The organism is Streptomyces boninensis (assembly GCF_048572725.1).
In the GTDB taxonomy this organism is placed as follows: Bacteria; Actinomycetota; Actinomycetes; order Streptomycetales; family Streptomycetaceae; genus Streptomyces; species Streptomyces boninensis.
The window spans coordinates 5,914,785-5,971,211 of record NZ_CP183837.1 but is presented as its reverse complement, the minus strand read 5'-3'; the positions used below and the strand labels follow the sequence as shown (position 1 = coordinate 5,971,211).

Genomic DNA, 56,427 nt, shown 5'->3' with positions numbered 1-56,427 from the left:
TCGACCGTGCCCTCCGGGCCGCGGTCGGGGTTGGCGGCGCGGGCGTCGGGCCCGTAGTCAGCGACCAGGACGGCGCCGGAGTGCGGGTCAGCCGTGATACGGAACGGGTTGCGGAAGCCCATCGCGTACACCTCGGGCCGGGTCTTGGCCTCGCCGGGCGCGAAGAGATTGCCCTTGGGGACGGAGTAGCCGCCGTCGTCCTTGGGCGTGATCCGCAGGATCTTGCCGCGGAGGTCGTTGGTGTTCCCGGCGGTGCCCTGCGCGTCCCAGGCGCGGCGGCCCTCCCGCTCGTCGATCGGGGCGAAGCCGTCCGACTCGAAGGGGTCGGTGTTGTCGCCGGTGGCGACGAGGAGGTTGCCCTTGTTGTCGAAGGTGAGCGAGCCGGCCATGTGCACGTTCGCCCGGCCCTCGCCGCGCCAGGTGGGGATGGTGAGCAGCACCTTCTGCGAGGCGGGGTCGGCCTTGCCGTCGTCGCCCATGGTGAAGCGGGAGAGGTTGATCTGCGGTTTCTCCTTGTCGGAGTGGAGCAGATAGAGCCGGTTGTTCTTGGCGAAGTCCGGGTCGAGGGCGAGCCCGAGGAGGCCGTCCGACTGGCTGGTCATCTCCGGGGTGTAGTCGAAGTCCAGGGCGGTGGTGACATTGAGGGTCTGCTGGTCGACGACCTTGAGCTCGCCGGTGCGCTGGGCGTAGAAGACTCGCCGGTCGGGGGCGACGGCCAGCTCGAACGGGTCGGCGAGGTCCTCGTCCACGAGGGGGGTGCGCTGGAAGTTGCCGGTCTGGGTGGCGGAGCAGTCGCCGCTCGCCGCGCCGGCCGACCACTCGATGCCGCCGAGCAGGTGCTGCAGGAAGGCCGGCTCCTCGAAGGAGGCGGCGGCGTGGCCGCCGGCGGTGTACCAGGAGCGGCCGCCGTCGTACTTCTGGCACCAGGAGTACGGGTGATCGACGCCCTCGTCGAGGCCGCTGATGCCATCCCGGACCTTGATCTGCGCGAGGGTGTGCACCTTGCCGGTCGGGTTGGTGCGGAAGTTGTACCACTCCTCCGTACGCTCCCAGAGCTCCGGCAGCCCCTTCGTGGAGGGGTGGACCCGGTCCAGCACCTTCACCCGGCCGGTCTGCGGCTCGGGGTGCTTGTCGAAGATCGCGCCGACCAGGCCCTCGTACCACTCCCAGTCGCGCTCGCTGGCCGCGGCCGAGTGCAGGCCCGTCCAGCCGCCGCCGCCCCGGATGAACTTCTGGAAGGCGGCACGCTGCTCTGCATTGAGCAGATCGCCGCTCTCCGGTGTGGAGTTGGTGTTGTTGAAGACGATCGTCTGGAACTTGGCGAGGTTCGCATCACTGAAGGCGGCCGCGTCGTCGGTGGCCTCGACCTCGAAGTTGTGCTCGGCGCCGAGCTTCTTGATGGCTTCGACGCCGGCGGGGATGGAGTCGTGCTTCTCGTTGGTGACCTTGGAGAAGACGAGGACGCGGAAGTCCGGCTCCTTGGCGGCCTCGGGGAAGTCGGCGGCGGTGGCGGTGGCGGCGGTGCCCATGCCGAGGAGCAGGGCTAAGAGCGCGATGAGGACGGTGACGGGTGTGAGGGCCGTTCTGTGCAGAGGGCTGCGGCTCATGTCTCTCCCTGGTCACTTGGGGTCGTGCGAGGGGAGTTGCGTGAGGACGATGTCGCGGAACGACACCTCGTCGCCGTCGCCGTGGTTCTGCAGCCCGATGTGCCCTGGGCTGAGCCGGCGCTCCGCGACGGTGTCGGTGAAGTCGTTGATCTTGACGCCGTTGAGGTAGACCCGCAGCCGGTCGCCGCCGGTGACGACGAGGTCGTACGTGTTCCACTCCCCCGGCGGGTTCAGCGCCGCGTCCCGGGCGGCGAGGTCGGGGGGCTGGAATCCGTAGACGGATCCGGTGGTCTTCTCGGGTGCGTCGGTGGCGTCGATCTGCACCTCGAAGCCCTGATTGCGGATGGCGGGATCGTCTCCGGCGGGAAACCCGAGATGCACACCGGAGTTGTCGTCCCCGGCCATGCGCCAGTCGAGGGTGAGGCGGTAGTCGCTGAACTCCCGGGCGGAGTAGTAGATCAGCCCGAGCCCGCCGTGGGAGGTCATCGCGCCGTCGGCGACGGTGAAGCCACCGGGCCCGGCCTGGCTCCAGCCATCGGTGCTCGTGCCGTCGAAGAGCACCAGCCGGTGCGACGAGGGTGCTGCCGCCGGTGCGGCGGCGGAGAGGGCGCAGACCGCGACCGCCGCGGCGGCGAGGGCGAGCAGCCTGCGCGTTCTGAGGTGCCTGGACATGGGTGGGGTCCTTCCGTCGTTGCAGCAAGCGCTTACTGACGGGGCCCTGACAAAATAGGCCGAGATTGGCCCGAGGTCAACGCACTTCGTCCACTCAGAGGTCAAACGACCTCGGGGCGCTACCCTCCGGCGCCCACCGCTCTCGTGACCCGCGCGGAGAGTTCGCGCAGGTAGTCCGCCAGCTCCGGCGGGTCGTGGATCTCGAAGTCGCAGCCGAGGATGGCCAGGCGGGCCGCCAGCCAGTCCAGGGAGTCGGACTCTGTGCGGAGGCGGCAGCTGGTGTCGGTGACGGGTTCCAGGTTGGCCGCGGCGTCGCCCAGGCGGGGGGCCAGTTCGCGGTACGGGGCGTGGAGGGTGACGTCCGCGTTGATCGTCGGCGGCGCCTGGCTCGACATGCGGTCGCCGATGTAGGTGGCGGCGTCCTTGGCCGGGAGGGCGCGGGGAGTGAAGCGGACCGCCGTCAGGAAGGGCTTGGTGATGCGGTCGACGCGGAAGATGCGCCAGTCGGCGCGGTCCAGGTCGAAGGCGAGGAAGTACCAGCGGCGGCCTGCGGAGACCAGGCCCTCCGGCTCGACCAGGCGCTTCGATTCCGTGCCGTCTGCTGCCCGGTAGCCGAAGCGGAGTTTTTCGCGGGCCGCGGCGGCCGTTGCCAGGGTGGTCAGGACTGCCGGGTCGATGGAGGCGCCGCCGCGCCAGCGGGTCAGCGTCGTGGTCGCCGTACCCAGAGACTTCACCCGGCGGCGGAGGCGGGACGGGAGGACCTGCTCCAGTTTGGCCAGGGCGCGTACCGATGACTCCTCCACACCCTCCACCGACTGGCCGGCGGCTGCGCGCAGGCCTACCGCGATGGCCACCGCCTCGTCGTCCTCCAGGAGGAGCGGTGGCAGTGCCGCGCCCGCCACCAGGCGGTAGCCGCCGATGGCGCCCTGGGTGGCCTCGACCGGGTAGCCCAAGTCGCGGAGGCGGTCGATGTCGCGGCGGATCGTACGGGTGGAGACGCTCAGGCGGTCGGCGAGTTCGCTGCCCGGCCATTCGCGGGGGGTCTGGAGGAGGGAGAGGAGGTTCAGCAGGCGTTTCGGGGTGTCTGTCGTCATGCTTCTCAGCATCCCTCCGATCTAGGACATGACCTGTCCTATATGGCTCCTAGCTTATAGGCATGACCTTTCAGAACGCCCTTGAGGCGAAGAAGGATCGGCGGCGCTGGATCGCGCTCGCCGTCGTGCTGACCGCGTCCTTCATGGACCTCGTGGACGCGACGATCGTGAACATCGCCCTTCCCGCCGTGCAGCGGGACCTCGGCGCCTCCCCCAGCACCCTGCAGTGGGTGACCGCCGGATACGCGCTCGCCTTCGCCATCGGTCTCATCACCGGCGGGCGGCTCGGCGACATCTACGGCCGCCGGAAGGTGTTCCTGCTCGGGATGGCCGGCTTCACCATCGCGTCGCTGCTGTGCGGTATCGCCGCCGACCCGGGGATGCTGGTCGGCGCGCGGGTGCTGCAGGGTGCGACCGCGGCGCTGATGGTGCCGCAGGTGCTGAGCATCATGCACGTGACGTTCCCGGCGGAGGAGCGCGGCAAGGTCTTCGGGATGTTCGGCGCGGTCGTCGGGCTGGGCGCCGTGGCGGGGCCGCTGCTCGGCGCGTTGCTCACCGAGGCGGACATTCTGGGGCTCGGCTGGCGGCCGATCTTCCTCATTAACCTGCCGGTTGGGATCGCGGGGCTGCTGCTCGGTGCGCGCTTCATCGATGAGTCGAAGGCGCCCGATGCGCTGCGGCTCGACCTCGTCGGCGTAATCCTCGCGACCACCGGGCTGATGATGCTGCTCTACCCGCTGATCAACGGGCGCGAGCACGGCTGGCCCATCTGGGGCTTCGTCTCCATGGGCGCGAGCCTTGCGGTGCTGGCCGGCTTCGTGGCGTACGAGCGGCGCAAGAAGGCCAAGGACGGGTCGCCGCTGGTGGAGCTGGGGCTGTTCAAGGACAAGCGCTTTGCGGCCGGGATCGGGGTGCAGCTCGCCTTCTCCACGACGCTGGGGATCTTCTTCCTGGTGTGGACGCTGTACATGCAGCTGGGGCTCGGGTGGAGCGCGCTGCATGCGGGGCTGACCGGGCTGCCGTTCACCATCGTGTGCTCGGTGGCGGCGGGGATGAGCGTGCAGAAGCTGGTGCCTCGGTTCGGTGCGCGGACGGTGCTGCAGGGTGGTGCGGTCACGATGATCGCGGGTGTGCTGCTCTACCTGGTGGTTTCCGGGCGGTACGGGCTGGAGATCTCGTCGCTGCAGATGGCGGTGCCGCTGGCGCTGATGGGGGGCGGGATGGGGATGGTCTTCTCCGTGCTGACCGACACGATTCTGTCGGGGGCGCCGGCGCGGTATGCGGGGTCGGCGTCGGGGCTGATCAACACCACTAATCAGCTGGGGTTCGCGTTCGGGCTCGGGCTTACGTCGGTGGCGTTCTTCGGGGTCGTGGATGACCGGATGGCGGCCGGTGGCCGGCCGGGGGCGGCCTTTGCGGATGCCTTCCAGACGTCGATGTGGTGGGTCGGCGGGATCCTGGTTGTGGTGGCGGTGCTGATGGCCGCGCTGCCCAAGCGCGTGGCCGCGCCTCAGCACACCGAGGCCGCGCCGGCTGAGGCCGAGCGCGAGCTCGCCGGGGTCTGAACGCCACGCTCCCCGCAACCCCCGGCAGCGGCCGCCCCGCCGCCGGGGGTTGCGGGGACTGCGCTGGGAGGCGGTCAGGCCTTCACCCTGAAGTTGTCGGTCTTGCGGCCCAGCGCCTCAAGACCCGGCCGCCCCACCACACCGGTCGCGTTCTTCACGCCGAGCCGGGTCCGCCAATCGCGGTAGCCCTTGTGGGTCTTCGGCCCCCACTCCCCGTCGACCCGGAACGGATACAGCCCGACCTCCTTGAGCGCCCCTTGTACGAGCTCGATGTGCCGCCGCGAACTCGCGGACGTGACCTGCTTCTTCGTCTCCTCGAACTTCTTGGAGACGAAGGCGAGGATGGAGTGATCCGCGAACACCTTCCGGTCCGCCCGCGTCACGTAACGCGCGAGGAAGGCCGCGGAGAAGAACTTCGGATCCACCCGGGGATCCGGGTCCGGACCATTGTTGGCCAGCCCGTTCTTCTTGTTCTTGTACGCGGCGACCTGACGCGCGGCGGCCGGCGCCAGGTCCCGGTCGCCGATGGCGATCGCATGGATATGAGGCGCGGTGAACGGCGGCGCGGTCCGCCGCCACGCGGCCCACCCTGCCTTCCGCAGCGACACCACGCGGTGCCTGATCTGCTCCCGGGTCAGCCCGCGGACGCTGATGTCCATGGCGCCGCCGCCGTCGTGGGTGCCGGCGGACGCCACGATGCCGCGGTTGAAGGAGCCCTGCACGATCCGGAGCTTGAACCCGCCGATCCGCTCCGCCTCCCGCAGCATGCACACGCTGCGCCGGTTGAGGGTTACGGAGCCGAACCTGACCCGCTCCCGCGGGGCGGAGGTGCTAAACACCATCGTCCCCACCCTCTCGTGCGTCGGCCGACCCGGCCGGGTCGGCGGCGGCCGCCATGAGCTCAAGCTCGTCCGCATCCGCGAGCTCGACGCCCTCCGCGTCCTCCTCGCCTTCCGGGTCCGGGACCTCCGCCGGCTCTTCCGTACCGAAGTCGGCGCTCTCCGCCGCCTCCTCCTCGTTCAGCTCCTCCAGCGTGAGGACCTCATGAGGCTCCGTCGTCATGGCCGTTCACCCCCCATGGGAAACACCAGGCCAGGGTCGCCTGGGGAGCTCAGCGTCCCATTGGCCGGAGGGGGCCGCCATACGCCGATTTGCCCCACTACGCCGCTACGGCGCGATGCGCGCCAGTGCCCCCGTCTCCAGCGCGCACCACACCGCGCCCTGATGCACCGCAATCCCATGCGGCTCGGAGTCCGGGTCGGACAGCGCGTACGAACTGACCTCCCCGGCCGGCGTGATCCGGCCGATCCGCCCGCTTCCCCACTCGGTGAACCACAGCGCCCCGTCGGGTCCCGCCACCACGGCGTGCGGCCGCGCCGCCGCATTCGGCAGCTCGAACTCCGTGATCTCCCCCGCCACCGTGATCCGCCCGATCCGCCCGGCCCCGATCTCCGTGAACCACAGCGCCCCGTCGGGACCCACCGCGATCCCCACCGGCGCCGCGCCCTCGGTGGGCAGCGGATACGACACCGTCTCCCCGTCCATCGTGATCCGCCCGATCGCATTGCCCTGGTTCAGGGTGAACCACATGGCGCCGTCAGGACCCGCCACGATGGCGGACGGAGTCGCGCCCGGTGCGTCATACTCCGTCACCGCGCCCTCGGCGGTGATCCGGCCGACCTTCCCGGCGGTGATCAGGGTGAACCACAGTGCGCCATCGGGACCGGCCGCGATGCCGAAGGGCCCGCCCTCCGGCGAGGCGGGGGCGAAGGAGGTGGCGGTGCCGTCCGCCGCGATCCGGCCGATGCGATGGGACTTGAACTCGCTGAACCACAGCGCCCCGTCAGGCCCCGGCGCGATCACCGTCGGCCCCGCACCGACCCGGTACACGCTCAGCTCGCCCGAGGCCGACCGGCGCCCGATCGCTCCCTCGTGCACCAGCGTGAACCACAGCGCCCCGTCAGGCCCTTCGGTCAGCGCGTACGGACCCGCCTTCGGGTCGCTCACGGTGAACTCCCGCACCGGCGCCGCCAGCCAGTCCCCGATCCGCCCGAGCAGCGTCCCCGCCTCCGTCGACAGGTGGAAGGCGTGCGGCATGCCCTCGTACACATCGAGCTGCGTACTCACCCCCGCCGCGTCCGCGGCCGCGGCGAAGCGGCGCGCGTCGTCCAGCAGCAGCTCATCGGCGCCCACGGCGAGGAGCAGGGGCGGCAGTCCGGCCGGCTCGCCGTGGATCGGTGACTGCGGTGCGCCCGCGGGGTCCGCTCCGGCGAGGTAGTCCGCGGCGATGGTCTTCAGGACCTCGTGGGTGATGACGTCCTTGCCGTCGTTCGCCGTCAGCGAGTCGCTGGAGAGCGTCATATCGGTCGACGGGGAGATCGCCACCGCGCCGCCGGGCAGCGGCCGGCCGGTGCGCTTCAGCTCCAGCAGCATGGAGAGGATCAGGGTGGCGCCCGCCGACTCGCCGATGAAGACGACCTGTTCGGCCGCGATGCCCCGGGCCAGCACCGCCTCGTACGCGGCAAGCGCGTCCTCCAGCGCCGCCGGATACGGGTGGGCCGGGGCCAGCCGGTATTCCACCCGCAGCGCCGGGCGGCGGGCGGCCGCGCTGAAGTGGTACGCGAGCACCCGCTCCCGCTCGGGGTTGGTGTGCGCGAAGCCGCCGCCGTGTACGTAGACGACGGCGCCCTCCCCGGCGCCGGGGGCGGTGATCCAGTCGCCGTCGACGAGGGCGTCGGCCGGAAGGTCCGCGGTGAAGAGGCCGCCGGTGCGGTCGCGGGAGGCGGCGGACTGCTCCGGCGTGGCGGGGATGGTGGTGGTCTGCAACGGTCGGTCCTCCGGAAACAGGAGATCGTGGTGGCGAGACCGCCGGGAAGCGGCCCCGCCACCACGATCGTCCGTCGGGACACCGGGATCAACGACGAATCGGGGATGGCCCGATAAGGCCCGGCCAATCCGTGCCCTCAGCCCTCCGGCCCGCGCCCTCAGCCCTCCGGGCTGATCCGCAGCTCCACCTCCACCGTCCGCGTCCCCACCAGCACACTCGCGCTCGCCGCGCCCAGGGACTGGGAGGTGGCCACCAGCGTGTACGAGCCGGTGCCCGGGGACGGGATCTCGAAGCTGCCGTCGTCCCCGGAACGGGCCTTGGCCAGGCGGCGGCCCGAGGCCGAGAGGAGCGTGAGCGCGCAGCGCGGGAGCGGGACTCCGTAGGCGTCACGGACCGTGCCGTGAATGGCCGGACCGGTGCCCGGCAGCACCGGGGCCCCGTTCACGGCTTCCTGCTTCTGGAGCAGGCCCGAGCCGCCGGCATCCGCCCCCACCGTCGCCAGCGCCGGCGCCGGCACCGGGCCGGGGTCGCCCGGCGCCGAAGGCTCCGCGGCCATCACCTCGTCCTCCGCCGGCTCCACCGCCAGATGCGGCAGCCGCTTCTCCAGCCACCCCGGCAGCCACCAGTTGGACCGCCCGAAGAGATGCATCATCGCCGGCACCAGCATCGTCCGCAGAATGAACGCGTCCAGCGCCACCGCACCGGCAAGACCAAGACCCGCCATGATCCCTTCGATATCGCCGCTCAGCACGAAGGCGCTGAAGACGCAGACCATGATGAGCGCCGCCGAGTTGATCACCCGGCTGGATTCGGCGAGGCCGACCCGGACCGCCCGGCTGTTGTCCTTGGTGTGCACCCACTCCTCGTGCATCCGGCTGACCAGGAAGACCTGGTAGTCCATCGAGAGGCCGAAGAGCATCGCCAGCATGATGATCGGCAGGAAGGACGTGATCGGCACCGAGCCGCCCATCCCGAGCAGCTCCGAGCCCCAGCCCCACTGGAAGACGGCGACCAGCATCCCGAAGGAGGCGGTCGCGGCCAGCAGGTTCATCAGCGCCGCCGTCAGCGGCACCACCAACGACCGGAAGGCGACCAGCAGCAGCACGAACCCGAGCGCGATGATCACGCCGATGAACAGCGGCAGCTTGTCCATCACCACGGACGCGAAGTCCTTGTTGATCGCGGTGATGCCGCCCACCGACACGTCCATCGACGTGCCCTTCTCCGCCGCCGGTACGACCTCGTCCCGCAGCCGGTCGATGAGCTCGTCCGTCTTCACGTCCTGCGGCGCGTAGTCGGGCACCACCTGCACCACCGCGTACTGCCCGCCCTCGGCTACCCGCGGCGGCGACACGGCCGCGACGCCCTCGGTGTCCCGTACGGCCTCGACCAGCGAGCCGAGCGCCTGCCGGTCCGCGCCGGACGGGGTCTCGGCGACCAGCGCCAGCGGGCCGTTGAAGCCCTTGCCGAAGCCGTCCGCGAGCATGTCGTACGCCTGCCGTACGGTCGTGGACTCCTGCTGGTTGCCCTGGTCGGTGGTGCCGAGGCGGAGCGACAGCAGTGGTACGGACAGCAGCAGCATGACCGCCGCCGCGGCCGCCGCGATCGCCTTCGGGCGGCGCTGCACCAGCGCGGCCCAGCGCGCGGCCCGGCCCGTCGACACCTCCGGCTCGGGGCCGTCTTCGCGCAGCTTGCGGCGCTGCTTGCGCGACAGCACCCGCATCCCGAGGATCCCCAGCAGCGCGGGCAGCAGCGTCATGGACGCGAGCACCCCGAGCAGCACCGTCAGGGAGGCGGCGATGGCCACGCCGTTCAGGAAGGACATCCCGACCGTCATCATCCCGAGCAGCGCGATACACACCGTGCCGCCCGCGAACAGCACCGCCCGGCCCGCGGTGTTCAGGGCCCGTACCGCCGACTCCTCCACGCCCATGCCGCGCTTGATGCCGGTGCGGTGCCGGGTGACGATGAACAGTGCGTAGTCGATGGAGACACCAAGACCGATCAGCGAGCCGAGCAGCGGCGCCACATCCGCGATGTCGATGACATGGCTGAGCAGCGACACCGACATCAGGCCCGTACCGATGCCGAAGACCGCGCAGACGATCGGCAGCAGCATCGCGAAGAGCGAGCCGAAGGCGATGGAGAGGATCACCGCGGCGGCGGCGATGCCGACGCCCTCCGCGAGGCCGCCCGGGGGCTCCTGGGTCTGCTGGATGGCCTGGCCGCCGAGCTCGACCTTCAGCCCGTCGACGTCGTCGGCCGCGGCCTGTGCGGTGTCGATGACCTTCTCGATGTTGGGCTTTTCGATTTCGAAGGCGTGCTTGGTGAAGGTGACCTGGGCGTAGGCGATCTCGCCGTTCTTGCTGATCTGCGCGGCGCCCGCCTTCGTGTACGGGCTCGCCACCTCGCCGACCTGGTCGACCTTCGCGACCTCGGCGAGCGCCTCGGTCATCCGCTCGCGGACCTCCGGGGCGCGGACGGACGTGCCTTTTGGAGCCTGCCACACCACCGTGTCGGTGTCGCCGGAGGCGGACGGGAACTCCCGCTCCAGCACCTCCACCGCGTGGCTGGACTCCGTGCCCGGCAGCTCGAAGTCGTTGGCGTACTTGCTGCCCGCGGCCTGGCTGGCGAGCACGGCGCCGAGCAGCGCGCACACCCACAGCACGAGCACCACGTACCGGTGGCGAAAGCAGAAGCGCGCGATGCCTGCCACGGTTACCTCCTGTCGGTGAGTCAGGTTTGCTCAGGCCAGACTCACCGGCGGGGGCGGGCCGCCGACAGATGGTTCAGCGACCCCCAAGGGGCTTCACAGAGAACTCTCAAGTACGCGGCGCCGGCAGCCGCACCGTGACCGCGAGCCCCTCCCCCGGCGCGGTCCGCAGCGCCACCTTGCCGTCGTGCGCCGCCACCACGGCCTGCACGATCGACATGCCGAGCCCGCTGCCGCCCGCGACCCGCGCCCGGTCGGGGTCGGCGCGGAAGAACCGGTCGAAGATCCGGGCGGCGTCCGCCTCCCGCATCCCGGGCCCGGTGTCCGCGATCCGCAGCACCAGCTCGCCGCCGCCGTCGGCCGCCACCGAGACCGTGCAGGCGGCGTCGTCGGGGGTGTGGGTACGGACGTTGGCCAGCAGGTTCCCGATGACCTGGCGCAGCTGCGCCTCGTCGCCGACCACCTCGGCGGGCCCGTTCGTCGCCACCTCGACCGGCCGCTGCGGCTGCTGCGCCCGCAGGTCGGCGGCGCCGTCGCGGGCCAGCTCGGCGAGGTCGACGGGGCGGCGTTCGCGGGAGGGGTGGGCGTCGAGGCGGGCCAGGGAGAGGAGTTCGTCGACGAGCCGGCCCATCCGGTCGGCCTCCTCACCGACCCGCTTCAGCGCCCGCTCCTCCTGCTCGCCGTGGTCGAGCATGCCCTTCTCGTACAGCTGCAGATATCCCCGTACGGTCGCCAGCGGCGTCCGCAGCTCATGGGAGGCGTCGGCGAGGAACTGCCGCAGCCGGGCGCCGGCGTGCTCGCGGGTGCGCATGGCGCTCTCGATCTGGTGCAGCATCGCGTTGAGCGCCTCGCGCAGCTGCTCGACCTCGGCGGCGCGCGGCGAGCTCGCGCCCACCCGGCGGGAGAGGTCGCCCTCGGAGATGGCGGAGGCGGTCTCGACCATGTCCTCCAGGGGTTTGAGCCGCCAGCGGGCGGCCCGCCAGGAGACGGTGGCGAGCAGCGTCAGCAGCACGATCGCGAGGGCGGTCTCGATCCAGAGCAGCTTGCGGACGGCGGTGAGGACGCCGTCGTACGGGGTGGCGAAGACGACCATCGCGTCGTCGCCGAGCTTGGTCACGGCCGTGCGGTAGTGCTTGCCGTTGGCGGACACGGTGACGACCGCGCCGGATTCCGCGAGCCGCTTCGGGTCGCCCAGGTCGGCGAGGAAGGCGTCCCGCTGGCCGGGGTCGCCCTGCGCGAACTGCTCGCAGGCGGCGAGGGGTTTCCCGTCCGTGCCGAGCAGCATGAACGTGTCGCGGCTCAGCGACTTCTCCAGCTTCCGGTCGTGCGCGCTGGTGGCTTCCTCGGCGAAGCCGCAGACGGTCTTGAGCATCTCGGAGGTGACCTGCGAGTCGGCGAAGCCGCCGCGCTCCCGCTTCACCGAGCTGTCCACCTCGTTGAGCAGCAGCATGTACGTGCCGACGACGCTCGCGCCCGCGGCCAGGATGAGCCCGACCGCCAGGATCAGCACATTGGTCAGCGTCAGCCGCCCGCTGAGCGTCCCGCGCTTCACGTCGCCACCTGCCGCAGGCCGTAACCGACCCCCCGTCTGGTCTCGATCAGCGAGGCGCCCAGCTTGCGGCGCAGATAGCTGATGTACGTCTCCACGACGGTGGACTCGACGCTGGAGTCGTACTGCCAGACGCTCTGCAGCAGCTGCTCCTTGGTGAGGATCCGCCCGGAGTTGCGCATCAGATGCCGCAGCAGGTTGTACTCGGTCGGCGTCAGCTCCACCGCCTCGCCGGACCGCCGGACGGTGAAGGTGGCCTCGTCCAGCTCCACTTCGCCGTGCCGCAGCACGCCGGAGCCGTCGCGCGGCGCGGGGCGGGTGCGGCGCAGCACCGTACGCACCCGCGCCACCACCTCGTCGACATTGAACGGCTTGGTGATGTAGTCGTCGCCGCCCATCGCCAGCCCGCTCAGCAGATCCGACGGCGCGTCCCGCGCGGTCAGGAAGATCACCGCGAGCTCCTCCCGCGCCGCCCGCAGCTCACGGCACAGCTGCCACCCGGTGCCGTCCGGCAGCATCACATCGAGCAGCACAAGATCGGGCTGCAGCTCCCGCGCCAGCTCGAGCGCCCGCGCGACGGTGCCGGCCGTATGCACCGTGAACCCGTGAAATCGCAGGGTGATCTCGAGGATGTCGGCTATGCCGTCCTCGTCCTCCACCACCAGAACGGTGGCCGGCGCCGCAGTCGTCATGAGCCCCAGTATGCGCACCGCCCCGTAAGACCAGCGCTGCCCGTGACGCACAGCTGATCAATTCCGTTCACCGGGCGGCAGCCGATACGCAGAGGAGCTGAGCCGTGGCCGGATTGGCGCGCTGGTGCTTTCGCCACCGGTGGGTGGTCGTCCTCCTGTGGCTGGTGCTGCTCGTCGGCACCACCGCCGCGGGCCGCCACCTGGGCGACCGCTATGCGGATGTCTTCGAGATGCCGGGCACCGAATCGGCCACCGTCCTGGAGCTGATGGAGGAGGCCTTCCCGGACCGGGCCGGCGAGACCGACACCATCGTCTGGCAGGCCGCCGACGTGCGCGCGGCGCCCGTACGCGACCGGATCGAGCCGATGCTCGCGGACGTGGCGAAGCTGCCGGGCGTGGGCGCGGTGTCGGACCCGTACGGGAAAGAAGGCGGGCCGCAGATCAGCCGGGACGGCGGGATCGCGTACGCCTCCGTCACCTTCACCGAGCGCGCGGACCGGCTCACCAAGGCGCAGATGGAGCGCTTTGTCGATACGGCCCAGGGCGCCGAATCCGATCGGGTACGGGTCGAAGTCGGCGGCACCGCCGTGCAGCTGACCGAGGAGCCGCCCGCCCACCTCTCCGAGATCGTCGGCGTCGCGGCGGCCGCGGTCGTCCTCTTCCTCGCCTTCGGCTCGCTCTTCGGGATGCTGCTGCCGATCGCCACCGCGCTGTTCGCGGTCGGCACCGGCATGTCCGGGATCGTGCTGCTCAGCCATGTCATGGACGTGGCCGAGGTGTCCCCGATGCTGGCCACCCTGATCGGCCTCGGCGTCGGCATCGACTACGCGCTCTTCATCGTCACCCGCTACCGCAAGGGCCTCCTCGCCGGCGCCAAGCCGGGCGACGCCTGCGCGACGGCGGTACGGACCTCGGGCCGGGCGGTGCTGTTCGCGGGCGGGACGGTGTGCATCGCGCTGCTGGGGATGTTCGCGCTGGAGCTGAAGTTCCTCAACGGGGTCGCGGTCGCCGCCGCCTTGACGGTCGTCATCACCGTGGCCGCCGCAATCACCCTGCTCCCGGCGCTGCTGGGCATCCTCGGCCACCGCGTGCTCTCCCGCCGCCGACGCCGCCGCCTCGCCGAGGAGGGACCGCGGCCGGACGAGACACACGGCCCGGCCGCCCGCTGGTCGCAAACCGTCGGCCGCCACCCCCTGCTGATCGCCCTGGCGGCCGTCGCCGCGATGGCGGCCCTCGCCGTACCCGCCCTCTCCCTCCGCCTGGGCGCCTCCGACCAGGGCAACAACCCGTCCTCATCCACCACACGACAGGCATACGACCTCCTGGCCGACGGCTTCGGCCCCGGCTTCAACGGCCCGCTCACCATCCTCGCCGAACTCCCCTCCACCGAGGACCGGGCGGCCCTCGACCGCCTGGTGACCCGCCTCGAAGACACCAAGGGCGTGGCCGCGGTGCAGGCGGGCCCGCCCGCGGACCCGGCCACGGTGCAGGTGATCCCGTCGGCCTCCCCGCAGTCCGAGGCGACCGACGACCTCGTCGACCGGATCCGCGACGACGTCATCCCGGCCGCCGAGAGCGGCACATCGATGCGGGCCTACGTCGGCGGCCAGACCGCGATGATGAAGGACTTCGCCGCGGTCATCACCGACAAGCTCCCGCTCTTCATCGGCGTGATCATCGCCCTCGGCTTCATCCTCCTGATGCTGGCCTTCCGTTCGGTGCTGATCCCGCTGACCGCGGCGGTGATGAACGTCCTCGCGGCGGCCGCGTCCTTCGGCGTGCTGGTGGCGGTCTTCCAGTGGGGCTGGGGCGGCCTGGCCGAACGCGGCCCGATCGAGGCCTTCCTCCCGGTCATCATGCTGTCGCTGCTCTTCGGCCTCTCGATGGACTACCAGGTCTTCCTGGTCAGCCGCATGCACGAGGAATGGCTGCGCACCCGCGACAACGCCCAGGCCGTCCGCATCGGCCTCGCCGAGTCCAGCCGCGTCATCAACTCCGCCGCCGTCATCATGATCTGCGTCTTCGCCGCCTTCGTCCTGAGCGGCGAACGCATCATGGCGATGTTCGGCATCGGCCTCGCCGGCGCGGTCGCCCTGGACGCCTTCATCCTCCGCACGGCCCTGGTCCCGGGCCTGATGCACCTGCTGGGCAGGGCCAACTGGTGGCCGTCCCGTACGGCAGCAACCCGGGAGCCCGCCTCCCTGCCGCCGCCCCCACGCCAGTTCATCCGCGGCACAATCCGCACTACGTGCGGCAACCCGGTCGCCCAGGCCCGCGTGACTCTCCTGGCCGCAAACGGCACCCAGGCGGGCCGTACGGCACCGGACGACTACGGCTCGTACACCTTCCGCGAACTGGAGGACGGCGCCTACGTGGTCGTGGCCCTGGCAGCGGGCCACAGCCCGCAGACCGCGAGCGTCCTCCTCCAGGGAGGCGCGGTGCAGGCCTGCGACTTGCGGCTCCCACCGCACGTGCCGACGCAAGGAGGGGCCGGAGTGGAGCGACGCCGCCGAAAAAACCCAGCACCGGGCGGCGGCTGACCACCACGTTTTTTCGGTGGTGTCGCGGAACTCCGGCCCCGGCCCAAGCGCCTAGGCCTGCCGCGACGCCAGCTCCACGACCGTGATGTCCGACGGCACCCCGACCCGCACCGGCGGCCCCCAGGCCCCGGCCCCCTTGGTCACATACAGCTGCGTGTCCCCGTACCGCTCCAGACCCGCCACCGTCGGATTCGCCAGCTCCGCCACGTAGTTGCCGGGCCACAGCTGCCCGCCATGCGTGTGCCCGGACAGCTGCAGGTCCACGCCGTGCTTCACGGCATCGTGGATCACCACCGGCTGATGCGCCATCAGCACCGACGCCCGCTTCGGATCCCGCCCCCCGAGCGCCTTCTTGAAGTCCGGCCCCTGCCCCTCGCTATCGCCGCCGATGTCATTCACGCCCGCCAGGTCGAAGCCGGCCATCTCGACCCGCGCGTTCTCCAGCGGGTGCACGCCCAGCTCCCGTACGAAATCGACCCACTGCCCGGCGCCCGAGAAGTACTCGTGGTTCCCGGTCACGAAGAACGACCCGTCCTTCGCCCGCAGCTCGCGCAGCGGCAGCGCGGCCGGGCCGAGGTCCTGCACATTCCCGTCCACCAGGTCGCCGACGATCGTCACCAGATCCGGACTGGTCCGGTTGATCGTGTCCACGATCCGCTGCGCATGCGCCCGCCCGAGCGTCGGCGAGAGGTGAATGTCACTGACCACGGCGATGCGGTACCGGTGCGCCGCCCGCGGCAGCTTCGCCAGCGGCACGGTGACGCGCTTCACCTGCGGCGCCTTGCCGAGCACCCCGTACGCCCCGTAACCGACGGTGCCCGCGGCCACCGCCCCGGCGCCGATCGCGACCGTACGGGCGACGAACAGCCGCCGCGACACATCGGGCCCCGGCTCCCCGCCACCACCGGAACCGGACTCGGGCGCCGCCTCGGTCTGCTCGGGCGCCGCCACCGCGACGCCGCCGCCCTGCTCGGCCGCGGCGACCTGCTGCGCCAGCGCGGCCACCGACGCCTCCCGCTCGGTCTCCTCCGGGGCCGCCGCCCCGGCCCGGCGCGTCAGCGCCTTGAGCAGCAGCGGCCGTACGAGCTCCCCCACCAGCAGCGCCAGCAGCAGATACAGCAGCACCGGCAGCCACATGAACCCGGGCCACGTCAGCACCTGCTGCACCTTGAACGGCGCCCCGGCCCGCTCGGCCGTCAGACCCGCGGCGGTCAGCACCGGCAGCAGCGGAACGAGCACCGTCCCCACCCGCCGCGGCCACCCGCCGCGCACGGTGGTGTCCCGCACCATCCGCCGCCAGATGTACCAGTGGGCGACGACGATCAGCGCGACGACGACCAGTGCGACAGGAATCACAAGCCAGTTCATCCGCCGGCCCCCTCGGCCCCGGCCGGGGCCGTCCGCGTGGCCCGTACCCCGCGCAGGCCGAGCACCCCGATCGCCGTGCCGAGCACGAACGACGTGACGGCCAGCAGCAGATGCACCCAGAAATAGCCGGTCGGATCGCCGGCATCGTCAAAGGCCAGGCCGCTGCCGTCCTGCCAGAGGTTCTTGACGAAGGTGATCCAGATGAACCAGGACCACACCCCGAAGGCGAGGAGAAACCAGGAGACACGGCGGCCGACAATCATGCTCCTGAGTATGGCCCACCTCCACGTAGGGCCTCCGTGAGCCCTCCCCCTCGCCTTCCCCGCGCCCCGGAGGGATTCCACATGCTCGGCGGCGCCAGGTAAGTTCACTGAGTGCCGTCAATTAATACGAAGAAAGCCCTGGGCCTCGCGGCCGCTGCCGGCCTGCTCCTCGGCCCCGCCACGGCGATCCCGGCGTCCGCCGCCCCGGGCGACGAGAAGGAGCCGAAGCCGCCCGCGGTCATGTCCGACGTCGGCGGCAAGCAGCTCGCCCGGCCAGGCACCCAGGTCAACCCCGGGGCGGGCGCGCCCGAGGTGCCAGGGAAGCTGACGGCACGCTCGTGGATAGTCTCCGACGCCGAGTCCGGCGAGATCCTGGCCGCGCACAACGCGCACTGGAAGCTGGCCCCGGCATCCACGCTGAAGATGCTCTTCGCCGACACCCTGCTGCCGAAGTTCGGCAAGACGCAGGAGCACAAGGTGACCCGGTCGGAGCTGGCCGAGGTGCAGCCCGGCAGCAGCCTCGTCGGGATCAAGGAAGGCCTCAGCTATACGGTCCACGACCTGTGGCTCGGCGTCTTCCTGCGCTCCGGCAACGACGCCGTGCACGTACTCACGGAGATGAACGGCGGCAAGCAGCGCACCGTAGACGACATGCAGGCCAAGGCCGACGACCTGGGCGCGGCCGACACGGTCGTGAAGGAGCCGGACGGCTACGACGCCAAGGGCCAGAGCTCCTCCGCGTACGACCTGACGCTCTTCGCCCGGCAGGGGATGAAGAACCCGGACTTCCGCGAGTACGCGTCGACGCCGTCGGCGAAGTTCCCGGGGGAGAAGAAGAAGGGCAAGCGGAAGACCTTCGAGATACAGAACACCAACCGGCTGCTCACCGGCGACTACGACCTCGATGTCTACAAGGGCATCGCCGGCATCAAGAACGGCAACACCACCGAGGCCGGCGCCACCTTCACCGGCGTCGCCGAGCGCGACGGCAAGGTGCTGCTGGTCACGATGATGCACCCCAAGGGCGGCCACAACCAGGTCTACCAGGAGACGGCGAAGCTCTTCGACTGGGGCTTCAAGGCGGCCGGCACGGTGCAGCCCGTCGGCAAGCTGGTGCCGCCGAAGAGCGAGCGGCAGGACGCGAAGGGTTCGGCCGAGGGCAATCAGGCCGGCGGCGCGAAGGGCTCCGCGTCCGGCTCCGACGAGTCGGGGAAGTCGGGCCGGGACGGCGGCGGCATCACCACGGCGCTGTCGATCACCGCGGGCTCACTCGCGCTCCTCGCCCTCATCGCGCTCCTCGTCAAGCGCCGCTGGCCGCTCCCCGACATCGCGCGGCGCGGCCGTCCAGCCGGCGCAATAGAGCAGCAGGCGGGCCATGAAGGAGAGCCAGAGGACAAGGGCGACGGGCACGCCGAAGGCTCCGTAGATGCTCTTGGTGGCGACCGAGGAGAGGTAGCCGCTGAGAAGAAGCTTGAGTAGCTCGAAGCCGACCGCACCCGCCAGCGCCGCCGTGACCACCTCGCGGCGCGGCGGGCTGACCCCCGGCAGCCTGGTCAGGGCGTAGCAGAGGATCAGCACCCCGGCGCCGACCGCGGCGGCGAAGGCGGCGATCTTCAGCAGCCAGGCGCCGATGCCGCCGGAGGCCAGGCCGAGCTCCTTGAGGATCTTCTCGGAGGCGGTGGTGGTGACGATGGACAGCACGAGGGAGCCGAGCGCGGCGCCGCCGAGGCCGGCCAGCAGCCGGGCGTCCTTGGCCTTGCTGAAGAAGAGATTCTCGTCCGTATCGTCGCGGTCCCAGACGGCGCGCAGGCAGTCGCGCAGGTTGCCGATCCAGTTCAGTCCGGTGACCAGCAGCAGGGCGAGGGCGACGACGCCGACCGTGCTCGCGTTGCCGAAGAGCGAGTCGAGGTCGAGCGAGGACGCGATGCCGGGCACCTGATCGGTGACCCAGTCCTGCAGCTGGGCCCGGTCGCGGTCGCCGAGGAAGGTGGCGGCGATGGCGGCGGCAAGGGTGAGCAGCGGAAAGAGCGCGATAAAGCTGGAGAAGGTGATGGTGGCGGTCAGCCGGTTCCAGTGCCGCGCCTCCAGGTATTCGTAAACCCGCCAGACCCGGCTCCGAAGCAGCCACCCGAAGACGGGCCCGATCCCGGGCACCCGCTTCAGCCACTCCATGCGGCCGACACTAACCCGCTGAAGCCGCCGTCTCCGGCTTTGCCTGCGACGGCACGCCAGCGCCCTGCCGCGCCGGGCGGCCGCCGCCGAAGCGGAACTCGCGCTGCAGCCGCCAGACCGCGTCCGCGCCCTGCTCGTACAGCGCGAAGCCGCCGACCGCCCAGGCCGCCTCGAAGTCGGCGAGGGAGGTGTAGGCCGAGTCCATCGCCTCCTCCGAGATGCCGTGGGCGACCGTGACGTGCGGGTGGTACGGGAACTCCAGCTCGCGGGCGAGCGGGCCGCCGGGGTCCCGCACCTGGCGCTGCAGCCAGGAGCAGGAGGCGGCGCCCTCGACGACCTTCACGAAGACGACGGGGGTCAGCGGCCGGAAGGTGTCCGTGCCGCACAGCCGCATCGGGAAGGGCACCCCCAGCGCGGCGATCCGCGCCAGGTGCTCCTCGACGCGGGGCAGCTCGCCGACCGCCACGGCGGTCGGCGGCAGCAGCGTGACGTGGGTGGGGATGCCATGTGCGGCGGCGTCGCCGAAGCCGGCCCGCCGCTCCTGCAGCATGGCGCCCCAGGGCTCCGGGACCACGATCGAAACGCCCAGCGTCACGGTCCCCACGCGCGTCTCCTCAACTGTCCAGCTCTTGCTGATCTCATTGCCGGTCAATGCTTGGCGGGCAGAAAGCCCACCTTGTCGTACGCGGCGGCGAGCGTCTCGGCCGCCACCGCCCGCGCCTTCTCCGCACCCTTGGCGAGGATGGAGTCCAGCGTCTCCGGGTCGTCCAGGTATTCCTGCGTACGGGAGCGGAACGGCGTTACCCACTCGGTGACGACCTCGGCGAGGTCGGTCTTCAGCGCACCGTAGCCCTTCCCGGCGTACTTCTGCTCCAGATCCGGGATGCTGGTGCCGGTGAGGGTGGAGTAGATGACGAGCAGGTTGCTGACGCCGGGCTTCTGCTCGACGTCGTAGCGGATCTCGGTGTCCGTGTCGGTGACCGCGCTCTTGATCTTCTTGGCGGAGGTCTTGGGCTCGTCGAGGAGATTGATGATGCCCTTGGGCGTGGACGCCGACTTGCTCATCTTGATCGTCGGGTCCTGCAGATCGTAGATCTTCGCCGTCTCCTTGAGGATGTACGGCTCCGGGATGGTGAAGGTCTCGCCGAAGCGGGCGTTGAACCGCTCGGCGACATCCCGGGTGATCTCGACATGCTGGCGCTGGTCCTCACCGACGGGGACCTGATTCGCCTGGTAGAGGATGATGTCCGCGATCTGCAGCATCGGGTAGGTGAAGAGCCCGACGGTCGTCCCGGCCGCGCCCTGCTTGGCCGACTTGTCCTTGAACTGCGTCATCCGGCTCGCCTCGCCGAAGCCGGTCAGGCAATTGACCACCCAGGCGAGCTGCGCGTGCTCCGGCACATGGCTCTGCACGAACAGCGTGCACCGCTCCGGGTCAAGACCGGCGGCGAGCAGCTGGGCGGCGGCGAGCCGGGTGTTGGCGCGGAGCTCCTTCGGGTCCTGCGGCACGGTGATCGCATGCAGGTCCACGACCATGTAGAAGGCATCGTGGGACTCCTGCAGCGCCACCCACTGGCGGACTGCGCCGAGGTAGTTGCCCAGGTGGAAGGAGCCGGCGGTCGGCTGGATGCCGGACAGCGTGCGGGGACGTCGGTTGGCCATGCGCTCATTCTCTCAGGTGTGGAACGGAACCCGGGCCGCCGGTGTATGACCCTCGTAGGCGGTGACGAGGAGGGTGCGATCAGCGGGGGCGAGGAGCGGATAGTCGCCCGGGTGCGCGGCGGGGAGGCCGAGGCGTACGCGGAGCTCGTGCGCGCCCACGCGCCGCTGGCACATCGGCTCGCGGTCCTGCTGGGTGCGGGCGCCGAGGCGGAGGACGTGGTGCAGACGGCGTTCATCAAGGCGTACCGCGCGCTCGGCTCCTTCCGGGACGGCGCGTCCTTCCGCCCGTGGCTGCTGCGCATCGTGGCGAATGAGACCAAGAACACAATGCGCGCCTCCGCGCGCTACCGCGCCGCGCGGGAGCGGGCGGCGGTGGCCGAGGGCCTGCCGGCGGGGTCCGGTTCGACGGGCCCCGAGCTGCCGGCCGTGGACGCGGATCCGGCGGCGGCCGCGCTGTCCGCGGAGCGGCGGGACGAGCTGGTACGGGCGCTGCGCGGGCTGCGCGAGTCGCACCGGATGGTGGTGGTGCACCGCTACCTGCTGGACCTCGACGAGGCGGAGACGGCGGCGGCGCTGGGCGTCCCGCGCGGCACGGTGAAGTCCCGGCTGAGCCGGGCGCTGCGGGAGCTGCGGCGGGAGTTGGGCGAGGGCGGAGGTGGTGCGCCATGACCTCCCGGCTGCCTGACGAGCTGCGGGCGCTGGGCGCGAGCCTGCCGTCGTACGGGGCCGAGCGGGCCGACGCCACCGCGGCGATGGTGCTGGCCGCGATCGCGGACGAGCCGGCGCCGGCGGCGACCCGGGGCGTACGGATGCGCCGCTGGGCACGGGCGCGGTGGCGGGCGCTGGTGGCGCTGCTGTGCGCCGTGCTTCTCGGCCTTGCGCTGACGCCGCCGGTGCGGGCGGAGGTCGCGGACTGGTTCGGCTTCGGCGGGGTGCAGGTGAGGGTGACGGCGCCGCCGGACGGGTCGGCGCAATCGCCGGGCCCGGCGGCGAGCGGCGGGGACGGGCGCGAGCCGGCCTGCGACGCGAGCCTGACGCCCGCCGCGGCGACGGACCGGGCCGGCTTCCGCCCCGTGCTGCCCGCCGAGCTGGGGCGCCCGGCCGGCGCGTCGGTGTCCGCGGACCGGCGGGTGCTGACCGTGTGCTGGCGGCTGGAGGACGGGTCGCTCGTACGGCTGGACGAGTTCCGGGCGGGCCTCGACCCGATGATGGGCAAGACCTCGCCGATCCCGCCGGAGTGGGTGACGGTGCGCGGCACGACCGCACTGTGGTTCGCGAGGGCCCACCGCCTCGATGTCCCGCTCCGCGAGCCGGGCGGCGAGGCGTACACGCACACCGTGCGCACCGCCGGCCCGACCCTCCTCTGGCAGCGCGGCAGGACGACGCTCCGGCTGGAGGGCATCGCGGACCGGCGGACAGCACTGCGGGTGGCGGCTTCGGCGCGCTGAGGGCGGCGGGCGCCCCAAGGGCGGAACCTTCCCGCCAAGCGCGGTGTAAGCACCGCAAGGAGGTGCCCCATGCGCCGTTTCTTCCGTATCGCCCTGGTGCTGCTCATGGCCCCGCTGATCGGTTTCGCCCTCGCCGTCCCCGCCCTCGCGGGCGGCCCGACGAGCGTCGCGCTCATCAACGGCGGCAGCACGCAGGCCACCGCCCTCTACGCGTCCTCGCGCGCGTACGCCGAACTCTCCCGCTACATCGGCGAGTCGGCCAACGACACCCACCAGCTGGCCAAGACCCCGCCCCGCTCCGCACTCGGCGGTCAGGAAGGGCGCCAGATCACCGCGACCTGGCTGATCCACGACGTCCAGGTCTGGCGCGTCGACCGCATCTACCTGGACACCCGCGACGGCCGCCCCCTGATCCAGCGCACCGTCGGCGAGCCCACCGACGCCAGCCCCGAGGTGACCTGGCGGGCGGCCGCGGACTCGGAGGGCCTCCTCCGGGTGCTGGCCCGCCTGAAGGTGGACGGCAAGTCGACGGACGAGGGCCGCACGGCACCGGACTTCCCGGCGCTGCACTCCGGTTCGGGCACCGGTGGGACACCGGCCGCCGCCCCGGTCAAGCGCGCCGCCGCCCCGGACACCGACCCCGCCACCGGCTGGTGGTGGGCAGTGCCCGGCGCGGCGACCGGCGCGCTGCTGGTGTGGGGCGCGTTGCGGCGCCGCCCGCGTACGGCCGGCAGGGACGACTCGCGGTGGGAGCTGCTCGACGTATCGGAGCAGGACGAGCAGGCGCCGGACGGGCCGGACGCCCGGCTGAGCACCCCCGCCCGCCGTCAGGCGACCGGCAGCCCCGGCGCCGGATAGGCCCCCATCAGCTCCGCCACCTCACCGCGGATCCCCTTGAGCGCCACCTCGTCCTCCGCCTTCGCGGCAGCGACCCCGCGGTCGATCCACGCGGCCACCTGCGCCATGTGGTCGGTGGTCAGGCCGCGGGAGGTCAGGGACGGCGTCCCGATGCGCAGCCCTGACGGGTCGAAGGGCTTCCTCGGGTCGTACGGGACGGTGTTGTAGTTCGTGACGATGCCCGCCCGGTCGAGGGCCCGCGCCGCGGTCTTGCCGGGGACGTCCTTCGGGGTCAGGTCCATCAGGATCAGGTGGTTGTCCGTGCCGCCCGAGACCAGGTCGAAGCCGCGCTCGGCCAGCGCGCCGGCCAGGGCCTTCGCGTTGGCGACGACGGCCTGCGCGTAATCCCGGAACGACGGCTGCGCCGCCTCGTGCAGGGCGACGGCGATGGCGGCCGTGGTGTGGTTGTGCGGGCCGCCCTGGAGGCCGGGGAAGACGGCCTTGTCGACGGGCTTCGCGTACGCCTCCTTGGTCAGCAGCATCGCGCCGCGCGGCCCGCGGAGGGTCTTGTGGGTGGTCGTCGAGACGACGTCGGCGTGCGGGAAGGGCGACGGGTGCGCCCCGCCCGCCACCAGACCCGCGATGTGCGCGATGTCGGCGACGAGCACCGCGTCGATCTCGCGGGCGATCTCCGCGAAGGCGGCGAAGTCGATGGTCCGCGGAATCGCCGTACCGCCGCAGAAGATCAGCTTCGGGCGGTGCTCGCGGGCGAGGTCCCGCACCTGATCGAAGTCGATCAGACCGGTGTCTTCCCGGACCCCGTACTGCACGCCGTTGAACCACTTCCCGGTCGCCGAGACGCCCCACCCGTGGGTGAGGTGGCCGCCCATCGGCAGCGCCATCCCCATCACCGTGTCGCCGGGCTCGGCGAAGGCGAGATAGCAGGCGAGGTTGGCCGGCGAGCCGGAGTACGGCTGCACGTTGGCGTGGTCGGCGCCGAAGAGCGCGGCGGCGCGGCCGGCGGCGAGGGACTCGATCGGGTCGACGTTCTGCTGGCCCTCGTAGTAGCGGCGGCCGGGGTAGCCCTCGCTGTACTTGTTGGTGAGGACGGTGCCGGTCGCTTCCAGCACAGCGGTCGATACGTAATTCTCGCTGGCGATCATCCGCAGGGTGTCGGCCTGCAGCTGCTCTTCCGCGGCTACGAGCGCCGCGAGCTCCGGGTCGGCGGCGCTGAGGGCGGGGTGGTCAAGGGGCATGGGATCAAACCTCCGGGTCGCATCGCTGTGGTCCCCGGGTGCCCAGGCGGGCGGCACCTTGCGCGCTGACGCGCACGGCTCCCCCGTGGTCGATTCCACGTACGCCAGTCACCGCGCCCCCTCAGCCTAGCGGGGGACTCCGTGGCGAAGCCACAGGATGCCGCGCCGCACACGCGAGGATTGCTCCGCGCCGCGGAAGCGCACGATAGAAGTGGGTCCCACAAGGACCCCCTCCAACTCCCGCCGTATCCCGAACGGAGCCGAAGAGCATGACGACGACCACGCAGGACCAGATCCGCTCCGCGGAAGCCCACAGCGCGCACAACTACCACCCGCTGCCCGTCGTCATCGCCTCGGCGGAGGGCGCCTGGGTCACGGACGTCGAGGGCAAGCGCTACCTCGACATGCTGGCCGGCTATTCGGCGCTGAACTTCGGCCACGGTAACCGGCGGCTGCTGGACACCGCCCGCGCCCAGCTGGACCGCGTCACCCTCACCTCCCGCGCCTTCCACCACGACCGCTTCGCGGAATTCTGCGAGCAGCTCGCGGCCATGTGCGGCAAGGACATGGTGCTGCCGATGAACACCGGCGCGGAGGCGGTGGAGACCGCCGTCAAGACCGCCCGAAAGTGGGGCTATCGGGTCAAGGGCGTGCCCGACGGCCGGGCGAATATCGTGGTCGCCGACAACAACTTCCACGGCCGCACGACCACGATCGTCTCCTTCTCCACCGACCCGGAGGCGCGCGCGGACTACGGCCCGTACACGCCGGGCTTCGAGATCGTCCCGTACGGAGATCTGGCGGCCCTGGAAGCGGCCGTCGACGACAACACGGTGGCCGTCCTGCTGGAGCCGATCCAGGGCGAGGCGGGCGTGCTGGTGCCGCCGCCGGGCTATCTGGCAGGCGTGCGCGAGCTGACCGCCGCGCGCGGCGTCCTCTTCATGGCGGACGAGATCCAGTCAGGCCTCGGCCGTACGGGACGGACCTTCGCGTGCGAGCACGAGGGCGTGGTCCCGGACGTCTACATCCTCGGCAAGGCTCTCGGCGGCGGCGTCGTCCCGGTCTCGGCGGTGGTCGCCGACCGCGACGTGCTCGGCGTCTTCCACCCCGGCGAACACGGCTCCACCTTCGGCGGCAACCCGCTCGCCTGCGCGGTCGGCCTGGAAGTCATCGCGATGCTGCGCAGCGGCGAGTTCCAGCAGCGGGCGACCGAGCTCGGCGATCATCTGCACGCCGAGCTCGGCCTGCTCACCGGCAGCGGCGCGGTGCGCGAGGTCCGCGGCCGCGGCCTGTGGGCGGGCGTCGACATCGACCCGTCGTACGGGACCGGGCGCGAGCTCTCGGAGAAGCTGATGGCGCGCGGCGTCCTGGTGAAGGACACCCACGGCTCCACCATCCGCATCGCCCCGCCGCTGGTGATCTCGAAGGAGGACCTGGACTGGGGCCTCGACCAGCTGCGGGAGGTGCTGGCCTGACGGCCTAGGCGTTCAACGCCCGGCACAGCGCCGCCAGCGCCCCCGGGAAGAGATGATCGGGCGGCGTCGCGTAGCCGACGATGACGGCGCTGCGCGGCGTGTGCGGCGGCGCGTACGTCAGCAGCCCCAGGTGGCTCACCGCCAGCCCCTCGCGGGCGGCCGACGCCACCACCGCCTTCTCGTCCGTGCCCGCCGGCAGCTCCAGCAGCGCGTGCAGCCCGGCCGAGATGCCGGAGACCCGGACCTGCGGGGCCTTGCGGGCCAGTTCGGCGACCAGCCGGTCGCGGCGGCGCCGGTAGCGCATGCGCATCGCGCGCACATGCCGGTCGTACGCGCCCGAGGTGATGAACTCGGCCAGCGTCAGCTGGTCCACGGAGCCGACCACGCCCGTCTCCCCGCCCAGCACCTCCTGGACCTCCCCGACCAGCCGCCGCGGCAGCACCATCCACCCCAGCCGCAGCGCCGGCGACACCGACTTGCTGGCGGTGCCGCAGTACACCACCCGCTCCGGGTCGAGGCCCTGCAGCGCGCCCACCGGCTGCCGGTCGTAGCGGAACTCGCCGTCGTAGTCGTCCTCGACGATCAGCCCGCCCGCCGCCCGCGCCCAGTCCACCGCCGTGGCCCGCCGCTCGGGCGGCAGCGGCACCCCGGTCGGGAACTGATGCGCGGGCGTCATCAGCACGGCATCCGCGCCGAGTTCACCCAGGCCTGCGGTCTGCGTACCGCCGTCGTCGTACGGCAGCGCGGCGAGCCGCAGCCCGGCGCGGGTCAGGATGTCGTGGTGCGGCGGCAGCCCGTACGACTCGACGGCCACCCGCCGCGCCCCGGACCCGTGCAGCACCTGCGCCAGCACCCGCAGCCCGTGCGCGAAACCCGCGCACACCACGATCCGCTCCGGGTCAGCAGCCACCCCGCGCACCCGCGCCAGATAGTCCGCGAGCGCCGCCCGCAGCTCGGGCCGCCCGGCCGGCCCCTGATAGCCGAAGGCCTCGCTGGGCGCGGCGGCCAGCGCCCGGCGGGTGGCGGTGGCCCAGGCGGTGCGCGGAAAGGAGGAGACGTCGGGCTGCCCCGGCATCAGGTTGTACGTGACCGGCGGATTCAGCGGATGCCGCGTCGGCGGCGCCGGCCGCCCGGCCCGCGCCCGCCGCGGCTCCGCCCGCTGCGCCACCCGCGTCCCCGACCCCTGCCGCGCGGTCAGCCACCCCTCGGCGACCAGCTCGGCGTAGGCATCGGCGACGGTATTACGGGCAACGCCCAGGTCCGCCGCGAGCGCCCGCGACGACGGCAGCCGCACCCCCGGCGCCAGCCGCCCACCCCGCACCGCCTCCCGCAAAGCCCTGGTCAGCGCGGCACCGGAGCCCCGCCCACGGCCCCGTACGTCCAGATGAAGGTCCAGCGAATTGGCCCAGGAAGACACCATGGAATTGCACCATACACCTGGGCTGCCGGGCGCCTACGGTGAAGACATGACACAGCGACTGAACGTCTACAAGGCAGCCCCCAAGCTCTACAAGGCCACCCTGGCCCTCAGCCAGGCGGTCGGCGAGGGCATCGACCCGGGGCTGAAGTATCTGATGGAGCTGCGGGCCTCGCAGATCAACAAGTGCGCCTTCTGCATCGACATGCACACCAAGGACGCGCGGCACCACGGCGAGACCGAGGAGCGGATCTCGCTGGTCGCGGCCTTTGATGAGGCCGATGAGTTCTTCAGCGAGAAGGAGCGGGCGGCGCTTGCCCTCACCGAGGCGGTGACCGTGCTGACCGATGGCCATGTGCCGGACGAGGTGTACGAGCGGGTGGCGAAGCACTGGACCGAGCCGGAGATCGCCCAGCTCATCGGCATCATCACGGTGATCAACGCCTGGAACCGCATCAACGTCTCCGCCCGCACCCCCGGCGGCCACTACAAGCCCGGCCAGTACGCATGACCGGCGGCCCGGCCCAGGGCGTCGAGACCTTCCGCGCCCTGCACCACAACCGCGCCCCGGGCGACCCCCTGGTCCTCCCGGGCCCGTGGGACGGAGCCAGCGCCCGCGCCTTCGCCGAGGCCGGGGCGCCGGCGCTGGCCACCCCGAGCCACGGGGTGGCGGAGGCGCTCGGTTACGGGGACGGCGGGCTGACGCCGCCGGACGAGATGTTCGCGGCGGTGCGGCGGATGGTGCGGGTGGTGGACATTCCCGTAACCGCGGATATCGAGACCGGGTACGGGCTGCCGCCGACGGAGCTGGTCGAGCGGCTGCTGGAGGCGGGGGTGGTCGGCTGCAACCTGGAGGACTCGGTGCTGCCCGAGAAGACCCTCAGGGATGCGGCCGAGCAGGCGGACTTCCTGGCGGCGGTGCGGGAGGCGGCCGGCGACCGGCTGTTCCTCAACGCCCGTATCGACACCTTCGTCCGCGGCGAGGCCGACCCGGCGGCGGCGATCGAGCGCGGTCGCGCCTACGCCGCGGCGGGCGTGGACGCGGTCTACCCGATCGCGGCCCCGCCCCAGCACCTGAAGCTGCTGGCGACGGAGATCGGCCTCCCCCTCAACGCGATCGTCGTCCCCGGCGGGCCGTCCCCGGCGGAGCTGGGGAAGCTCGGCGCGACGCGGGTCACCTTCGGGGGTGGGCTGCATGCGCGGGCGATGGAGCGGGTGCGGGAGATTGCGCGGGAGGTCGTAGGGGGCTGAGCTCCCTGTTCATTGCGCCGGGCAGTCCGAGCCCGAGCAGAAGGAGTCGGCGAGCTTGTCCATCCGCTCCCGCTGCTCGGGCCAGCCGTCCGCCGGGCCGACCGCGACGAGCGCGTACAGCTTGCCGTCGGGGGTGCGCACGTCGTGCAGCACGGCGCGGCGGCGGCCGTACGTGGAGTCGGTGTAGGTGTAGTCGTATTCGGCGTAATCGCCGTAGTTCTGCAGCCCGTTGCGCTGGTAGCCGCTGGCGTCCTTCTTGTCCCGCTCGATGATGCGCGCGGCTTCGTACGGGTCGTCGGTGTCGGTCACCTCGTAGACCTGGATGTACTGCCCGGACCGGCCGCGCTCCTCGTAGAAGACGGAGATGTCGTCGGTCCGCCGCGACCAGCCCTTCGGGGCGAGGAAGGTGAAGCCGTCGCCGGAGGCGGTGACGTATCCGGGGTCGGCGGGCTTGTCCTGGTCCTTGTCCTTCTCCTTCGGGGGCGTCTTCTCGTCCTTCTGCCCGGCGGGCGTAGAGGCGCTGGGCGAGTCGCCGCGCGGCTTCGCCGGAGTCTCATCATCCCCGCCGAACAGCCAGAACCCGGCCGCCGCGAGCCCCGCGCCGAGGATGAGCGCGGCGGCGATACCGATGGCGGCTTTGCGGTCGCCGCGGCGTGGGGGTTCGGGGCGGGGTTCGTCGTAGCCGGGGCCGTGGTGGTAGTGGTACGGCGGGGGTGTAGGGGATGGCGCCGCGTGCGGCGGAGGCGTGTACGACGGCGGTGTGTGCGGCCGCGATGCATGCGGCCCGGTCTCCGTCTCCGCCCCCGGCGCCACCGGAAAGTCCGCCTGCGTCGGCTGCTGTGCGCGCGCCTGCTCGCCGGCGTCGCCTCCATGCCGCGTACGCCACTCGCCCGCAGCCTCGTCCCACCACTCCAGCTTGTCGTTCCCGCCGCCGCTCATGCGAGTAACCCACTCACGGTCTGCACAAAGGCCGCCGCGGCGGCCCCACCCGCGGAAGCGGTAGCGAAGAGCTGCACCCGCTCCCGCAGCCGGACGAGCCGTGACCGATCGGCGGCCTGCCCGCCAACAGCCTCATCCTCGACGGCCGCCAGCTCCCGCTCGATCTCGGCGAGTTCGGCCGTACGAGGCTGCGCCAGCAGCGCCACCCGCAACTGCCGGGCAGCATCGGCGAGCCGCTGCGCATCGGCCGGATCGGCGAAGTGCACGGAGGCATCGACGGCTTGAGCCTCCCGCCCGTACGCCACGGCCCCACCACTCATCCGCCCGACACTGATCCCGCCGGCGACGGGAGGAGGCACATCGGGTACGGCAGGCACGGGCGAACCGGGCACGGCCCCTCCGGGCGCAGACGCCTCGCGCACGGCAGGCGCGGCCGCACCGGGCGCGCCGCCGCCGAGCGCGCCCTCGACGGGTGGGCCCCCGCCGAGCACACCCCCACCGAGCACACCCCCACCGGACTCCCGCGCCATCGCCCGCCCTTGACTACGATCCTCAGCCCGAGACCGCTCCCCCGCAGCCACAGCCCCGCCGCTAAGCGAACCGATCCGAATCCCCCCGCCCCCCGCAGGCTCACCGCCCCGCTCCTCCGGCTCCCCGGCCCCAGCCCCCGGCACCGCCGCACGCCCGCCGGCCCGCGCCGCACGCTCCCCAGCCCCGGAGCCCGGCGCCCCCGCAGCTCCCGACTCCGCGTCCACGCCCGGCTCAGGCCCCTCGGCCTCAGACCTTCGCTGCTGCTCATCACTCATGCGAACCCCCTACCGCTTCCCCAGCCAAACCCAGCGCGCCCCACGGCGCGAGAGCAACGGGCGGGTGGGTGGGCACGTCACGTCACGCCCCGCCCTCCGCATGCGCCGTCGCCCCCTCGCCGGAGGCCACCGCGCCGCCGCTCATCTCGCCGATGAAGACCCCGCCCCGACTCACGTGCACGACCTGCTGCTTGAACTCATCCGTCTCATACCCCGTCTCGCGCAGCGCCTCCGTAACACCGCTCGCGATCCGGTCCTGCACCGTCTTCACGTACCGGCTGATATCCATCTCCTGGAAGAGGGACACCTCCCCCGCACTGCCCAGTTCCCGCACCGAAGCCGCCGGCCCCTCCGCCGGCAGCCGCGCCGGATCCGCGAGCCAGTGCCGGTACACCGACAGCAGCGTCCGCGCCCCGGACAGCGCCGACGCGAAGACCGCGGTCGGGCTGGACGTCACGGCCCGCACCACATTCCGCACGCCGCCACCCCCCGCCCGCGCGGCGAGCGCATCCGCCGCGCGGAACTCCGGTCGTACGGGCGTGAGCACATGCGGCACCACCTCGAGCACCAGCATCCCGCCCTGGGTGTGCACGCGCACCAGCACGCTCACCACGATCTGCTCGTTCCAGGCGCCGACCCGCACCCGCATGAAGTACCGCCGTCCCTCCCCGCCTTCGTCGATTGCGACGGCGACCTGCTCGCCGACCGCGCCGGGCTCGTACGAAACCCGCCCCCGCCGCGGGGCCGGCGGGAGATACGCGAGGTGCTCGACGGTCAGCCCGCGCAGCCGGTCCGCGCTGTGCGCTACCGCGGGGGTACGCAGCGCCCACACCCGCTCGGCGACGAGCTCCACGACCCGCCGCGCCGTGAGCGGCGTGCTCTTCTGCGTGCCGCCCACCGGCCGCAGCTCGATCGCGAAGGACCACGGCTCGTACGGCCGCCCGTACCCGACGAACGGCTGGAAGGAGTCGTAAATCGCCAGCGTCGCATGCTGCTCGCGCGCGATCGCCTCGCGCACCCGCGCGTACGACGGCGGCAGCCGCAGCGGCTCCCGCCGCCGGAAGGACTCCCGCGACAGCTCGTCCCGCAGCACCCGGTCGAACCACGCCCGATGCGCCCACACGGGCAGCACCAGCACAGCGGGCAGCGCGAGCGCCAGCGGCCCGAAGACGAAGACCCCGCCGAGCAGATACGCCGCCATGGCGCACCGAGCGCCGAAGCGCATGCCCCACGCGGCGCGGTACCGCCAGCGCGCGATCAGCCCGGCCGGCCGCCCCTCGGCCGCGTACACCGCCGCGCTCTGCCCGCTGAGCACCCGCGCCAGCCACAGCCAGACGCAGACGGCGGCGTACGCGGGCACGGCCAGCGGCGCGGAGCCGGAGCCGCCCGCCGCGAAGGCAAGCACGAGAAACAGCGCCCACACCGCCAGCAGCCATCCCGCCGTGGCCGCCTCCCGCCGCCGCCCCAGCAGCGCGTGGGCCAGCACCGGCTCGACATCGAGGCCCAACGACGGGGCGACATGCCGCTCCTCGTGTTCGACGAGTTCCTCGATGACGCGGCGGCGGAAGCGCTGGTCGAGATGGACTCCGGCGCACAGCAGCCGGGTGGCTTCGGAATGCGACAACGCACGAGCGGCCGCCGGAGCGTCGTCCGGCGGCCGCTGTGCGGGAAGTTGCGTCGGCGTCGGCACGGGCAGCAAATTAGCCGAGCCGCGACGCTCCGTGCCCCGCCTTGCACTATTGGGTGAACGAGAACGTGAACCCCGAAGTGAACGTCAGTCCTTGGGAATCCACTTCTCCCAGACGGACTTGTTCGCCTTCACCCACTTCTCGGCGGCGTCCTCGGGCTTCATCTTGTCCTTGGCGATCATGACAGCAACCTCGTTCTGCTGCTCATTCGTCCACTTGAAGTTCTTGAGGAACTCGGCCGCCTTGCCGCCGTCCTTCGCGAAGTCGGCGTTCAGGTACTTCTGCAGCGGGGTGTCCGGGTAGCCGCACTTCACGGCCTTCTCGTCGTCCTGGCAGCCCTCCTTGAACGGGGGCAGCTTGACCTCCTTGAGGCCCCACTCCTCGTTCATCCACTGCGGCTCCCACCAGTAGGTGAGGAACGGCTTCTTGGCCTTGACGTTCTTCGCGATCTCGGTGATCTGCCCGGCCTCGGAGCCGACGTAGTGCGTCTTGAAGTTCAGGCCGAGGTTCTTGATGATCGCGTCGTCGTAGGTGGTGTACGACGGGTCGCCCTCGAGGATCTGGCCCTTGTCGCCGGTCTCGGAGGTGGCGAGCTGCTTGGCGTACTTGTCGAGGTTCTTGTAGTCCAGGACGTCCGGGTGCTTCTCGGCGAAGTACTTCGGCACGAACCAGCCGATGTGGCCGGTGACGCCGAGGTCGCCGCCGCGGACGACGGTCTTCTTCTTGTCGACGTACTGCTTCACCTTCTTGGGAACGCCGCCCCAGTCCTCCAGAATGGCGTCCGCCTTGCCGGTGTTGAGCGCGTCGAAGGCGACGGTCTCGGTCATCTGCTGCGTCTTGACGTTCTTGACGTCGAGCTCGTTCTCGAGGAGGTACTTGGCGACCTCGGCGTTCGCCTCGGCACCCACCCACGACGGCACGGTGATGGTGACGGAGTCGGCGCTGCCGCCACCGCCGGTTTCAGCCTTGCCGCAGGCACTCAGCGCCAGCAGGGAGGCGGCCGATATGGCGAGGGCCGTAGTAGTTCGCTTGTAGGTGATCATCAGGAATTCTTCCTCTGCTTGAGAACGGTGGGCTGAGTGACCCGGTCGAGTACGAGGCCGAGCAGGACGATCGCCACGCCGGCGCCGAGGCCGACGCCGAACTCGGACTTCTGCAGCCCGTAGACGACGTCGTAGCCGAGCGCGCCGCCGCCGATGAGGCCGCCGATGACGACCACGGCGAGCACCAGGACGATGCCCTGGTTGACGGCGAGCAGCAGCGCGGAGCGGGCCAGCGGCAGCTGCACCTGGCGGAGCTGCTGGAAGGTGCTGGCGCCGAGCGAGCGGGACGCCTCGACCGCGGCCGGGTCGACCTGCTTGATGCCCTGAGCGGTGATGCGGATGACCGCGGGCAGCGCGTAGGCCACCGCGGCGAAGATGGCGGCGGTACGGACCGCGCCGAACAGCGCCGCCACCGGGATGAGATAGATGAACTGCGGCAGCGTCTGCAGCGCGTCGAGCACCGGCCTGACCAGCCGCTCCACCCGTTCGGAGCGGGCGACGAGGATGCCGATGGCGAAGCCGAGCACGAGCGTCAGCGCGATGCCGCCGAGGACCTGCGACAGGGTGTCGAGGGTCTTGGACCACAGGCCGAGCACGCCGATGCCGGACATGGCGAGGGCGGCGACCAGGGCGCTGTGCCACGTACCGACGAGCAGGCCGATGGCGGCGACGAGCAGCACCAGCAGCCACCAGGGGGCGGACTGAAGGCCGTCGCGGAGCGGGTTGAGCACCCAGTCGGTGAAGCCTTCCGACCAGGTCTGGGTGCCGCCGAGGACCGGGACACCGGAGCCGAGGTGGTTGGTGAACCACTCGACCGCATCCCGGATCGGCCCCGTCAGGTCGACGGTCCAGCCTTCCGGCCACTCCGTCCTGCCGAGCACGCCCGCCAGGACGGCGCCGACCGCGGTGGCCGCGGCGATCACGGCAGGCGGCAGCCAGGCACGGCCGCCGCTCCCGGTCGCCTCGTCCAGGCGCTCGCCGGCGGCCGCGGTCGTACGGTCCAGCCAGATGGCGATCAGCACGATGCAGATGCCGGGCACCGCCGCCTGTCCGACGTCGACCCGGGCCAGGCCCTTGAACACCTCGTCGCCGAGGCCCTCGGCACCGACGACGGAGCCGATGACCACCATCGAAAGCGCCATCATGATCGTTTGGTTGAGCCCGAGCATCATCTCCTTGCGGGCCAGCGGCAGCCGCGCGGTCAGCAGCCGCTGCAGCCGGCTCGCGCCGAGCGAGGCGGAGGCTTCCATGGCGGCGGGGTCGGCGGCGCGCAGGCCGAGCGCGGTGAGCCGGGCCATCGGCGGCGCCGCGTAGATCACCGTGGCGAGGAGCACCGACGGGCTGCCGACGTCGAAGATCAGCACGCACGGCAGCAGATACGCGTACGCCGGCATGATCTGCATCGTGTCGAAGACCGGCCGCAGGATCGTCTCCCAGCGGTCGGAGAGCCCGGAGGCGAGTCCTAGCAGCAGCCCGACCACGGCCGATACGGCAACCGCCACGGTCATCAGCGCCATGGTCTCCATGGCGGGCTCCCACATGTCGAGCAGCCCGCACACGCCGAACGCGACGAGCGCGACGCCCGCCACCTTGGCGCCCTTGCGGGCGCTCCCGGCGGCGAAGTACGCGACCCCGGTGAAGAGCGCGATCGCGCCGGGCCAGCCGATCAGCTCCAGGAAGCTCAGCACGCCGTCGACGGCCGAGGAGGAGTTGTTGGCCAGGTGCAGCAGGAAGTACGTGAACACCGGGTTCACGTCGCGGTTGTCGGCGACCCACTGGTACGCGTCGTCCAGCGGCGTCCTGACGTCCACCGTCAGATCGTGCGGCCAGCTGCCGCTGCCGCCCAGCGCGATGGCCAGAGGGATGAACACGGCGGCCAGCACGACGAGGGCGAGGCCCTTGCGGCCACCCTGGCGGCTCAGCAGCCCCGGCTTGGCGTCGGGCTCGGCGGGCGCCGGAGATTTTCGGAGCGAGGTAACGGCACTCATGCTGCCGCGGCCTCCGCCGGCAGCCCGGCCACGACGCCGAGCAGCCGTTCGTGGTCGACCACGCCGAGCACCTTGCCGCCGTCCATGACGCGCGCGTGCTCACCGCTGCGCGCGACCGCCTCGATGGCCTCGCTGACCAGCGTCTCCGGCGGCAGCGAGACGCCCGTGCCCGCCTCATCGCCATCCGCGGGCCGCATGGCGGTCCGTACGGTCATGACCTGCTCGCGCGGCACATCGCGCACGAAGTCGCGGACATAGTCGTCGGCCGGCGAGCCGACGATCTCCTCCGGGGTGCCGACCTGCACGATGCCGCCGTCGCGCATCAGCACGATGCGGTCGCCGACCCGCAGCGCCTCGCTCAGGTCGTGGGTGATGAAGATCATCGTCCGGCCTTCTTCGTCGTGCAGCCGGCAGACCTCCTCCTGCATGTCCCGCCGGATCAGCGGGTCGAGCGCGCTGAACGGCTCGTCGAAGAGCAGCACCTCGGGGTCCACGGCGAGCGCCCGGGCGAGGCCGACGCGCTGCTGCTGGCCGCCGGAGAGCTGCCGCGGGCGGCGCTCGCCGAGGCCGGTGAGGCCGACCTTCTCGGCCATCTCCTGGGCCTTGGCGCGGCGTTCGGCCTTGCCCATGCCCTGGATCTCCAGGCCGTACGCGATGTTGTCGATGACCGTGCGGTGCGGCAGCAGGCCGAAGTTCTGGAAGACCATCGCGGTGCGGTGCCGGCGCAGCTCGCGCAGCCGGTTCTTGTCCATGGCGAGGACGTCCTCGCCGTCGATGTGGATCGAGCCGGAGGTCGGCTCGATGAGCCGGGTCAGGCACCGTACGAGCGTGGACTTGCCGGAGCCGGACAGGCCCATGACCACGAAGACCTCGCCCTTCTTGACGTCGAAGGAGACGTCGCGGACGGCCGCGGTGGTGCCGGTGGCCTTGCGCAGCTCGGCGGGGGGCAGGTCGGCGTGCGGGCCGCCGGGTATGCGGTGGGCCTTCGGGCCGAAGACCTTCCAGAGATTACGCACCGAGAACACCGGTGCGGCGTCCTCGGGCGCTTCGCTTCCGGTGTTCATTTGGTGCCTTTCTCTCGGTGATCGGCTGCAAGCATTTCCGCGCACTTCTCCCCCACCATCAGCACGCAGATCATCGGGTTCACGGCGGGCATGGACGGGAAGACCGAGGCGTCCGCGATGCGGATGCCGTCGAGTCCACGGATCTTCAGCTCGGGGTCGACGACGGCCAGTCCGTCGTCCGCCGCGCCCATCCGGCAGGTGCCCGCCGGGTGGTACACGGTGTGCGCGACCTTGCGCGCGTATTCGCTGAGCTCCTCGTCGCCGGTGACCTCGGGTCCCGGGGCGACCTCGCGCTTCAGCCAGTGGGCCAGCGGCTCCGTCTTGGCTATCTCGCGGGCGATACGGATGCCGTCGACGAGGGTCTTGCCGTCGTAGTCGTCCGCGTCGGTGAAGTAGCGGAAGTCGAGGGCCGGCTTGACCTCGGGGTCGGCGCTGGTGAGGTAGACGCGGCCGCGGCTCTTCGGCTTGGGGATGTTCGGCGTCATCGACACGCCGTGCGGAGGGCGTTCGTAGCCGAGCCGTTCCGGGTTGTCCGTGAACGGTATTTGGTAGAAGTGGAACATCAGGTCGGGGCCGCGGTGACTCTCGTCCCGCTTGATGAACAGGCCCGCGTCCGAGTCCATGGCGGAGTTGTCGGGTATCGGCCCGTCGGTCTCCCAGACGATCACCGACTCGGGGTGGTCGAGCAGGTTCTCGCCGACCCCGGGCAGGTCGTGGGACACCGGCATGCCGAGCTTCTCCAGATCCGCTTTCGGCCCGATGCCGGAGTGCATCAGCAGCCGCGGAGTGTCAACCGCACCAGCGCACACCACCACCTCCTTCGCCGCCTGAAGCAAGATCTCCGCGCCATCCTTCGTACGGACCTGGACGCCGCGCGCCCGGGTCCCGTCGAATTCCAGCCGGTACGCCCAAGTCTCCAGCAGAAGCGTGAGATTCGGCCTGTCCCCGGCCTCGATATGGGGGTGAAGATATGCAACCGATGCCGAGGAGCGCTTGTTGTTCTCCGGATGGTAGGCGAGGTCGAAGAAGCCGACGCCGTCCTCGAAGGCCTGCTTGTTGAAGCCCTCGACGCGCGGCACGCCGGTGGCCGCCTGGGCGGCGTCGACGAAGTCGCGGGCGATGGGGTTGCGGTCCTTCTCGTCGACGGGGACCACGTTGTTGCGCAGCCTGCCGAAGTACGGATCCATGGCGGCCGCGTGCCAGCCGTCGGCGCCGAGCTCCGCCCACTCGTCCCAGTCGCCGGGCAGCGGCTTGAAGGAAATGAGGGTGTTGTGCGACGAGCAGCCGCCGAGCACCTTGGCGCGGCTGTGCCGGATGTACGAGTTGCCGCGCGGCTGCTCGGTGGTCGGGTAGTCGTAGTCGAGGTCGCCGCCCAGCAGCCCCATCCAGCGGCGGAGGGTGAGGACGTCCTCGCGGTCGATATCGCTCGGCCCGCCCTCGATCACCGCGACCGTCACCGACGGGTCCTCGGTCAGCCGGGAGGCGATCACCGAGCCCGCGGTGCCGCCTCCGACCACCACGTAGTCGTACGTCTGGACAGACGTATCCATAGTCTCTTGCTCCTTGTTCCTGCTCCCGACGCCGCGGACCGCGGCCGTCAGGCCTCGCCGCCGAACCAGCGGACCGGCTGCGGCCGCAGGTTGGTGTACACGTGCTTGGTCTCGCGATACTCCGCGAGGCCCGCGGGGCCGAGTTCGCGGCCGATGCCGGACTTGCCGAAGCCGCCCCACTCCGCCTGCGGGAGGTAGGGGTGGTAGTCGTTGATCCATACGGTGCCGTGCCGCAGCCGCCCCGCCACCCGCCGGGCCCGGCCCGGGTCGGTGGTGAAGACCGCGCCGGCGAGGCCGTATTCGGTGTCGTTGGCCAGCTCGACGGCCTCGTCCTCACTGCGGAACGTCTCCACGGTCAGCACCGGGCCGAAGATCTCCTCACGGATGACCTTCATGCCGCGGTGGCAGCCGTCGAGGACGGTCGGCCGGTAGAAGTAGCCCTCGCCGAGCCCTTCCGGACGCTTGCCACCCGCGCGCAGCTCGGCGCCCTCCGTGAGGGCGGACGCCACGTAACCCTCGGTCTTGGCCAGCTGCTGCGCCGATACGAGAGGACCGCACTCGACGCCCTTGTCCGTACCGCGGCCGAGCTTGATCAGATCGGCGCGGCGGGCGAGCTCGGTGACGAAGCGGTCCCGTACCGACTCCTCGATGATGAGGCGGGAGCCGGCCGAGCAGACCTGGCCGCTGTGCGCGAAGGCGGCGTTGAGGGCCTGGTCGACGGCGGTGTCGAAGCCCTCGTCGGTGGCGCAGGCGTCGGCGAAGACCACGTTGGGGTTCTTGCCGCCGAGCTCCAGGGCCACCTTCTTCACGGTGTCCGCGGCGGCCTTCATCACCTTGGTGCCGCTGACCAGGCCGCCGGTGAAGGAGACCAGGTCGACGTCGGGGTGTTCGGCCAGCCGCGCGCCGCCCGGGTCGCCCGCGCCGGTGATGAGGTTGCCGACGCCGTCCGGGAGCCCGGCCTCGGCGAGCAGCTTCATCATGTGGATGGTGGAGAGCGGGGTGACCTCGCTGGGCTTCAGCACAAAGGTGTCGCCCGCGGCGAGCGCCGGGGCGACCTTCCAGCTGGCCTGCAGCAGCGGATAGTTCCAGGGGGCGATCAGGGCGCAGACGCCGAGCGGCTCGTGCACGACGGTGCTGTGCACGTCCGCGTTCCCGGCGTCCACGACCCGGCCGCCCGACTCGTTCATGACGAGGTCGGCGAAATAGCGGAAGGCGGCGGTGACGTCGTCGACGTCGATCCGGCCCTCCTCCAGGGTCTTCCCGGTGTCCCGGGACTCGATCAGGCCGATCTCCTCGCGGTCCCGCTGCAGCAGGTCGGCGACCCGGCGCAGCAGCGCGGCCCGCTCGGCGACCGGGGTGTGCGGCCACGGGCCCGTATCGAAGGCGCGGCGGGCCGCGGCGACGGCGGCGTCGGCGTCCTCGGCGCCCGCCTCGGAGACGACGGCGATGACGGCAGCGTCAGCCGGGTCGAGGACTTCTCTGGTGCCTCCGCCGGCCGCGGGGCGCCAAGCGCCGTCCACCAACAGGGAATTGACTTGCTGCACGTCCGAACTGCCCTTCTTGCATGGTTTTCGCCGCCAAGCCACCCGGCGGCAACCGGTAACCCTGCCCGACCCATCCCCTGGGCATGCACGCTGAGTATGCAATTTGGCCATCTCGCGACCATTCCGTGATCTTTTAGCGAGGGCATTTCGGACATATGCCAAAACGCGGCGGCCCGCCCCGGAGTGGGACGGGCCGCCGCGTTTACGGAGTGTGGTCTGCGTCTCAGAGCAGGCCGAGACCGCGCACGGCCTCGCGCTCCTCCGCGAGCTCCTTCACCGAGGCGTCGATGCGGGTGCGGGAGAAGTCGGAGATCTCCAGGCCCTGGACGATCTCGTACTTGCCGTCCTTCGTCGTGACCGGGAAGGAGGAGATGAGGCCCTCCGGCACGCCGTACGAGCCGTCGGACGGGATGCCCATGGAGGTCCAGTCGCCGTCGGCGGTGCCGTTCACCCACGTGTGCACGTGGTCGATGGCGGCGTTGGCGGCGGAGGCGGCCGAGGACGCGCCGCGGGCCTCGATGATCGCCGCGCCGCGCTTGGCGACGGTCGGGATGAACTCGTCCGCCAGCCACTTCTCGTCGTTCACGGTCTCGGCGGCGTTCTTGCCGGCGATCTCCGCGTGGAAGATGTCCGGGTACTGGGTCGCCGAGTGGTTGCCCCAGATCGTCAGCTTCTTGATGTCCGCGACCGAGGCGCCGGTCTTCTTCGCCAGCTGGGCGATGGCGCGGTTGTGGTCGAGGCGGGTCATCGCGGTGAAGCGCTCGGCCGGCACGTCGGGCGCGGCGGCCTGGGCGATGAGGGCGTTGGTGTTGGCCGGGTTGCCGACGACCAAGACCTTCACGTCGTCCGCGGCGTGGTCGTTGATGGCCTTGCCCTGCGGCTTGAAGATGCCGCCGTTGGCCTCCAGCAGGTCGCCGCGCTCCATGCCCTTGGTACGGGGACGGGCGCCGACCAGCAGGGCGACGTTCGTACCGGCGAAGGCCTTGTCGGCGTCGTCGGTGATGTCGATGCCCTGCAGCAGCGGGAAGGCGCAGTCGTCGAGCTCCATGGCGGTGCCCTCGGCGGCCTTCACGGCCGGCGGAATCTCCAGCAGGCGCAGCTTGACCGGCACATCCGCGCCGAGCAGCTGACCGGAGGCGATGCGGAACAGCAGCGCGTAGCCGATCTGTCCGGCGGCGCCGGTGACAGTTACGTTGACAGGGGTGCGGGTCATGAGGCTGTCATCTCCAGGCGAAGCTGTGTGAAGTCGGGCGCCGCTCCTCTGGTCATGGGGCACCCGGTGCCAATCTATCCGACACCCGGTTTCCCCATGCCCCGCTTCCCTGTGGGACGGATCACCCGCAGGTCATCCGCCCGTCACTCGCCCGTGCAGCCCTTGCCCATGCCGCTCTTCGTGCGGTCGCCGCACGCCTTGGCGTCGGCGACGTCCGTGACGCCGACCATCTTGGTGTACGTCTCGCCGTCGGTCTCCGCCACCGCGGTCCTGCTGACCGCCTTGCCGCCGGCCGGCTGCGCCGTGATCCGTACGCTGTCGCCCGCGACCGCGCCGGAGATCCGCGCCCAGGCGGCCTTGCAGACCTTGCTGTAGCGCACCTCGACCTCGGCGCCCTGGACCACGGCGTTCTCGGGGCTGGTGGCCTTCTCGCCGCCGCAGCCCATCTCCTCCGGGTCCTTGCCGGTGCAGTCGTCGCCGACGCACTTCACGCCCGCGGGCAGCTTCTGCTGCGAAGAGGTCGGGCTCTTCTTCGGATCGTCCGCCTTGTCCTTGTCGTCGCCGCCGAGCTGGGTGACCGCGACGACGGAGCCCAGGATGATCAGGGCGGCGGCCCCGGCCACGGCGGCGATGCCCGCGAAATTGCGGCGCTTCGGCCGCTGCGGGGGCGGCGTCTGCGCGGGATACGGACCCGCGGGCTGCCCTGGCTGGCCGGGCGGCTGAGCCGGCGACTGCGCCGCCTTCTTGGCCGCCTTCTTCGCCGGCTTCGGCGGCGCGCCACCGCCACGCTGCTTGTCCCCCACCGCAGGCGCCGGGCCGAACTCGCCCAGGGCGGCCCGCGCCTCGGCCACCTGTATCGCCTCGAGCGTGTGGTCGTGCCGCATCTCCGCGCGGCTCCAGGCCCGCTCCGCCAGCTCCCACATGGTGTGCAGATGCCTGGCGTTGGCCCCCGTGACCTCGGCGAGCGCCTCCACCGCCCCCTGCGGTGGCAGCAGCCGTCCGTTGAGATAACGCTCCCACGACGACCTGCTGTAGCCCGTACGGTCAGCGACCGCGGAGACGCTCAGCCGGCTCCGGTCCACCAGCCTGCGCAGCTGGCTGGCGAACTCGCGCACCTGCGGATCGAGTTCCTCCGGCAGCTCTCTCCACCGCGCCACTTGTCCTCCCTTATCCCCGTTTGTTCTACGCCCCCCACGACGGCGCAGGGACGATCACCCTGCCCGTGACCGTCCTTGGTCTCGCTACCCGTCGGGATGCTGGTAACCAGGATGTCAGTTCCCGCGCTGGGGGCGCACAGGTGCGCTTGCTACAACACGGTTACTGATGTGCGCCCCCCTGGTCACATCTGCCCCCACGTGCACAGCTGTGTTCAGAGCGTGGTCAGAGCGTGAAATGCAGCACGTCGTCCAGGAACGGCACCGAGATCAACGCCGGCAGCGCCAGCAGCGTCAGGAAGATGATGGCCGCGCCCAGCAGCCAGTACGTCGCCACGTCCGTGAACCGCGACCGCACCGCGAGCATCCCGACATTCGGCAGCATCCAGCGCAGCACGCCCGCGCCGATCAGCGCCGCCCCGATGATGATGCAGCCGGGCCGGAAGCGATCCAGGGCGGTGATCAGCAGCCCCACCCCGACCGCGCCCAGCACCGCCAGCAGCGGCCACTGCCGCACCGGCGCGGGCGCGTCCCCGCCCGCCGTACGGCCGCCGCCCTCGGGCCTGCGGGTACCGCGGCCGACCTTGTCGCCGATGGGATCCGAAGCCGCCTCGGACATCAGACGGCCGTCCCCGCCGCCGCCTCCGCGGCATCCACGACATTGGCGACCAGCATCGCCCGGGTCATCGGCCCGACCCCGCCGGGATTCGGCGAGATCCAGGCGGCGACGTCCCGTACGCCCGGATGCACATCGCCGACGATCTTGCCCTGCTCGTCCCGGCTGACGCCGACGTCGAGCACCGCGGCGCCCGGCTTCACGTCCTCCGGCTTGATCAGGTGCGGCACCCCGGCCGCGGCCACGATGATGTCGGCCCGGCGCAGGTGCGCGGCGAGGTCGCGGGTGCCGGTGTGGCACTGGGTGACGGTGGCGTTCTCGGAGCGGCGGGTCAGCAGCAGCGGGATGGAGCGCCCGATGGTCACGCCGCGGCCGACGACCACGACCTCCGCGCCGTTCAGCTCGACGCCGTACTGGCGGAGCAGGCGGATCACGCCGAAGGGGGTGCAGGGCAGCGGGGCCGGCTCGTTCAGCACGAGCTTGCCGAGATTCACCGGGTGCAGGCCGTCGGCGTCCTTGGCCGGGTCCATCAGCTGCAGGATGCGGTTCTCGTCGATGCCCTTAGGAAGGGGCAGCTGAACGATGTAGCCCGTGCAGGCCGGATCGTCGTTCAGCTCCCGGACGACCTCCTCGATCTGCTCCTGCGTGGCCGTGGCGGGCAGCTCGCGCTGGATCGAGGCGATGCCGATCTCCGCGCAGTCCCGGTGCTTGCCGGCGACGTACTTGTGACTGGCGACATCGTCACCGACCAGGACCGTGCCGAGCCCAGGCGTGACGCCCCGGCCCTTCAGCGCCTGGACGCGGGTGGCGAGCTCGGACTTGATCGCGGCCGCGGTGGCCTTGCCGTCGAGGATCTGGGCGCTCATGCGCCCATCTTCGCCGATCGGCCGCCCCACATACCAATCCGGGCACAACCAGGCCGGACGAAAGTCCCTAATTCCGGAACTGCACTGGACGGGCCACCTGCCCGAACGGCAGCATGGGCCGCTCGACAGTCGCGGCACGGGGGGGACCAGTCGGTGATTCCCGGTGCGAGCGCAACACATGTCCCCACTCCAACCGCTCGGAGGAATCGCGCGTGAGCTACCCCGACCCGAACAACCCCTACGCTCAGCAGCCCGGCCAGCCGCAGCAGCCGCAGCCCGGCTACGGCTACCCGCAGCAGCAGCCCCAGCAGCCCGGTTACGGCTACCCCCAGCAGCAGCCGGGCCAGCCGATGCCGGGCGCCATGCCGGGCCAGTACGCCGGCGACCCGAACGCGCCCTACGGCGTGGACCCGTACGGCCGCCCGTACTCCGACAAGTCGAAGATGGCCGCGGGCCTGCTCGGCATCTTCCTCGGCGGCTTCGGCGCCGGCCGCTTCTACATGGGCGACACCAAGACCGGTGTCTGGCAGCTCGTGGTCTCGGTCGTCACCTGCGGCGCCGGCGGCCTGTGGGGTCTGATCGACGGGATCATGATCCTCTCCAGCAACGACAAGACCGACGGTCAGGGCCGCATCCTGCGCCCCAACTGATCGCGGAAGGCCCATCATGAGTTACCCGGATCCGAACAACCCTTACGGTCAGCCGCCGCAGCAGCCGCAGCAGCCCGGCGGGTACGCCCAGCCCAGCTACGGCTACCCGGGCCCACCGGCCGCCGGTGCGCCTTACGGCGGCCCGCCGATGGGGCCCTTGACCATGCCGGGGACCGTGCGGGCCAACCAGGTCTTTCTCTTCGTCATCGGACTCGTGCAGACGATCTGGTGCGTGATAGCCGTCACCGTGCTGATCCCGGACATCGAGGACGAGGTCAAGAACCGCGGCACCGGTGCCGACAGTGACGACATCGAGCTCGCGTCCGACATCGGCACGGGCTTGATGTACACGCTGGTCGGCATCACCGCGATCTGCATCATCCTGGGCATCGTGCTGGCCCTGCAGTACGCCAAGGGCGGCAACGCGGTGCGGATCTGCACGATCGTCTACGGCGCCTTCGGCATCATGGGCGGCCTGATCACGGCGGCCCTCGGCCTCATCACGACGGTGCTGTCGATCCTCCTGATCATCTTCGCGGCCCAGGGCAAGTCCGCCGCGTGGTTCAAGCGGCCGAAGTACTAGCCGTACGAGGACGTGCGAAGGGGCCGGGGGCTTCAGCCCCCGGCCCCTTTCGCATGCCGGACGCTCAGTGGAAGAAGTGCCGCGCCCCGGTGAAGTACATCGTGACGCCCGCCTTCTGCGCCGCCTCGACGACCTGCTCGTCGCGGATCGAACCGCCCGGCTGCACCACGGCCTTGACCCCGGCCTCGGCCAGCACCTCGAAGCCGTCGGGGAACGGGAAGAAGGCATCGGAGGCGGCGTACGAGCCGCGCGCCCGCTCCTCGCCCGCCCGCTGGACCGCCAGCTTCGCGGAGTCGACGCGGTTGACCTGGCCCATGCCGACGCCGACCGTGGCGCCGTCCTTGGCGAGCAGGATGGCGTTGGACTTCACGGCGCGGCAGGCGCGCCAGGCGAAGGAGAGCTCGGCGAGATCATCGGCGGACAGCGCCTCGCCCGCGGCCAGGGTCCAGTTCGCGGGGGCGTCGCCCTCGGCCTGGAAGGCGTCCTTGGCCTGGGCGAGCCCGCCGCCGTCGATCGGCTTGAACTCGGCCTCGGCCTGCGGGGCTTCGGGACAGCGCAGCACGCGGATGTTCTTCTTGCGCTGCAGCGCCTCGACGGCACCGTCCTCGTAGCCGGGCGCCACGATGACCTCGGTGAAGATCTCGGCGACCTGCTCGGCCATCTCCTTCGAGACCGGGCGGTTGACGGCGATCACACCGCCGAAGGCGGACAGCGGGTCGCAGGCGTGCGCCTTGCGGTGCGCCTCGGCCACGTCCGTACCGACCGCGATGCCGCAGGGATTCGCGTGCTTGATGATCGCCACGCAGGGCTGCTCGTGGTCGTACGCGGCGCGCCGGGCGGCGTCGGTGTCGGTGTAGTTGTTGTACGACATCTCCTTGCCGTGCAGCTGCTCGGCATTGGCGAGGCCGCTGGTGCCGGACGTGTAGAGCGCGGCGGGCTGGTGCGGGTTCTCGCCGTAGCGGAGGACGTTCTTGCGCTCGTACGTGGCGCCGAGGAAGGGCGGGAACTCGTCGTCGGTGGCGTAGCCCGCGTTGAACCAGTTCGCCACCGCCACGTCGTACGCCGCCGTGTGCTGGAACGCTTCCGCGGCGAGGCGCTTGCGCTCGGCGAACTCGAAGCCGCCGTCGGCGACCGCCTTGAGCACGTCGTCGTAACGGGCCGGGTCGGTGACGATCGCGACCGACGGGTGGTTCTTGGCGGCGGCGCGGACCATCGACGGGCCGCCGATGTCGATCTGCTCGACGCACTCGTCGGGGGCCGCGCCGGAGGCGACGGTCTCGGTGAAGGGGTAGAGGTTCGACACCACCAGGTCGAAGGGCTCCACACCCAGCTCGGCCAGCTGCTCGCGGTGCGAGTCCAGGCGCAGGTCGGCGAGGATGCCCGCGTGCACCTTCGGGTGCAGGGTCTTCACCCGGCCGTCCAGGCACTCGGGGAAGCCGGTGAGCTCCTCGACCTTGGTGACCGGCACCCCGGCCGCGGCGATCCTTCCGGCGGTGGAGCCGGTGGAGACGATGGCGACGCCCGCCTCGTTGAGCCCGCGGGCCAGCTCCTCCAGGCCGGTCTTGTCGTAGACGCTGATCAGGGCCCGGCGAATGGGGCGCCGCTCCGGGTTAGTCACCGACATATACCTTTCGTCCTTCGATGCGATAGCCGTCGCGGGCCAGCCTGCCCACGACCTCGACGAGCAGCCGTCGCTCGACGTCCTTGATGCGCTCGTGGAGCGTCTCTTCGGTGTCCGCGTCCCGGACCTCGACCACGCCCTGGGCGATGATCGGGCCGGTGTCGACGCCGTCGTCGACGAAGTGGACGGTGCACCCGGTGACCTTCACGCCGTACGCGAGCGCGTCGCGGACGCCGTGCGCACCGGGAAAGCTGGGGAGCAGCGCGGGGTGGGTGTTGACGAACCGGCCGCCGAAGCGGGCCAGGAAGTGCTTGCCCACGATCTTCATGAAGCCTGCGGAGACGACGAGATCGGGTTCGTACGCGGCGACGGCCTCGGCCAGCGCCCGGTCCCAGTCCTCGCGGTCGTCGTGGTCCTTGACGCTGCGGATGAAGGTCGGGACCCCGGCTCGCTCGGCCCGCTCCAGGCCGGCGATGCCGGGGCGGTCGGCGCCCACGGCGACGATCTCGTAGGCGGGGGCCTCGGTGCCGGTGAGGCTGTCGAGCAGGGCTTGGAGATTCGTACCAGAGCCCGACACCAGGACAACCAGGCGAGAGGGCGGCTTCGGCGGGGCCACGATGGCGCGCTCCGTAAGACGGGGGATTGTTCAGACGTACGAAACGATACCCGGTGTCGCGGACCCCTCTGACCGGCGCCGGGAGCGCGAACCGGGCGCGGGCGCCGGGCGCCTGGCGCGGAATGCGGTGCCCCCTCACGGGACTGAGCGTGCGCGGCGGGGTAGCGTCGGGGTAGGCGGGTACCCAAAACGATCCGAGGAGAAGACGGCCTCCACATGCAGCCGGACCGACGCCGCAGCGCGGCCTTCCGACTCCCTGAGCCCATGACTGCCCTCATCGGGTCGGGGGGTGGGGCAGTCGTGACCGGTGCGGTTGGCGTGAGCCTGCGTGAGACGCAGTCGCCGTCCGGCTCCTCTTCGCCGGCTTCTCCCTCACCCTCTTCTTCGTCTCCTTCTGCCTCCTCGCCCCCTCCCCCGCCGCCGTCTCCGTCCTCCGCGCCGGAGAACCAGCCGCCCCCGCCGGACGCACCGGCCGGTGGGCAGGGCGAGCCGGGCGGCGGGCAGCAGGATCAGCCGCCCGCGTGGGGCAGCCAGTGGAGCAGCAGGCAGCCGCCGCGCCGGCAGGGCGGCTGGGGTGGCCAGGGCGATGGCGGGAGCGGGGACTCCTCCGGCGGGTCCGGGTGGGGCGGTGGATCGGGCGGGTCCGGCAGCTTTGGCGGCTCCGGTGGCTCGGACGGTACGGGCGGCTCGGGCGGCGGTTCAGGGTCAGGGGACTCCGGCGAGTCCGGTGGCCGCGACGGCCGCGACCGGCCTGGGCTCGGCGGCGGCAAGAACGGGTCAGGGCCCGGCGGGCTGCGCTGGGATCCGACGGATCCGGTGCAGCGGCGGGCTCGGTATTCGCTGCTGTCGGGGATGTGGGCGTTCTTCTTCGCGCTGTTCAGCGTGGAGTGGATGGCGCTGCTGCTCGGCGTGCTCGCGCTGTACTGGGGCATCAGCGCGCTGCGTAACAAGATCCGGGACCCGGAGGCGGCGGCCGCCCTCACGACCGGGAGCGGGGGCGGGGCCAGCGCGGCCGATGTCGCGGGGGCCGCTTCCGGCTCCTCGGACGGCTCCGGCACCCGAGGCGGCGGGCAGGCCTCCGGCGGGATGCAGCGGCCGCAGCGGAGCGCGGCGATGACCGGCATCGTGGCCGCGTCGCTGGCGCTGCTGTTCGCGGCGGGGATGTACGGGGTGCAGTTCGTGTACCGCGACTACTTCACCTGCGAGAGCGATGCGCTGACGAAGGTCGCGGAGAAGAACTGCGAGACCAAGCTCCCGGAGCCGCTGCGGAAGATCTTCGGGCAGGACTCGCAGTAGGACGTCACTCCGTCCAGGAACGCATCCCGCCGTCCGGCTCGAGCTGGAAGTACACCCCGCCGTCCTTGCCGTAACTGGAGTGCCCGCCCCTGGTCTTCAGGGTGTCCCAGAGGCGCACCTCGCCCGTGCCCGGGACGGCGGCGTAGAGGTCGGCCTCGTAGCCGTCGTCGACCTCGTAGACCTTCGCGGTGACGCCGCCCTTGAGGCGGTGCTGGCTGACCAGTTCGCGCTCGGAGCCGCCGTCGTCCATCAGCTGCCCGTCGAAGTCGTACCACCAGACCCGGCCGGTGTCGCGGTCGGTGACCTTCAGGTGGGCGCCGCCGGCCAGCTCGTACGTCCAGTCGTCATGCAGGGCGCTGCGATCGCGCTCGGTGAGGGTCTCGGTGTCCCGGGGCCCGATGACGATCTGTACGCGCGGGTGCTGCAGGTCGGCGCCGAAGCGGGCGGTGGAGCCGTCTGGAAGTTTGGCGCGGCCGTCCCAGGTGCCGCTCTCGCCGGGGTCGCAGACGCAGATGTCGGGGGCGGCCAGCTCGGCGGGGGCGGCCATCGAGGCGGCGGCCATCGTGGGAGTGGCGGAGGCCGCGGCGGGTGCGGCGGCGAGCGCCAGGGCCGCCGAGGCGGCGAGGGCTATGGCGCGGCGGCGACGTCGACGGGGAGACCTCATGAGGGATTTACCCCTGTCTGTACGGATAACTCCGGAGCCTCACCGTAACTCAAACGGCGGCCCCCCGCCCGTCGCCGGCGTCGTCCCCGTCCAGCTCCCGCAGCAGCTCAGCCCGCGATTCCCACCCCGGCCAGCGCTCGACCGACCAGGTCCAGCCGCCCGGCACCGGCGCCGCCCCGTACAGCCGCCAGCCGCGCACGGCCAGGGCGGTGGGCAGGCCGAGGGCGAGCGTCCAGGCCGCCGCGGCGGCGCCGGTCTGCCACCAGGAGGGGCCGAAGGACGCCAGCTCCGCGCGGCCGAGCGGGCCGCCGGCCAGCCAGGCGAGGAGGGTGAGTACGACCGTGCAGCCCAGCGCGGCCGCGGCGGCGGCGCCGAGGGTGGCGCGCCAGGTCCATTCCGGCTCGCGCACCGCCCGTACGGGGACGGCCGAGCGCGCGGTCAGCCACCCGAGGCCGAGGCCCGCGGCGGCGGGGACGACGGCGACCGCCCAGGTCAGGGGCGTACCGCCGCCTTCATCCGGTACGGCGGCGAGCAGCGGGAAGAACGGCAGCTCCGGGTGCCCGGCGGAGCCGAGCGGCCCGATCAGTGCGCCACCGCCGACGGTGAAGCCGGGGCCGAGGGCGTACGCGGCGGCCCACACGGCGGCGTTCGGCAGCAGCGCGACGGCGAGCAGCAGCACCGCGATCCGCCCCATCACAGGGGCGGTGAGCTGCAGGAACGACGCCTCCGCGGCCGCCCCGTGCCACGCGAGCGCGAGCCCGAAGAGCAGGAATCCACCGCCGAGCAGCACGGCGAGGGCACCGGCCACGGCCCGTACGACGGCATGCAGCCACGGAAACCTGACCGCGAGCCCGCGCCGCCGGGCCCCGCGCTTGAGGCGGGCGGCGACGACGCCGGCGGCGATGGCGGCCGCCGCGACGAGGGGGACGTGGGCGGCGGCGCTGAGGGGGTCGGCGCGGAGGGTGCCGCCGGTGGCGGCGTAGGCGGTGACGGCCGCGGCGACGGCCAGGTATCCGGCGCCGAGCCAGCCCGCGGTGGCCCGCGGCGAGGGGTGCGGGCGGTGGTCCTGCGGGGTGAGGGCGTCGCGGGCGGCCCGGAAGAGCAGCCAGACGGGCATCGCGGTCAGCAGGATCGGCGTGACGCCGATGGGGGCGGCGAGCCCGCTGCGGGTGTCGGCGCCGGAACGTACCAGGTCAGCGCCGTGCGCGAGCAGCCACAGGTCGGCGACGACGTGCAATGCGCCCCCCGGCCCGCTGTCGGGGAACGGCGACGTAACCCAGAAAAGCAGCACGAGAACGGCGAGGAACCCCAGCCCCAGCCCCGCCGCGAGTGCGCCTGCGGCGAGCCCCGCGGCGGCCTCGGCGCGCGGCCCTTCCAGGGCGTGGGCACGCCCCGCGGACAACCATGGCCCGCGATCGGTCATTTGACTCACGCCGCCCCATGCTGCCAAATGCACCCGTTTCGCCCTGGCAGCGGGCGGATGCCGGGGGTGTTGCGGAAGATGGCTATATGCGCCTTTTCATATCGCAGCCTCCTGGCGGGGCCACCAGTCTGCTTCCGCGCGTCCGGGTCATGGGTGGGGGGCGCGTATGAGGGCGGCGGGAGTGGGCGAGGGGGGCGGTTCGGGCGCGGAGGGGGCGGAGGCGACGGAGTCGGCGGTGGTGGCCGAGTCGGCGCCGGTAGCCAAGTCGGCGCCGGCGCGGAAGCGGGCTCCGGCGAAGAAGACGACGAAACCGGCGTCGAAAGCGGCTTCGAAGTCCGTATCGAAATCGGCATCGAAGCCGGCGACAAAGTCGACCACGGCAAAGAAGACCACACCGGCGAAGAAGGCCTCCGGCACGCAGCCCGCCGCCAAGAAGACGACGGCCAAGCGAGCACCGGCGAAGAAGAAGGCCGCGGCATCGCGGAAGCCGAAGGCGGAGGCCGCGGCGGAGGCTCCGAAGGCGGCGGAAGCCGTGCCCGAGTCGGCTGTGGCGGAGGCGCCCAAGGCCGTCAGAGTGACGCCCAAGATTCTCGCGGAGAGGCCCCGCCGGGTCGTCGCGGGTACGACACCGGAAGCCGTCACCTCCGAGACGTCCCCACCCGCAGCGCAGAAGCCCAAGGTCGGCGCGGCACGGACCGAGCCCGTGGCTGCCGACGTCGACGCCGAGGAGGCGGCGGACGAGACGGCGCCTCCTGCGGAGGAGCTCGTACGCGTGGCGGCCACAGTCGCATCCGTATCGGTTTCCCCTGCCCTCGTCGCGACCGCCTCCCCCGGAGATGCCGCCAGGACCGTGCGCGTCGCACTGGACCATCGCCCGGCAGCGATATCCGCCGGAGACCCCACCCCCAAACCCAACGACGCCACACCCACCGTGCGCCCCGTTGGAGACGTCGTACGCGTGGTGACCTCGGAACCCGCCCCCGAAGCGTCCACCCCCGCAGGCGGCACCCCGGCCGAAGGCCCCGCACCGGCACCGGAAAACCCGCCTGAGAGGGCGCCCGCAGCCGAACCGGCGCCACCCACGCGACGACGTAAGCGGCGGCGCGGGCGGTCCGCGGCCGAGGCGCTCGGCGACCCTGGCGAGGTCCGTTCGGAAGACGCGGCGCCGCTCGCTCCCTCGTCCCAGCCCAAGAAGCGCCGCTGGCGACGGCGGCGGCGCGAGGCGGCCGAGATCGCTGCAGCAACCCCCACGTGCGCCGATGCGGACACGCCCGCGGATGCCACTCCCGACGACACCCCTGCCACCACCCCCGACAACGCCGAGATCACCGACACCGACACCGCCAACACCCCCACCCACCGCCTCTCCCGCCTCCGCCTCCTCCGCCGCCAGGCAAAGCCGCTCTCCCCCGAGGACGAAGCCGCCCGCGATGCCACCGCCAAAGCGGCCTTCGAGGCCTTCGACCGGCTCTATCAGCGGGCCGCGCCCGGGCTCCTCCGGCAGGTCTACCTCCTCACCGGAAACCAGGCCACCGCCCGCAACGCCGTCGAGTACGCCTTCCACACCGCCTGGGAGCACTGGCCAGAGGTCGCCCGCGATCGCGATCCGCAAGGGTGGCTGCGGGCACGGGCGTACGACCACGCGCTGTCGCCGTGGCGGCGGGTGTGGCCGCGGGGGCAGCATCGGCGGGATGGGCTGGAGCCGTTCGGGGAGGCGGAGGACCGGGAGTTGTGGGAGGCGGTGCTGGCGCTGCCGCCGTCGTACCGGCGCGCGCTTCTGCTTTACGACGGCGTCGGGCTCGACCTGCCCGAGACCGCCGCCGAGATCGAGGCATCGACGCCCGCCGCCGCCGGGCGGCTCACCCACGCCCGCGAGGCGCTCGCCGCCGCGGTCCCGCGGCTGGCCGCGATGGACCACGCTGAGCAGGGGAAGTACGTGCACGAGCGGCTGCGCCACTTCGCCGCCGCGCAGCCCGTACGCACCCTGCCCCTCGGCGCCGTGCGCCACCGCAGCGAGCGCCGTACGGAACTGTGGACCAAGCGCACCGTCGGGCTGGCCGCCGCGATCGCGCTGGGCGTCGTCGTCACGACGTTCACGGCGGACGACTACTCGATCGACAAGGTGTCGCCGGTCAGCGTCACCAACTGGTCCCTCGACGACGAGTCCCCGAAGTCCCGGGAGGCGACACCGGAGGCGGAGCGGCCGGAGGCGCGCTGAGGGCGTGAGCAGCGGGCCGCCCGCACCAGCCGCCCGCACAACGCGAGGTGCCCCGCACCGGAGCCGCCTCCGGAGCAGGGCACCCGCACGTGCTGCGCTTAACGCCAGGCGTCAGCCGCCAAGCACCTCGCGGGCCAGCCGAGCGGTCTCGGACGGCGTCTTGCCGACCTTCACGCCCGCGGCCTCGAGGGCCTCCTTCTTCGCCTGCGCCGTGCCGGACGAGCCGGACACGATCGCGCCGGCGTGGCCCATCGTCTTGCCCTCGGGGGCGGTGAAGCCCGCGACGTAGCCGACGACCGGCTTGGTGACGTTGGCCTTGATGTAGTCGGCCGCGCGCTCCTCCGCGTCGCCGCCGATCTCGCCGATCATGACGATCAGGTCGGTGTCGGCGTCGTTCTGGAAGGCCTCGAGCGCGTCGATGTGCGTCGTGCCGATGACCGGGTCGCCGCCGATGCCGACCGCCGACGAGAAGCCGATGTCGCGCAGCTCGTACATCATCTGGTACGTCAGCGTGCCGGACTTCGACACCAGGCCGATGCGGCCCGGCTTGGTGATGTCGCCCGGGATGATGCCGGCGTTGGACTGGCCGGGGGTGATCAGGCCGGGGCAGTTCGGGCCGATGATGCGGGTCTTGTTGCCCTTGGACACGGCGTACGCGTAGAACGCGGCCGAGTCGTGCACGGCGATGCCCTCGGTGATCACCACGGCGAGCGGGATCTCGGCGTCGATCGCCTCGACCACGGCGGCCTTGGAGAAGGCCGGCGGGACGAAGAGGACCGACACGTCGGCGCCGGTCTTCTCCATGGCCTCCTTGACGGAGCCGAAGACGGGGACCTCGGTGCCGTCGAAGTCGACGCTGGTGCCGGCCTTGCGCGGATTCACGCCGCCGACGATGTTGGTGCCGTCACCAAGCATCAGCTTGGTGTGCTTCATGCCGGTGGCACCGGTCATCCCCTGGACGATGACCTTGCTGTCCTTGGTGAGGAAGATAGCCATTTGTGGTTGCCCGGTTCCTTACTTCGCGGCCGCGAGCTCGGCGGCCTTGTCGGCCGCGCCGTCCATGGTGTCCACGCGCTGCACCAGCGGGTGGTTGGCGTCGGACAGGATCTTGCGACCCAGCTCCGCGTTGTTGCCGTCGAGGCGGACGACCAGCGGCTTGGTGACGTCCTCGCCGCGGGAGGTGAGCAGCTCAAGGGCCTGGACGATGCCGTTGGCGACCTCGTCGCAGGCGGTGATGCCGCCGAAGACGTTGACGAAGACGGACTTGACGTCCGGGTCGCCGAGGATGATCTCGAGGCCGTTGGCCATCACCTCGGCGGAGGCGCCGCCGCCGATGTCGAGGAAGTTCGCCGGCTTGACGCCCGCGTGCTTCTCACCGGCGTACGCGACGACGTCGAGGGTCGACATGACCAGCCCGGCGCCGTTGCCGATGATGCCGACCTCGCCCTCGAGCTTCACGTAGTTGAGGTTCTTGGCCTTCGCCGCGGCCTCGAGGGGGTTGGCCGCGGCCTTGTCCTCGAGCGCCTCGTGGTCCGGCTGGCGGAAGTCGGCGTTCTCGTCGAGGGAGACCTTGCCGTCGAGGGCGAGGATCTTGCCGTCCTCGGTCTTGACCAGCGGGTTCACCTCGACCAGGAGGGCGTCCTCCTTGACGAAGACGGTCCACAGCGTCTGCAGGACGTCGACCACCTGGTCGGCGATCTCGGCCGGGAACTTGGCGGCCGCGACGATCTCGCGGGCCTTGGCCTCGGTCACGCCCTCGTTGGCATCCACGGCGATCTTCGCCAGCGCCTCGGGGTTGTTCGCGGCGACCTCTTCGATCTCCACGCCGCCCTCGACGGACGCCATGGCCAGGAAGGTCCGGTTGGCGCGGTCGAGGAGGAAGGAGACGTAGTACTCGGACGCGATGCCCGGAGCCATCTCCGCGATCATGACCTTGTGGACCGTGTGGCCCTTGATGTCCATGCCGAGGATGCCCTCGGCCTTGGCAACGGCGTCGGCGGGGTCATCGGCGAGCTTCACGCCGCCGGCCTTGCCTCGGCCACCGGTCTTGACCTGCGCCTTGACGACCGAACGGCCGCCAACGCGCTCGGTGGCGCCGCGCGCCTCTTCCGGCGTCTCGATGACTTCACCGGCCAGCACCGGTACGCCATGCTTGGCGAAGAGGTCCCTCGCCTGGTACTCGAACAGATCCACGCGCGTCCGTCCCTTGTAATTCAGTCGTGTCGCGGTTAATGGCAGGGCCGTCTTGCAGACTATCCCTGCCGCCAAGGCTCGCCTAAATCGCGGATCACACTGACGCGGTGAGACCCGTCACAACTCAGACGCCTGTCGGAGTGGGGAGTGGACGTTTCTCGATGGCCGCCGCCATCACCTCCGGGAACTGATCCGGCGTGCACGCGAAAGCGGGCGCCCCCAGCGCGGCGAGCGCCGCCGCGTGCTCACGGTCGTACGCAGGGGCCCCTTCGTCGGAGAGCGCGAGGAGCGCCACGAACTGCACCCCCGCCGCCTTCATCGCCGCGACCCGCTTCAGCATCTCGTCGCGTATCCCGCCCTCGTAGAGATCGCTGATCAGCACGACGATCGTCTCGGCCGGGCGGCTGATCCGGGTCTGGCAGTACGCGAGCGCGCGGTTGATGTCCGTACCGCCGCCGAGCTGGGTGCCGAAGAGGACGTCGACCGGGTCGGTGAGCTGGTCGGTGAGGTCGACGACGGCGGTGTCGAAGGCGACGAGCCGGGTCTCGATCGCGCGCATGGAGGCGAGGACGGCGCCGAAGACGGAGGCGTAGACGACGGAGGCGGCCATCGATCCCGACTGGTCGATGGCGAGGACGACCTCTTTCTTTACGGACCTGGCCGCCCGGCCGTACCCGACCAGCCGCTCGGGGACGATCGTGCGGTGCTCGGGCAGATAGTGCTTGAGGTTGGCGCGGATCGTACGGTCCCAGTCGATGTCGCGGTGGCGGGGGCGCTGGACGCGGGCCGAGCGGTCGAGGGCGCCGGTGAGGGTGGCGCGGGTGCGCTGGGACAGGCGCTTCTCGAGGTCGTCGGTGACCTTGCGGACGACGGCGCGGGCGGTCTCGCGGCTCTCGTCGGGGAGCGCCTGGCTGAGGGAGAGGAGGGTGCCGACGAGGTGCACGTCGGGCTCGACGGCCTGCAGCATCTCCGGCTCCAGGAGGAGGGAGGCGAGGCCGAGGCGGTCGATGGCGTCGCGCTGCATGACCTGGACGACGGAGGCCGGGAAGTACGTGCGGATGTCGCCGAGCCAGCGGGCGACCTGGGGGGCGGAGCCGCCCAGGCCGGCGCCGCGGGGTTTGCCGGGGGCGCCTTGGGCCGGGGTCTGGTAGAGCGCGGTGAGCGTCTGGTCCATGGCGGCGTCCTGGCCGGAGAGGGCGTGGCCGGTGCCGTCGGCGCCTTGGTCGCCGCCGAGGACGAGTCGCCAGCGGCGGAGGTGGTCGTGGCGGTCGTCGGTGCTGTTGGTCATGGCTTTTGCTCCTCCGGGTTCTGGCCGAGCAGCAGGCCGAGGGTGGGCAGCACGGCGGCGGCGCGGGCCTCGTCCACGTCGGGGCCGAAGCCGGGCAGCGCTTCGGTGGCGTGCGCGGGCCGCGCGCCGGCTGTGCCGCCCCGGGCGACGAGCTCGCCGATGGCGCGGCGGGCGCCGGGCTCGTACGCGCCGAAGGTGCGACGCAGCAGCGGCAGCACGTCGGTGAAGGCGGCGTCCGGTATGGCGGTGAGCCAGCCGTCGACGAGAGCGAGCAGCCGCTCGTCGTGCACGAGAAGCGTGCCGCCCCCCGCCTCACCGCCGAGGAAACCCTCGATCCAGGCGGCCGCCTCGGCCGGGGCGACGGCGGGCGAGAGCGCAAGGCCCATGACCCGGGCGGCGTCGTCGTCCCCGAGCACGCCGTCGTCGAGGAGGAGACGGGCGGCCCGGCCCCGGATGAGCCCGGGGAGGTCGTCGCGGTGCGCTATGCGGGAGAGGGTTTCGGCCCAGCGGGTGCGGAGGAAGCCGGGGGTACGGGGCGGAGCGCTGCCGCTCGCGGGGGCTTGCATGCCGTGGCCCGCAGCGCCTTCCGTGCCCGCGCCGGACGTGCCTTCCGTGCGCTCGCCGGGCGCGCCTTCCGTGCCTGCGTCGGACGGGCTCTCCTCTGCCTCGCCGGACACGCCTTCCGAGCCCTGGCCGGACGCTTCTTCCGCGCCTCCGCCCGACGCGTCTTCCGCAGCCTCCGCCGCCGGGTCGAGCAGGCCCACCGCCCGGTGTACCCCGTCGACATGCCCGCGCAGCTCGGCCGCGCCGTCGGCGTCCAGCCCGGCGCAGGCGCCAGGCAGGCCGACGAAGATCCGCTCCGCCAGCCCCACCGCGACCTCCGCCAGCGCAGCGCCCTCCGTGCCGCGGACGTCGCCATAGCGCACCGCGCGCGCCAGCGCCGGCAGCGCCTGGGCGAGGTGGCCGACGTCCGCGTCGAGGGCGGCGCGGTCGGCG

Annotated in this window: 48 protein-coding genes, 3 pseudogenes and 1 riboswitch (2 of these 52 running past the window's edge); of the genes and pseudogenes, 13 read left to right on the top strand and 38 right to left on the bottom strand. The window is 71.7% G+C overall.

Annotated features, from left to right (window positions below):
* The 3 genes and pseudogenes from ACNNMR_RS27420 to ACNNMR_RS27410 form a co-directional block, all read right to left on the bottom strand.
* Positions 1-1,607 carry the beginning of a ThuA domain-containing protein gene (locus ACNNMR_RS27420; protein ID WP_419997344.1) on the bottom strand. Its footprint begins 1,879 nt before the window's first position, so 1,607 of the gene's 3,486 nt are visible here — the first part of the coding sequence; the start codon lies at positions 1,605-1,607; its stop codon lies beyond the left edge, outside the window.
* A 12-nt stretch (positions 1,608-1,619) separates the two neighbouring features.
* Positions 1,620-2,165, bottom strand: a pseudogene (locus tag ACNNMR_RS27415) (3-keto-disaccharide hydrolase); the annotation flags it as partial.
* A 233-nt stretch (positions 2,166-2,398) separates the two neighbouring features.
* Positions 2,399-3,373 carry a helix-turn-helix transcriptional regulator gene (locus tag ACNNMR_RS27410; protein WP_419997343.1) on the bottom strand — a complete coding sequence of 325 codons (975 nt, stop codon included), beginning with the start codon at positions 3,371-3,373 and terminating at the stop codon, positions 2,399-2,401.
* 62 nt (positions 3,374-3,435) lie between these two features.
* Here ACNNMR_RS27410 and ACNNMR_RS27405 point away from each other — a divergent pair, with 62 nt between their 5' ends.
* Positions 3,436-4,938 (top strand): MFS transporter, encoded by a 1,503-nt coding sequence (locus tag ACNNMR_RS27405; protein WP_419997342.1) that lies wholly within the window; start codon positions 3,436-3,438, stop codon positions 4,936-4,938.
* Between the two features lie 74 nt (positions 4,939-5,012).
* On the opposite strand, the gene ACNNMR_RS27400 is transcribed toward ACNNMR_RS27405, so the two are convergent.
* The 7 genes and pseudogenes from ACNNMR_RS27400 to ACNNMR_RS27370 form a co-directional block, all read right to left on the bottom strand.
* Entirely contained in the window at positions 5,013-5,780 is a 768-nt protein-coding gene (locus ACNNMR_RS27400; protein ID WP_419997341.1) for a peptidoglycan-binding domain-containing protein, read from the bottom strand.
* Positions 5,770-6,000, bottom strand: coding sequence for a hypothetical protein (locus ACNNMR_RS27395; protein WP_419997340.1), 231 nt, complete (start codon positions 5,998-6,000; stop codon positions 5,770-5,772). Before ACNNMR_RS27395 ends, ACNNMR_RS27400 begins: the two co-directional genes overlap by 11 nt.
* 105 nt (positions 6,001-6,105) lie before the next feature.
* Complete coding sequence (locus ACNNMR_RS27390; protein ID WP_420000485.1) at positions 6,106-6,984, bottom strand: virginiamycin B lyase family protein; 879 nt, start codon at positions 6,982-6,984, stop codon at positions 6,106-6,108.
* A gap of 45 nt (positions 6,985-7,029) precedes the next feature.
* A pseudogene (locus ACNNMR_RS27385) lies at positions 7,030-7,764 on the bottom strand (alpha/beta hydrolase fold domain-containing protein); the annotation flags it as partial.
* A 158-nt stretch (positions 7,765-7,922) separates the two neighbouring features.
* Positions 7,923-10,481 carry an MMPL family transporter gene (locus ACNNMR_RS27380; RefSeq protein ID WP_419997339.1) on the bottom strand — a complete coding sequence of 853 codons (2,559 nt, stop codon included), beginning with the start codon at positions 10,479-10,481 and terminating at the stop codon, positions 7,923-7,925.
* A gap of 106 nt (positions 10,482-10,587) precedes the next feature.
* Entirely contained in the window at positions 10,588-12,030 is a 1,443-nt protein-coding gene (locus ACNNMR_RS27375; protein WP_419997338.1) for a sensor histidine kinase, read from the bottom strand.
* Positions 12,027-12,719: a response regulator transcription factor gene (locus ACNNMR_RS27370; RefSeq protein ID WP_419997337.1), complete on the bottom strand. Its 693-nt coding sequence runs from the start codon at positions 12,717-12,719 to the stop codon at positions 12,027-12,029. The genes ACNNMR_RS27375 and ACNNMR_RS27370 overlap by 4 nt, the downstream gene beginning before the upstream one ends.
* Before the next feature lie 104 nt (positions 12,720-12,823).
* Between ACNNMR_RS27370 and ACNNMR_RS27365 the strand changes: the two genes are divergently transcribed.
* Complete coding sequence (locus tag ACNNMR_RS27365; RefSeq protein ID WP_419997336.1) at positions 12,824-15,259, top strand: MMPL family transporter; 2,436 nt, start codon at positions 12,824-12,826, stop codon at positions 15,257-15,259.
* Between the two features lie 51 nt (positions 15,260-15,310).
* On the opposite strand, the gene ACNNMR_RS27360 is transcribed toward ACNNMR_RS27365, so the two are convergent.
* Together ACNNMR_RS27360 and ACNNMR_RS27355 are read right to left on the bottom strand one after the other, a co-directional pair.
* Positions 15,311-16,627: a metallophosphoesterase gene (locus ACNNMR_RS27360; protein ID WP_419997335.1), complete on the bottom strand. Its 1,317-nt coding sequence runs from the start codon at positions 16,625-16,627 to the stop codon at positions 15,311-15,313.
* A complete protein-coding gene (locus ACNNMR_RS27355) occupies positions 16,624-16,890 on the bottom strand; it encodes an SCO4848 family membrane protein (protein ID WP_419997334.1) in 267 nt (88 codons plus the stop codon). The genes ACNNMR_RS27360 and ACNNMR_RS27355 overlap by 4 nt, the downstream gene beginning before the upstream one ends.
* A gap of 120 nt (positions 16,891-17,010) precedes the next feature.
* On the opposite strand from ACNNMR_RS27355, the gene ACNNMR_RS27350 reads away from it, so the two are divergent.
* Positions 17,011-18,369 carry a D-alanyl-D-alanine carboxypeptidase family protein gene (locus tag ACNNMR_RS27350; protein ID WP_420000484.1) on the top strand — a complete coding sequence of 453 codons (1,359 nt, stop codon included), beginning with the start codon at positions 17,011-17,013 and terminating at the stop codon, positions 18,367-18,369.
* Here the strand turns inward: ACNNMR_RS27350 and ACNNMR_RS27345 are convergent.
* The 3 genes and pseudogenes from ACNNMR_RS27345 to trpS all read right to left on the bottom strand — a co-directional run.
* Positions 18,286-19,062, bottom strand: a pseudogene (locus tag ACNNMR_RS27345) (YhjD/YihY/BrkB family envelope integrity protein); the annotation flags it as partial. The gene ACNNMR_RS27350 and the pseudogene ACNNMR_RS27345 sit on opposite strands and share 84 nt — an antisense overlap.
* Before the next feature lie 10 nt (positions 19,063-19,072).
* Positions 19,073-19,666 carry a 2'-5' RNA ligase family protein gene (locus ACNNMR_RS27340; protein ID WP_419997333.1) on the bottom strand — a complete coding sequence of 198 codons (594 nt, stop codon included), beginning with the start codon at positions 19,664-19,666 and terminating at the stop codon, positions 19,073-19,075.
* A gap of 44 nt (positions 19,667-19,710) precedes the next feature.
* Positions 19,711-20,724, bottom strand: a complete 1,014-nt coding sequence (gene trpS, locus ACNNMR_RS27335) for a tryptophan--tRNA ligase (protein ID WP_419997332.1) — start codon at positions 20,722-20,724, stop codon at positions 19,711-19,713.
* 45 nt (positions 20,725-20,769) lie between these two features.
* Between trpS and ACNNMR_RS27330 the strand changes: the two genes are divergently transcribed.
* The 3 genes from ACNNMR_RS27330 (at position 20,770) to ACNNMR_RS27320 (ending at position 23,030) form a co-directional block, all read left to right on the top strand.
* Complete coding sequence (locus ACNNMR_RS27330) at positions 20,770-21,393, top strand: RNA polymerase sigma factor (RefSeq protein WP_419997331.1); 624 nt, start codon at positions 20,770-20,772, stop codon at positions 21,391-21,393.
* On the top strand, positions 21,390-22,172 hold the full coding sequence (locus tag ACNNMR_RS27325; RefSeq protein ID WP_419997330.1) for a hypothetical protein: 783 nt from the start codon (positions 21,390-21,392) through the stop codon (positions 22,170-22,172). Before ACNNMR_RS27330 ends, ACNNMR_RS27325 begins: the two co-directional genes overlap by 4 nt.
* Positions 22,173-22,241: 69 nt before the next feature.
* On the top strand, positions 22,242-23,030 hold the full coding sequence (locus tag ACNNMR_RS27320; protein ID WP_419997329.1) for a hypothetical protein: 789 nt from the start codon (positions 22,242-22,244) through the stop codon (positions 23,028-23,030).
* On the opposite strand, the gene glyA is transcribed toward ACNNMR_RS27320, so the two are convergent.
* Entirely contained in the window at positions 23,000-24,265 is a 1,266-nt protein-coding gene (glyA, locus tag ACNNMR_RS27315; RefSeq protein ID WP_419997328.1) for a serine hydroxymethyltransferase, read from the bottom strand. The two genes, ACNNMR_RS27320 and glyA, sit on opposite strands and share 31 nt — an antisense overlap.
* A gap of 33 nt (positions 24,266-24,298) precedes the next feature.
* A riboswitch (ZMP/ZTP riboswitch) is annotated at positions 24,299-24,387 on the bottom strand.
* A gap of 147 nt (positions 24,388-24,534) precedes the next feature.
* Here glyA and rocD point away from each other — a divergent pair.
* Positions 24,535-25,740 (top strand): ornithine--oxo-acid transaminase, encoded by a 1,206-nt coding sequence (gene rocD, locus ACNNMR_RS27310; RefSeq protein ID WP_419997327.1) that lies wholly within the window; start codon positions 24,535-24,537, stop codon positions 25,738-25,740.
* Between the two features lie 4 nt (positions 25,741-25,744).
* Here the strand turns inward: rocD and ACNNMR_RS27305 are convergent, their stop codons facing one another.
* Complete coding sequence (locus ACNNMR_RS27305) at positions 25,745-27,160, bottom strand: PLP-dependent aminotransferase family protein (protein WP_419997326.1); 1,416 nt, start codon at positions 27,158-27,160, stop codon at positions 25,745-25,747.
* Positions 27,161-27,206: 46 nt separating this feature from the next.
* On the opposite strand from ACNNMR_RS27305, the gene ACNNMR_RS27300 reads away from it, so the two are divergent.
* Together ACNNMR_RS27300 and ACNNMR_RS27295 are read left to right on the top strand one after the other, a co-directional pair.
* On the top strand, positions 27,207-27,668 hold the full coding sequence (locus tag ACNNMR_RS27300; RefSeq protein ID WP_419997325.1) for a carboxymuconolactone decarboxylase family protein: 462 nt from the start codon (positions 27,207-27,209) through the stop codon (positions 27,666-27,668).
* The gene (locus tag ACNNMR_RS27295; RefSeq protein WP_419997324.1) at positions 27,665-28,408 is read left to right on the top strand and encodes an isocitrate lyase/PEP mutase family protein; all 744 of its coding nucleotides are present in this window, start codon (positions 27,665-27,667) and stop codon (positions 28,406-28,408) included. Before ACNNMR_RS27300 ends, ACNNMR_RS27295 begins: the two co-directional genes overlap by 4 nt.
* 9 nt (positions 28,409-28,417) lie before the next feature.
* On the opposite strand, the gene ACNNMR_RS27290 is transcribed toward ACNNMR_RS27295, so the two are convergent.
* From ACNNMR_RS27290 to ACNNMR_RS27235, 12 genes are all read right to left on the bottom strand, one after another.
* Positions 28,418-29,347 (bottom strand): PsbP-related protein, encoded by a 930-nt coding sequence (locus ACNNMR_RS27290; RefSeq protein WP_419997323.1) that lies wholly within the window; start codon positions 29,345-29,347, stop codon positions 28,418-28,420.
* Complete coding sequence (locus ACNNMR_RS27285) at positions 29,344-29,667, bottom strand: hypothetical protein (RefSeq protein ID WP_419997322.1); 324 nt, start codon at positions 29,665-29,667, stop codon at positions 29,344-29,346. The genes ACNNMR_RS27290 and ACNNMR_RS27285 overlap by 4 nt, the downstream gene beginning before the upstream one ends.
* A gap of 568 nt (positions 29,668-30,235) precedes the next feature.
* On the bottom strand, positions 30,236-31,843 hold the full coding sequence (locus ACNNMR_RS27280) for a hypothetical protein (protein ID WP_419997321.1): 1,608 nt from the start codon (positions 31,841-31,843) through the stop codon (positions 30,236-30,238).
* A gap of 84 nt (positions 31,844-31,927) precedes the next feature.
* Positions 31,928-32,884: an ABC transporter substrate-binding protein gene (locus ACNNMR_RS27275; protein WP_419997320.1), complete on the bottom strand. Its 957-nt coding sequence runs from the start codon at positions 32,882-32,884 to the stop codon at positions 31,928-31,930.
* Entirely contained in the window at positions 32,884-34,872 is a 1,989-nt protein-coding gene (locus tag ACNNMR_RS27270; RefSeq protein ID WP_419997319.1) for an ABC transporter permease, read from the bottom strand. The genes ACNNMR_RS27275 and ACNNMR_RS27270 overlap by 1 nt, the downstream gene beginning before the upstream one ends.
* Positions 34,869-35,936 (bottom strand): quaternary amine ABC transporter ATP-binding protein, encoded by a 1,068-nt coding sequence (locus tag ACNNMR_RS27265; RefSeq protein WP_419997318.1) that lies wholly within the window; start codon positions 35,934-35,936, stop codon positions 34,869-34,871. The genes ACNNMR_RS27270 and ACNNMR_RS27265 overlap by 4 nt, the downstream gene beginning before the upstream one ends.
* Complete coding sequence (locus ACNNMR_RS27260; RefSeq protein WP_419997317.1) at positions 35,933-37,486, bottom strand: GMC family oxidoreductase; 1,554 nt, start codon at positions 37,484-37,486, stop codon at positions 35,933-35,935. The genes ACNNMR_RS27265 and ACNNMR_RS27260 overlap by 4 nt, the downstream gene beginning before the upstream one ends.
* Before the next feature lie 47 nt (positions 37,487-37,533).
* Positions 37,534-39,030 (bottom strand): aldehyde dehydrogenase family protein, encoded by a 1,497-nt coding sequence (locus tag ACNNMR_RS27255; RefSeq protein WP_419997316.1) that lies wholly within the window; start codon positions 39,028-39,030, stop codon positions 37,534-37,536.
* 223 nt (positions 39,031-39,253) lie between these two features.
* The gene (locus ACNNMR_RS27250; protein ID WP_419997315.1) at positions 39,254-40,243 is read right to left on the bottom strand and encodes a malate dehydrogenase; all 990 of its coding nucleotides are present in this window, start codon (positions 40,241-40,243) and stop codon (positions 39,254-39,256) included.
* A gap of 143 nt (positions 40,244-40,386) precedes the next feature.
* Entirely contained in the window at positions 40,387-41,400 is a 1,014-nt protein-coding gene (locus ACNNMR_RS27245; protein ID WP_419997314.1) for a helix-turn-helix domain-containing protein, read from the bottom strand.
* A gap of 223 nt (positions 41,401-41,623) precedes the next feature.
* Complete coding sequence (locus ACNNMR_RS27240) at positions 41,624-42,016, bottom strand: DUF3017 domain-containing protein (protein WP_419997313.1); 393 nt, start codon at positions 42,014-42,016, stop codon at positions 41,624-41,626.
* On the bottom strand, positions 42,016-42,879 hold the full coding sequence (locus tag ACNNMR_RS27235) for a bifunctional methylenetetrahydrofolate dehydrogenase/methenyltetrahydrofolate cyclohydrolase (RefSeq protein ID WP_419997312.1): 864 nt from the start codon (positions 42,877-42,879) through the stop codon (positions 42,016-42,018). Before ACNNMR_RS27235 ends, ACNNMR_RS27240 begins: the two co-directional genes overlap by 1 nt.
* 212 nt (positions 42,880-43,091) lie before the next feature.
* Here ACNNMR_RS27235 and ACNNMR_RS27230 point away from each other — a divergent pair, with 212 nt between their 5' ends.
* Together ACNNMR_RS27230 and ACNNMR_RS27225 are read left to right on the top strand one after the other, a co-directional pair.
* Positions 43,092-43,529 carry a TM2 domain-containing protein gene (locus tag ACNNMR_RS27230; RefSeq protein WP_419997311.1) on the top strand — a complete coding sequence of 146 codons (438 nt, stop codon included), beginning with the start codon at positions 43,092-43,094 and terminating at the stop codon, positions 43,527-43,529.
* Between the two features lie 16 nt (positions 43,530-43,545).
* Positions 43,546-44,112 carry a hypothetical protein gene (locus ACNNMR_RS27225; RefSeq protein ID WP_419997310.1) on the top strand — a complete coding sequence of 189 codons (567 nt, stop codon included), beginning with the start codon at positions 43,546-43,548 and terminating at the stop codon, positions 44,110-44,112.
* Between the two features lie 64 nt (positions 44,113-44,176).
* Here ACNNMR_RS27225 and purH read toward each other — a convergent pair whose 3' ends face one another.
* Positions 44,177-45,736, bottom strand: coding sequence for a bifunctional phosphoribosylaminoimidazolecarboxamide formyltransferase/IMP cyclohydrolase (gene purH, locus ACNNMR_RS27220; protein ID WP_419997309.1), 1,560 nt, complete (start codon positions 45,734-45,736; stop codon positions 44,177-44,179).
* The gene (gene purN / locus ACNNMR_RS27215; protein WP_419997308.1) at positions 45,723-46,349 is read right to left on the bottom strand and encodes a phosphoribosylglycinamide formyltransferase; all 627 of its coding nucleotides are present in this window, start codon (positions 46,347-46,349) and stop codon (positions 45,723-45,725) included. Before purN ends, purH begins: the two co-directional genes overlap by 14 nt.
* 318 nt (positions 46,350-46,667) lie before the next feature.
* On the opposite strand from purN, the gene ACNNMR_RS27210 reads away from it, so the two are divergent.
* Positions 46,668-47,645 (top strand): hypothetical protein, encoded by a 978-nt coding sequence (locus tag ACNNMR_RS27210; protein WP_419997307.1) that lies wholly within the window; start codon positions 46,668-46,670, stop codon positions 47,643-47,645.
* Positions 47,646-47,649: 4 nt separating this feature from the next.
* On the opposite strand, the gene ACNNMR_RS27205 is transcribed toward ACNNMR_RS27210, so the two are convergent.
* From ACNNMR_RS27205 to ACNNMR_RS27195, 3 genes are all read right to left on the bottom strand, one after another.
* Positions 47,650-48,309, bottom strand: a complete 660-nt coding sequence (locus tag ACNNMR_RS27205; RefSeq protein ID WP_419997306.1) for a hypothetical protein — start codon at positions 48,307-48,309, stop codon at positions 47,650-47,652.
* Positions 48,310-48,358: 49 nt separating this feature from the next.
* Positions 48,359-49,732 (bottom strand): DUF6350 family protein, encoded by a 1,374-nt coding sequence (locus ACNNMR_RS27200; protein ID WP_419997305.1) that lies wholly within the window; start codon positions 49,730-49,732, stop codon positions 48,359-48,361.
* Positions 49,733-49,879: 147 nt separating this feature from the next.
* Positions 49,880-50,296, bottom strand: coding sequence for a hypothetical protein (locus tag ACNNMR_RS27195; protein ID WP_419997304.1), 417 nt, complete (start codon positions 50,294-50,296; stop codon positions 49,880-49,882).
* 10 nt (positions 50,297-50,306) lie between these two features.
* Between ACNNMR_RS27195 and ACNNMR_RS27190 the strand changes: the two genes are divergently transcribed.
* Positions 50,307-51,950: a sigma factor-like helix-turn-helix DNA-binding protein gene (locus ACNNMR_RS27190; protein ID WP_419997303.1), complete on the top strand. Its 1,644-nt coding sequence runs from the start codon at positions 50,307-50,309 to the stop codon at positions 51,948-51,950.
* A 111-nt stretch (positions 51,951-52,061) separates the two neighbouring features.
* Here ACNNMR_RS27190 and sucD read toward each other — a convergent pair whose 3' ends face one another.
* The 4 genes from sucD to ACNNMR_RS27170 all read right to left on the bottom strand — a co-directional run.
* Entirely contained in the window at positions 52,062-52,946 is an 885-nt protein-coding gene (sucD, locus tag ACNNMR_RS27185) for a succinate--CoA ligase subunit alpha (RefSeq protein ID WP_419997302.1), read from the bottom strand.
* An 18-nt stretch (positions 52,947-52,964) separates the two neighbouring features.
* Positions 52,965-54,143, bottom strand: a complete 1,179-nt coding sequence (gene sucC / locus ACNNMR_RS27180) for an ADP-forming succinate--CoA ligase subunit beta (RefSeq protein ID WP_419997301.1) — start codon at positions 54,141-54,143, stop codon at positions 52,965-52,967.
* A gap of 124 nt (positions 54,144-54,267) precedes the next feature.
* A complete protein-coding gene (locus ACNNMR_RS27175) occupies positions 54,268-55,431 on the bottom strand; it encodes a VWA domain-containing protein (protein ID WP_419997300.1) in 1,164 nt (387 codons plus the stop codon).
* Positions 55,428-56,427, bottom strand: partial view of a DUF5682 family protein gene (locus tag ACNNMR_RS27170; RefSeq protein WP_420000483.1) — the final stretch only. The gene runs 1,559 nt beyond the window's last position; the window shows 1,000 of its 2,559 coding nt (coding positions 1,560-2,559); the start codon falls outside the window, past its right edge — the gene reads right to left on this strand; its stop codon occupies positions 55,428-55,430. The genes ACNNMR_RS27175 and ACNNMR_RS27170 overlap by 4 nt, the downstream gene beginning before the upstream one ends.

Excerpts from the sequence above, each read along its gene's own strand:
- ACNNMR_RS27410 (WP_419997343.1), bottom strand. The coding sequence starts at position 3,373 with ATGACGACAGACACCCCGAAACGCCTGCTGAACCTCCTCTCCCTCCTC.
- ACNNMR_RS27405 (WP_419997342.1), top strand. The coding sequence starts at position 3,436 with ATGACCTTTCAGAACGCCCTTGAGGCGAAGAAGGATCGGCGGCGCTGG.
- ACNNMR_RS27400 (WP_419997341.1), bottom strand. The coding sequence starts at position 5,780 with ATGGTGTTTAGCACCTCCGCCCCGCGGGAGCGGGTCAGGTTCGGCTCC.
- ACNNMR_RS27395 (WP_419997340.1), bottom strand. The coding sequence starts at position 6,000 with ATGACGACGGAGCCTCATGAGGTCCTCACGCTGGAGGAGCTGAACGAG.
- ACNNMR_RS27370 (WP_419997337.1), bottom strand. The coding sequence starts at position 12,719 with ATGACGACTGCGGCGCCGGCCACCGTTCTGGTGGTGGAGGACGAGGAC.
- ACNNMR_RS27360 (WP_419997335.1), bottom strand. The coding sequence starts at position 16,627 with ATGAACTGGCTTGTGATTCCTGTCGCACTGGTCGTCGTCGCGCTGATC.
- ACNNMR_RS27355 (WP_419997334.1), bottom strand. The coding sequence starts at position 16,890 with ATGATTGTCGGCCGCCGTGTCTCCTGGTTTCTCCTCGCCTTCGGGGTG.
- trpS (WP_419997332.1), bottom strand. The coding sequence starts at position 20,724 with ATGGCCAACCGACGTCCCCGCACGCTGTCCGGCATCCAGCCGACCGCC.
- ACNNMR_RS27330 (WP_419997331.1), top strand. The coding sequence starts at position 20,770 with ATGACCCTCGTAGGCGGTGACGAGGAGGGTGCGATCAGCGGGGGCGAG.
- ACNNMR_RS27325 (WP_419997330.1), top strand. The coding sequence starts at position 21,390 with ATGACCTCCCGGCTGCCTGACGAGCTGCGGGCGCTGGGCGCGAGCCTG.
- ACNNMR_RS27320 (WP_419997329.1), top strand. The coding sequence starts at position 22,242 with ATGCGCCGTTTCTTCCGTATCGCCCTGGTGCTGCTCATGGCCCCGCTG.
- glyA (WP_419997328.1), bottom strand. The coding sequence starts at position 24,265 with ATGCCCCTTGACCACCCCGCCCTCAGCGCCGCCGACCCGGAGCTCGCG.
- rocD (WP_419997327.1), top strand. The coding sequence starts at position 24,535 with ATGACGACGACCACGCAGGACCAGATCCGCTCCGCGGAAGCCCACAGC.
- ACNNMR_RS27305 (WP_419997326.1), bottom strand. The coding sequence starts at position 27,160 with ATGGTGTCTTCCTGGGCCAATTCGCTGGACCTTCATCTGGACGTACGG.
- ACNNMR_RS27300 (WP_419997325.1), top strand. The coding sequence starts at position 27,207 with ATGACACAGCGACTGAACGTCTACAAGGCAGCCCCCAAGCTCTACAAG.
- ACNNMR_RS27295 (WP_419997324.1), top strand. The coding sequence starts at position 27,665 with ATGACCGGCGGCCCGGCCCAGGGCGTCGAGACCTTCCGCGCCCTGCAC.
- ACNNMR_RS27290 (WP_419997323.1), bottom strand. The coding sequence starts at position 29,347 with ATGAGCGGCGGCGGGAACGACAAGCTGGAGTGGTGGGACGAGGCTGCG.
- ACNNMR_RS27285 (WP_419997322.1), bottom strand. The coding sequence starts at position 29,667 with ATGAGTGGTGGGGCCGTGGCGTACGGGCGGGAGGCTCAAGCCGTCGAT.
- ACNNMR_RS27275 (WP_419997320.1), bottom strand. The coding sequence starts at position 32,884 with ATGATCACCTACAAGCGAACTACTACGGCCCTCGCCATATCGGCCGCC.
- ACNNMR_RS27270 (WP_419997319.1), bottom strand. The coding sequence starts at position 34,872 with ATGAGTGCCGTTACCTCGCTCCGAAAATCTCCGGCGCCCGCCGAGCCC.
- ACNNMR_RS27265 (WP_419997318.1), bottom strand. The coding sequence starts at position 35,936 with ATGAACACCGGAAGCGAAGCGCCCGAGGACGCCGCACCGGTGTTCTCG.
- ACNNMR_RS27260 (WP_419997317.1), bottom strand. The coding sequence starts at position 37,486 with ATGGATACGTCTGTCCAGACGTACGACTACGTGGTGGTCGGAGGCGGC.
- ACNNMR_RS27250 (WP_419997315.1), bottom strand. The coding sequence starts at position 40,243 with ATGACCCGCACCCCTGTCAACGTAACTGTCACCGGCGCCGCCGGACAG.
- ACNNMR_RS27240 (WP_419997313.1), bottom strand. The coding sequence starts at position 42,016 with ATGTCCGAGGCGGCTTCGGATCCCATCGGCGACAAGGTCGGCCGCGGT.
- ACNNMR_RS27235 (WP_419997312.1), bottom strand. The coding sequence starts at position 42,879 with ATGAGCGCCCAGATCCTCGACGGCAAGGCCACCGCGGCCGCGATCAAG.
- ACNNMR_RS27225 (WP_419997310.1), top strand. The coding sequence starts at position 43,546 with ATGAGTTACCCGGATCCGAACAACCCTTACGGTCAGCCGCCGCAGCAG.
- purH (WP_419997309.1), bottom strand. The coding sequence starts at position 45,736 with ATGTCGGTGACTAACCCGGAGCGGCGCCCCATTCGCCGGGCCCTGATC.
- ACNNMR_RS27205 (WP_419997306.1), bottom strand. The coding sequence starts at position 48,309 with ATGAGGTCTCCCCGTCGACGTCGCCGCCGCGCCATAGCCCTCGCCGCC.
- ACNNMR_RS27200 (WP_419997305.1), bottom strand. The coding sequence starts at position 49,732 with ATGACCGATCGCGGGCCATGGTTGTCCGCGGGGCGTGCCCACGCCCTG.
- sucD (WP_419997302.1), bottom strand. The coding sequence starts at position 52,946 with ATGGCTATCTTCCTCACCAAGGACAGCAAGGTCATCGTCCAGGGGATG.
- ACNNMR_RS27175 (WP_419997300.1), bottom strand. The coding sequence starts at position 55,431 with ATGACCAACAGCACCGACGACCGCCACGACCACCTCCGCCGCTGGCGA.